We start from the raw sequence: 57,671 nt of genomic DNA on the forward strand, positions 1-57,671 counted from the left end.
CGCCCATCTCAAGATCAAAGCTTTTGGCTAGTTGATCAGAAGGGCGAATACCGGCGGAGAAAAGTACCATATCTGTTTCTAGCACTTCACCGTCGGCAAACTGTAATTGATAGCGACACGACTCACCTGGAGCGATGTTTTGTGTCGCTTTTTGGGTATGAACACTTACCCCTAAGTCTTCAATTTTTTCTTTTAGCACACGGCCGCCAGTAACATCCACTTGCACCGCCATTAATTGAGGTGCGAATTCAACAACATGTGTTTCCAATCCGAGTTGTTTCAAAGCGTTTGCTGCTTCTAGACCAAGTAAACCACCGCCAATAACAACGCCAACTTTACTTTCTTTTGCACTTGCTTGAATCGCTTCCAAATCTTCGATGGTGCGATACACCAAACAATGTGCTTGGTCATTCCCCGGAATAGGCGGAACAAATGGATAAGAGCCTGTTGCCAATACTAACTTGTCATATGGAAACACTTCACCGGTTTCGGTTGTCACTTGCTTAGCTTGACGGTCAATATCAACCACCTTGGCGTTAGTGCGATAATCCACCTGCCATTGTTGATACTGCTGTTCATCCGTTAGCGCCAAGTCATCTGCGGTTTTGCCAGTAAAATATTCCGACAAATGCACTCGGTCATAAGCTAAACGAGGTTCTGCTGATAGCACACTAACGGCTACTTCACCCGACAGCGACTTTTCAGCAAGTTGCTCTACAAAGTGGTGGCCTACCATGCCATTTCCAACAACAACTATACGTTGGGGGTTCACTTCGTTTGATTGCGACATATGTATTTCCTTTCCAAAAACAAGCTAGCTAAGCACATGCTTTACTAGCGGGATAACAACTAGAACCTAGCCGTCATCCAAAGCCAAACTTTATCGGTGTCTACTTTGCCTGCACCTGCGTCGCCCGCTGAGTACATTGCAAATTTAAGACCCGCACTATAGCGCCCACCAAACTTCTGGGTGTATTGCGCATTGATTTCATTACCTAAATCATCAACAAGCGCTGTAGATTCAGCCGCTGTGAAATTGTGGTAAATAAACGCCCAGTTACCTTCAAATAACTTGCCAGATAACGAAACGTACAAGTCGTTTAAACCTTGTACAGGCGTGTTTAAGAATTGATCTGACCAACCGTTGAATTTATGCAAGGTTGCCAGTGGTGTTGAAAAACCGTATAGGCCGTCGTCACTTCCTAGTGACTCGTACCCTAGTTTTGCCATGATGCCACTAAATCCTGCGCCCGCTTCTAGCAAGTAGTAAGGAGCGGTGAATTCAACGCCGGCAGTGTCTGAGGTTTGAGTTGCAAACTCTGCTTGATACGATACTTTTAACTTGCTGACATCCGTGCTACCAGCTAAACGCACACCAAAGGTGTTCAAGCTGTTGTCGGTATTGTTGTCGACTTCAAGTAAGTAGCCATAACCAGTTAACTTAGCAAAACCTAAGTTGTAGCTAGCATTTAACATGTGATCTTTTGATTTAAGATCTTTTTCTTCACCAAAAATACGATTGCGTTGCGTGACATAGGCGTAGTTAAGATCTAAATCTTTGCCTAGCTTATAGTTAAACGTTGCACCATCGAATGTTTGCTTGTCTTGACGCCAGCCAACATGGCCAACAAAACGGTGGTTATCAAAGGTGATCACTTGGCGACCCACTTTTGCAGTTAAACCTGAACCCGCCCATTTCACATAACCTTGGTCAAGCTCTGTTGTTTCTGGGTCAGCAACCACCGAGTAGTCTGGCTTAGAACCATTACCATCGTTATAGTCGTCAATACCTGCAACCACGCGCGAGTCTTCAAATTCAATAAAGCCTGAAAAGCCGCTGTAAGATTTTGAGGTGTAGTTAAGTAACGTACGTAGTGTTAACGCTGATGCGTCTTCAAGTGGGTTATCCTGTCCCACGTTTTCATAACGAAGACGAAAGTCTAATGTTGTTTTCGCTTCGTTCTTGTCTGCTTCTTCAGCAAATACATTTGCTGTTAAACCCGCTAGTGTTAATAGTGTTATTGTTTTAAGTTTCATGCGTTAGATCCTTTTATGGCTGTTAAAAATCGCCTTTTAAATATAGTTTGTTATGCGACATCTGTAGCTTGATCTTTCTCAACAACTGTTGATTTGTTGGAAAAATTTTCCACTTTTCGCTGCTTTTCATACAAAAAGGTCAATACTGCACTGCGTAAACGGTTATATTCCGCATCTTCGGCAAGCGCTAGTCTTTCTCTTGGTCTAGGCAAGTTCACGGGTAAAATTTCGCCTATTGTGGCGGCGGGGCCATTGGTCATCATAACGATGCGATCAGACAACAATACGGCTTCGTCGACGTCATGCGTGATCATAATGACGGTATTATTTAGTTTTTCCTGAATCTCCATTAAGGAGTCTTGCATGTGGGCGCGAGTTAGCGCGTCTAGCGCACCAAACGGTTCGTCCATAAGCAATACTTCAGGTTGCATCGCCAGTGCGCGTGCAATACCAACACGTTGTTTCATACCGCCTGATATTTCATCAGGGCGTTTATGCATGGCATGGTCCATATGCACTAACGATAAGTTTTCTTCGATCCAGTCTTTCATTTCAGCGGCAGACATTTTGTTTTTAAACACCTGATTAACCGCTAGTTCAACGTTTTGGTAGGCAGTAAGCCATGGTAATAACGAGTGGTTTTGAAACACTACAGCTCTTTCAGGGCCTGGTTCATTCACTTCTTTACCATTTAGGATAACGCCACCTGTTGACGCTTGTAGCAAACCTGCCACTACGTTAAGTACAGTAGATTTACCGCAGCCAGAGTGGCCTATAAGCGAAATGAACTCGCCTTTTTTAATCTGTAAATCTACTTCTTTAAGTGCGGTAAAAGGGCCTTTCGGTGTATCAAAGACCATGTCGATATTACTGATGTCTAGTAATGTACTCATTGCTCTTATTCCTTTTAATTAACGCACTTGCGCAGTTTTGTCCCACGACGCCCAACGTTGCAGTTGAAGCATCATGCGGTCGAGTAAAAATCCAATAAAGCCGATCACAATAACTGCCGTCATAATGCGACTAAGCGATTGTGAGCTACCATTTTGGAATTCGTCCCAAACAAACTTGCCAAGACCAGGGTTTTGCGCGAGCATTTCCGCAGCAATAAGCACCATCCAAGCAATCCCTAAAGACATTCTCATGCCAGTAAAAATGCTAGGTACCGACGCAGGTAAAACGATTTTTCTAACATGCGTTAATGCCGGTAGGCTTAACACACGTGATACGTTAACCCAGTCTTGATTCAACGACGCCACACCTACAGAGGTGTTAATCACCATCGGCCATAAACAACATAAGGTGACCGTGATCATCGAGTTGATGAAAGACTTTGAAAACATAGGGTCTTGCGACACATAAACCGCGCTAACAACCATAGTGACAAGGGGTAACCAAGCCAGTGGCGAAACTGGTTTAAATATCTGAATAATCGGATTAATTGCTGTGTTTAAACTTTTACTTAAGCCAATCGCTATACCTAAAGGAATCGCAATAATGGCAGCTAATAAAAAGCCGCTCATTACCGTTTTTAGACTGGTAATAATCTGATCTAAAAACGTTTCTTTTCCGGTATAAGCGCGTATTTTTGGCTCATAGTTTGGATCTTTTGCAAGGCGTTTTGCGTTGCGCTCTTCTTGACGCTGATAAAAAGCAGCTTCTTTTTCACGCGCATCTTGATGTTCCTGATACAGATTGCCCATTTGCTCGGCAACCGCTTTAGGGCCAGGAAACTTACCTAGCGATGTGTCGATGTTTGACGCTGCTACTGACCAAATCAATAAGAACACCATGACACCTACAAAAGGTAAAGCAGCCACACGTGTGAACTTGCCAAACCACAGCTGGAACTTATGACTTGCTGGGTCGTTACTATTTTTTGTGATCAACTTACGTATTAAGGTAGTCATGTTGTTCTCCAAAACTAGGTAACCTAGTTAAATCTTGTCACCGTGTTTCAAACCAATAGAAAACTTATTGATGTATTCGTTAGGCTTTTGGCCGTCGTATACAATGCCGTCAATAAAGTGTGTTTGAGGTGATCTAAATCCGTCTTCGCCAGCAAGAGAGGCAAAATCTGATGCGTCCATAAGCTTTTCATCAACTAATGACTGAGCCGCTTTCATGTAGATGTCAGGACGGTAAACTTGAGCCGCTACGTCTTTGTACCAAGTATCTGGTTTGTCTTCGCTGATTTGGCCCCAACGACGCATTTGCGTTAAATACCAAATCGCGTCTGAATAATATGGATAAGTAGCGTTGTAACGGAAAAATACGTTGAAATCAGGTACTGCACGCTTGTCGCCTTTTTCATATTCAAAAGTACCAGTCATGCTGTTTGCGATAACATCGTAGTCGGCACCTACGTATTCTGATTTACTTAAAATTTTCACAGCTTCTGGACGGTTAGCATTGTCGTTTTCATCTAACCATTTGGCAGCACGAATAAGTGCACGCGTTAAACGAATCGTGGTGTTTGGATATTTTTTAGCAAACTCTTCCGTAATGCCGAACACTTTCTCTGGGTTGTCTTTCCAAATTTCGTAATCAGTTACAACCGGAACACCAATACCTTTGAATACAGCTTGTTGGTTCCACGGTTCACCTACGCAGTAACCGTAAATTGTGCCGGCTTCAAGCGTTGCAGGCATTTGAGGTGGTGGTGTTACTGACAACAAAGCCTGAGCGTCAATTTGACCTGAGGTGTCGCCTTTGTGTGGCGCATAAAAACCCGGGTGAATACCACCGGCAGCTAGCCAGTAACGTAGTTCGTAATTGTGTGTAGAAACCGGGAATACCATACCCATGTTAAACGGCTTACCTTGTTCAATGTAGCTGTCTACAACCGGCTTAAGCGCATCGGCTTTAATTGGGTGAACAGGGCGGCCATCATCCATTTTTGGAATGTTGCCCTTCATTTGTTTCCAAATTTCATTTGAAACAGTAATACCGTTACCGTTTAGGTCCATTGAAAATGGTGTGATGATGTTTGCTTTCGTGCCGTAACCAATGGTTGCTGCGATAGGCTGACCAGCAAGCATGTGCGCACCATCTAAACGGCCATCAATAACGCCGTCGAGTAGTACTTTCCAGTTTGCTTGTGCTTCAATAGTGACATAAAGCCCTTCGTCTTCGAAGTAACCTTTTTCATATGCAATGGCGATAGGCGCCATATCGGTTAGTTTAATGAAGCCGAATTTAAGTTCTTCTTTTTCTGGGTAGCCAATTTCTTCTGCTGATGCACTGGTGAAGATCAAGGCGCTAGCAGCTAGTGCAATTTGGCATAACTGCTTAAATGATTTTGTAGCTAATTTTGACATTTCTATTTCTCCAAATAAAAAAGCCCAAACACGCACTGACAGGTATCAGTCGTCTTTGAGCCACTATGCTATACAACCCGAATATCTTTCGAAGGCTATCTTTGCCATGATTTGGGTTGGCTAATTGTCACTACGTCATTGCAGTTTAGGGTGTAATGCATTAACGCTATTGCTAGTACATTACGATTGCTTTAACTAATACATAAATAGTGCCAACTTTTAAAAACCCTTATAAAACATTGATTTATTAATTTTGATGCACTATTTTTTGGTTTAATTTGATTGGTTTTGATGCATACCTGTGCGGTATTTAACTACTTTGGTGCAATGCTTTTAGGTAAAGTGCATCACTATAAACCTGCGCTAAAACATCACTACTCTGGTCAATATCAACTTGTTGATATTGCTTCATCATTGCCAATAATTGTTGAAACTCTTTTACATCTGCTTGGTTACCTTGGTCAAATTGGCAAAACGCTTGCACTTGCCTTGGCGATTTGTCGAGACCACTTAAACAGCTATCAAGCAATGGCGGGGCGATCACATCAAGCGACAAATCAAGATACTTCGCCTTTGTTAAAAACCGCGCGGCTTCAAGTTTATTTTGAGGGCTTGCCAGCCACAGACACGCTTTATACAAAGCGCGAATTAATGCTGTAACTACATCGGCATTGCCTTTGGCAAAATCAGCTGTCACCGCAATCACTTTCTCCAATGCCCCCGGCCAATTATCTGCGCTAGTTAACACAGTTACACCGACTTTTTCGCGAATCGCTTTCGTATTCCAAGGACTACCAACGCAAAAGCCGTCGATATCCCCAGAATACAATGCCGCGACCATGCTTGATGGTGGTAAGAAAATGATGTCGATATCGTCGAGCGTAATACCGCCTTGCGTTAACCACTGCCTTAACTGGTAATGATGACAACTAAACGGATGCACGGTTGCAAATCGCAGCTTAGTACCAGCATTTTTTCTTGCTGTGGCTATGTCGCTAATTCGTGTTGCAGGTAAAGGTAAGTCACCATCATTGTTCAGCGGTATTTGTTTGGCTAATTGTTTCGACAGAGTAATGCCATTACCACCTCTGCTCAGTACCATAGGGGCAAGCATATTCACCTTGATACCATCAACACCTAAGGTCGACGCTAAAGGCATTGGCGCTAACATGTGGGCACCGTCGAGCAAGCCAGCGGCGAGTTTATCGCGCAATGTCGCCCAAGAATTTTGTTTGCTTAATGTGACATTAAGCCCTTCTTTCTTGAAGAAACCTAATTCATGTGCGACCACTAGCGGCGCAGCATCGTTAAGTGGCATAAAGCCAAGCGTAAGATCGCGTAGAGTCATAATAGGCGTGTTAATCTCCGAGCACTGATACAAAGGATAGGATATTTTTTGCCACAGCTTCCATCGTTTGGCTATTGTCCATCGCCGTTTTTCGAATAAAGTGATAGGCGTCTTGTTCGCTATACCCTTTATTTTCCATTAGCCATGCTTTTGCTTTTTGAATGGTTTTTTGGCTAGAGAGCTTTTGCTTTGTTTCAACTAATTGCTGTTTAAGCGACTGATACTCGCTGAAACGGGCAATAGCGGTTTCTAAAATAGACTGTACCCGAGTCAGGTCTGTACCACCGGCAACATAGGCGCTAACACCCGCTTTGATCATTTTATTGATAGTATTGGTGTTGTCATCATCTGAGAACATCACCACGGGTTTGGGAGCATTAGCCGACAAATGGTTAAGACTATCCAACGTATCGCGATCGGGTGATTCAACATCAATGATCACAATATCTGGCTCACATGATTCCACAGCCTTTAATAATGAATGGCCTGAGTTTGAAAGCCAGTCGACTTGATATTTGTCGCTATCAAGCCCCTGCATAAAAGCTTTTGCCTTTAGCTCATCCGCTTCTATCAGCAATACTTTTAGTTTTTTCGAAAGAGATAATGTCCGCTTAGAATTCATACCTTAGTGGCGTACGTCGACGCTTATACTCAATTATCGGCACTATTGCCAAATGTCTGATAGTTACAAGTCTTGTGCCAACTAATTTTAACCAATAAAAACAATGACTTGTGATTTTTAGGCATTTGTCTATTTTTGCTCGTGATGCAATATGATGCAGGTCTTGCGCCAAAATGATCAGAAATAAAGGTGGCAGCACTCACCGTCATCCCGCACTAGTTTCCGTCATCCCGTACCTTGATGCGGGATCTCCTTACGCTGAGCTTTGGTGCATGGACGCTGCGCTGTTGGAGCATGGGACAAGTAAGTTTTCGCATACGCTGGTGGGAACAAGGAACGTGGAAGCCATTTCAACACACAGCTCATAGCTAGAAGCACGTAGCCCGTAAAACATTTAAGCGCAAAAACACGTCTTTTTACCCTAAAACACTGACAGTCTGCTTAATATTGCATAAGCTCTAGACAAGCTAAATTGCAATACAGAATAAGGTTAAGTATGAAAAAGTTATTAGCACTCTGTTTATTATTGCCCTGTTTCTTGGCTGCACAAGAACATGCAAGGCAAATAGACATCGACCAAAAAGTTGTTACTAAACACAGCACCAAAATTAACGGTAATACCGTCCGTTATACCGCAACAACAGGCACTCAGCCGGTATGGGATGACGAAGGTAATCCAACAGCAACACTTTTTTATACTTACTACCAAAGAACTGGCGTCAGTGATACCGAAACTCGCCCATTAGTCATTTCATTTAACGGTGGTCCTGGTTCTGCATCAGTGTGGATGCATGTTGCTTATACTGGTCCACGTGTATTGAACGTTGACGATGAAGGCTACCCATTGCAGCCTTATGGCGTAAAAACAAATCCACATTCGATTCTAGACGTTGCCGACATTGTGTTTGTTAACCCTGTCAACACGGGATACTCGCGCGTATTGCCCGGTAAAGACGGTAAAATGCCATCACGTGAAAAACAAAAACAAATGTTTTTTGGTGTTAACGCAGACGTGAAGTATTTGGCTGATTGGGTCAACACCTTTGTTACTCGTAATGAACGTTGGCGCTCACCAAAATACCTAATTGGTGAAAGCTATGGTACAACGCGCGTTTCTGGCTTGGCGCTTGAACTACAAAATCGTCAATGGATGTATTTAAATGGCGCTATCTTAGTGTCACCTACTGATATTGGCATTGAGCGCGACGGCCCTGTAAAAGCGGCTAATCGCCTTCCATACTATGCAGCAGCGGCATGGCACCATGGTGTATTAGCTGACGATTTACAAAGTAAAGATCTCTATGAAGTATTGCCAGAGGTAGAAGCATTCACCATTAACGAATACATTCCTGCTTTAGCAAAAGGTGGTTTTATTAGTGCAGACGAAAAAGCCGCAATTGCTAAGAAAGTCGCGAAATATTCTGGTCTTTCAGAGCAAGTCGTATTGCAAGCTAACCTTGATATCCCGACGTCGTTTTATTGGAAAGAATTGCTTCGCGACAAAAACCTCACGATTGGACGTTTAGACTCACGTTACTTAGGCATAGACAAGCAAGCCATTGGTGAGCGCCCAGACTACTATGCTGAACTGACTTCTTGGTTACACAGCTTTACACCAGCAATAAACCACTACCTAAGAAACGAACTCAATTACAAAACCGATGTGAAATACAATATGTTTGGTAATGTTCACCCTTGGGATCGCACCAACAACAACACGGGCGAAAACTTGCGTTTAGCGATGGCACAAAACCCATACTTAAATGTGATGGTACAGGCGGGCTACTACGACGGCGCAACGAATTACTTTGATGCCAAATATACAATGTGGCAGTTAGACCCAAGCGGTTTAATGAAAGAGCGCCTTTCGTTTAAAGGCTATCGTTCTGGCCACATGATGTATTTACGTGCTGAAGATTTGAAGCAATCGAATGACGATTTACGTGAGTTCATCAAAGCCAGCATGGTAGATGAAAAGACACCAGCGAAATATTAAACTTCCGCAAAAAACATGGTGCAAGGAGCATGTTAATAGGTGCGTGATGTTAGATCCCGTGTCAAGCAAGGGATGACGAGGGAATCTAACGGGAAGACGAAGGGTTAACGTGTGATGGCGTTGAAGAAACAATGTCCTGTAAACTGCCAAATGAAAGCGAAACCGTTATAACTTGCTCCATGCACCTTGCACCTTTGCTGGCGTTTTGGGTCCTTGCACAAAACGCCAGCAAAACAGCCTACTTTAGCGCAACGCACTTAAAGCAATTTGGTATAAATTACCTCGGCCATTTTCGATTCTTGTGAAAAATAAGTACTTACCATCAGGGCTAACAATAGGGGTAAATTCATGATCAGGTGTATTAACCTTTTCACCCAAGGATTTAGCCACTGTCCATTTGCCATCGACTAAGTACGACACATATAAGTCGCCTTTACCTAAACTATCGCTGCGGCGCATGCTAAAAATAATGGTCTTTCCATCGGCTAGCATCACAGAATCACCTATTTGACCGCCTTCTCCTAACATCTCTGCCGGCAATGGCTTTGGCGTTTCAAAGCCAGAATCTGTTGCTTTTGCTACGTAGAATAAACGTTGGTCATTTCGAAAAGACGGAAAGTACAAATCACCATTTGCTGTTAATGATGGATACAAATCGTTAGCATCTGAGCTTAACTGCGGCAAATATTCTGGCGCTTGCCACTGACCGTTCACTTGTTTCGAACGCCACATATTTACGCTGCTAGCTTTTTCATTGCTACCGTCAATAGGTCGATTGGAAACAAAATAAATGTACTGTTCGTCGGGACTGTAATAAGGATCTGCCTCGAGATAGCCACCTGAAAAGAATAATTTTTTAGCGGGCTGCCAAGCGCCCTGCTTAAATTCAGATTGCATCATGGTACAACGAGTAAAGTCGTCCGCACAGCGAGCGAAAAGGACATTGTCGCCAGCTTTGTTAAACACGGTGTTAATTTCAAAATGCGCTTTCGTAGAAATAATACCTGGTGCAAATTCAACGGCTTTGGTTAGCGCGGCTTCAGACGCGTAAGCAGGGTTATCGGCATGTACTGTTGCACTGGAAAAACCGACAAGAGCAAATAACGTTACTAGAGATTTAGATGGCATGAAAAGACGCCTTGACAAGCTATAAATGTATGGACTTTATTATAAGCGCTGACGCATGCAATCGGTAGTCAATGGGCGCTGATTTGCGCCTAAATACATTCACAGTGAGATAATAAAAAGACTACTAAAGGGGCTAAACAATATCGCCAACAATGGTGCGATAATCAGTAATCGACAGATAATCACCCATGTCATTCACCCCTTGTTTACTGTCCGGGTTAGCGACAGCAAGAATATGACCAATACCATATTGCTTCGCAGAATTGAGCACTGGGATATTATCGTCAACAAACAAGGTTGTCGCTTTATCAAAGCCATGCTTATGTTGCAGTTTGTGCCACAGTTCTTGAGATTCTTTTGTTACGCCGAATTCATGCGTAGAGTACAAGGTATCGAAATACTGATCTAACTGAGTGCGCTCTATTTTAAGTGATAAGGCATCAGGGTGCGCATTGGTTACTAGTACAACGTCCTTGCCCGCTTGTCGTAGCGCAACTAAAAAGTCATGAGCGTCTTCACGCAATTGAATAAGATGCTCTACTTCTCGCTTCAACTCGCGAATAGGCATCTTAGTTTTTTCTGCCCAGTAGTCCAAGCAATACCAAGAGATTGTACCGACCACAGATTCATAGTCACTGATTAATGCTTCGCGTGCTTGTGCAATGGGTACATCGTAATGTTCACTGTACCTAAGGGGCAAATGCTCCATCCAAAAGAAGGTGTCGAAATGCAGGTCAAGGATAGTCCCGTCCATATCTAGCAAGACAGTTTCAATTTTTGACCAATCAAACATAGATTTATCCCTTAATTTCGATTTATCATAGCATCATACCAAGTTGACGAATGATTTGCCCACCACAAACATGACAAAAGACAAAGCATTGCCCAAAATTAATGGAAGAAAGGAAGTTGCTCGCAGTCGCATATTTGCCATTGAGTCCGTCGACCTCACTTTTTCGAATGGCGAAACACGTGTCTATGAACGCATGATGGGCAAAAGCAAGGGCGCAGTGATGGTTATACCTATGCTAGACGACGAAACTATGTTGCTCGTTAGAGAATACTGTGGTGGTACGCATAGCTATGAATTAGGTTTTCCTAAAGGGCTCGTCGATGAAGGCGAACAAGCTGTTGAAGCCGCCAACAGGGAACTAAAAGAAGAAATTCACTATGGCGCGCGATCCATTGAAAAATTACATTCTTTGTCGATGGCACCAGCGTTTTTTGACGCCCATATGGATATCTTTGTCGCCAATAATTTGTATCCCGAAAGCTTACCCGGTGACGAACCTGAACCGCTTGAAATAGTGCCATGGAAAGTCAGCGATTATCACAGCCTATTAGCCCAGCCTGATTTTAAAGAAGCACGTTCTATCGCTGCGTTAATGCTGTTTGTTGACAGCCAAAAGGAGTCAACATGACCTTAGATGAACTACTGCAAATTGCAATTGCTAGTGCAAAAAAAGCAGGTGAGCAGGTACTTAAGCACTATCATGCTGGCGACTACACCAAAGAAATAAAAGAAGATGACAGCCCGGTAACCAGTGCCGATATCGCGGCCAACGATGTACTTATGGCGGAGCTGAAACGATTAACGCCTGATATTCCAATTGTTTCAGAGGAAGTCGGCGCGCTGCCACTTGCAGAGCGTGTTACTTGGCAAAGATACTGGCTATTAGACCCCATTGATGGCACGGGTGAATTTATTCTCGCCAGTGGCGATTTCGCCGTGAATGTCGCCTTGGTTGAAAATCATTGGCCTGCTATAGGTGTTATTCATGCACCTGAACATCGACTCACCTACTACGCACAAAAAGGTGTTGGCGCGTTTAAAGACAATGGTGAAAGCGCCATTCAAATAAAGGTTGAACCTTATACTAAAGACAGACCGATAAAAGTCGCAGTGAGTCGTCGCCAAGAACTCAATTTAATGGGGCAATACCTCAATAAAGACTTTCGTTTCGAATATGTTGCACTGGGAAGTTGTTCGCTAAAAAATTGTCTTATTGCTGAAGGCGGCGCAGATTGCTATTTGCGCATCGGTCCTACGGGCGAATGGGATACAGGTGCTAGCCAATGTATTTTAGAACAAGCTGGTGGCAGCATTATAGACAGTGAATTCAAACAGCTTAGTTATAATCAGCGAGATACCTTAATGAACCCAGATTTTATCTCACTAGGCGATCCAAATTTTCCGTGGCATGACATTATCAAGCCACACAAAACTGACCGATAGGACATGTTATGAAAACCTTTATTACTGCGCTGTTATTAATTAACTTCTCTGCAATTGCGAACAATTGGCAACTAGATAGCGACAAATCAACGCTAAATTTTGTTAGCGTCAAAAAAGAAACTATCGCTGAAACGCATACTTTTGAAGCACTACAAGGCACCATTGATGCGCAAGGTAAAGCCAAACTTGTAGTGCAGCTAACGTCTGTAAATACCTTGATACCGATTCGCAACGAGCGTATGCAAACCATGTTGTTTGAAACGAATCAATACACTACCGCAGGCTTCAAGACCACTATTGACCCAACATTAATTTCTGGGCTAGCAGTAGGCGAACAAAAGCGAGTTACTTTATCTGGTGAGTTATCATTGCACGGCAAAGTGAATACGATTAGCGCTGACGTTGTTGTTACCAAGCTAAAGGATAAAACTATCACGGTAAATACGGCAGCTCCCATCGTATTAAATGCGGCCGATTATGATTTAACCGCTGGTGTTGCCGCCCTACAAGCGATTGCGGGACTACCGAGCATTAGTTTAATGGTGCCGGTCACATTCCATTTAACGTTTAACGGCTAATTACTCAATTTCAAAGGTGCCGTCGTTCGGTAAAATATTGACCGTTTCGTGCAATTCTGAAAACACGATAACCGCACTGCCATTTTTTAATTGACGACGGACATCCTCTACTTTTTCGGCGAGCGCTTTTTCATGTTCGCCGTAATCAGTTCCCTCTTGCAATACATACTCTTTAATCAAATTTTCTAGCGTGTCAGACGCTATCTGTTGATACGGTATGATCATAAATAGTCCTCAAAAAATTGCGGAATGCGTTGTTCCAACCAAAAGAACGGTTTTAAGCCCCGCGCCGATATAAAGCCAACATGGCCGCCTTTTTCACTCACTTCAAAACGCACATGCTCTGGTAAAGTAGGTAGTTTTACAATTTCTTCATGGGCAAGGAAAGGATCGTCTTTGGCGTGTACAAACAGTGTAGGTATAGCAATTTTATCGATCACATAACGGCCGCTAACGGATTCATAGTAGTGCACAGCGTTATCAAAGCCATTGAGCGGCGCAGTTACTTTATCGTCAAAATCGAAAAGCAAACGAATATCAGCAAGTTCATCAGCCGAAATATGCGTCACCAGTCCATCCGCTATTTTGTCGGCGGTCGACGTCTTTAACATATCTACCAAATACTTTTGATAAATCTTAGAGCTACCCTGCGCAATTCGTTCACTGCAACTAAGCAAATGCAAGGGTGCACAAATAACTGCTGCACTTTGATACGGCGATTGTGTGGTTTGGGCCAAGTAACGCGTTAATACATTACCGCCAAGGGAAAACCCCATGATCGCTTTGGGATTGCTATGAAAGTGTTGCGCTAAATAATCGCTAAAAAAGCTAATGTCATCAGTAAAACCTGAATGGTAAGCATGCGCCTTGCGATTAGGTAAATCACCGCAGCCTCGAAAATGAATAAGTACACCAACCCATCCTTTTTCCGTTACCGATTTAAGCATTCCTTTGGCATAGTGGCTGTCTTTAGAGCCTCCTAGGCCATGCAAGATAACAACTATAGGTTGCTCTGGTGAAATAGAATCCGGTGTTTGCGTCCACGCCAGTTCAATAAAGTCACCGTCGGGTGTGTCGAGCTGCTGCTTGAAAGTGGAAATGGTTTCATTTCTGCGCAAAAGTTTTGCCGCCATGGTTTGCACATGACTATTACTGAGCCACCAAGCGGGTTTGAACGTTGCAGAATAAATCATAAAAAAAGCCCTAACCAAAGTTAGGGCCTAGTATACCAATTCATGTTGCTAGGTATAAGCGAATACGTCTTTCGACGGGAGATATTTCGAGCGTGTCAGCCGACTAATGCGAACCCTTGCTATCGTGTTCAATGTGACTCAAGAAAAACCATACATAATAGGCACAAATAGCTAATACAACCGCTAATCCAGTAAATGAAATAAAGACCACAGGGTCATTGAAAAACATAGTGAAAATATCCATAAACGGCTCCTTTGTTTTGTAGGTTTTGTCTATGGATATATGTTAAATCGCTTTATCTGAAAAAAAGCTGATATAGATCAATATACCAGTCGATTTTGCTCTCTTAATCTCGCTTTTTCTTCAAGCTGAGTGAGAATTTTTGTACGCAGCGTTTCTGCCTGTGCGCGCCCTAATTCAATGTCTGCGCTACTCATGTTGCGCTCATCTAAAATAAGGCTCTTCTCTGCTGGCGTATAGCCCGCGCGCGCCGCAAGGGTATTCCAAATGAAAGATTGTTTTACATCTTTCTTAACCCCTTTACCTTCTGAGTACAGTAGCGCTAAATTAAACTGTGCTAACGCAAAATTTTGATTCGCCGCGCGCTCATACCACTTCGCTGCTTGCTTGTAATCTTTGTAAGTGCCTTGTCCTTGCTCGTACATAACACCTAGATTGAATTGTGCTGCTTCAAGCCCTTTCATCGCTGCTTTTTGGTTTAACTCAAAGGCTTTCTTTTCGTCTTTTGGCACACCATTGCCGTCAGTGTACATGACCGCTAACTGAAAGTTAGCACTGGGGTCATTTTGCTCTGCCGCTTGTTCTAAATAGCCAATTGCTTTTGGGATATCTTTCTTAACACCCCAGCCATTGATATACATTTGCGCAAGTTGAAATTGAGCAGGCGCAACACCCATCTCTGCCAGTGCTTCAAATTGCTGTTTTGCTGATTGAAAGTCACCTCGATTTAGGTCAGATAAGCCTTTTTCGTAATCCAAGGCGAAGCTATTAAAACTTAAAAGAAGTGCAACTACACAGGAGATCAACGCTTTCATAAATATCCTATTATTCGCGAAGTTAGATTAACTATAGTGTAGTCGAGAATCGGGGCTAAGGTCGATAGCCCCGCATAAAATTAATCACCTAAGATGTTTAAAAATGTGACATAAAAGTTTGGATCTACACGCAATGTTTTTGGCTTGCTTGGTAAAATAGACCACTTGTCAGTGACTTCAAGCCAAACAGGCTGACCATCGATAAAAACACGCACTGGCATATTAAAGCCCTTCACTACCTGGTTCCAACGCACTCTCACGTCATCACCTTTGTTAAAATACTCCAAGGTTGGCACGCGATAGTCTCGTAGATATTGGTCAAAGATTTTAGATAAATCTTTCTCGGTTTTTGCATCCATGTAGGCTTCGATTTGCGCTGATTCAACCGTTTGTAAGGCAAAGTCGCGGTTTAATCCACGTAAAATTTCTCGCCACAGTTTATCGTCATTAACTACCTGGCGAATAGTATGCAGCATGTTTCCGCCTTTGTAATACATGTCTTTGCTACCCGAGCGATTAATATGTGGTATGCCTATGATTGGCGCTTCATTGAATATATTGTGGCGCGTACCGCGCACATATTCGTCACCTTCAGCTTTCGAGAAATGGTACTCCAAGAACAGACTTTCCGAATAATTAGTAAACGCCTCGTGCACCCACAAATCAGCGTTGTCCTTAGCGGTAATATTATTAGCAAACCACTCGTGACCTACTTCGTGAATAATAATAAAATCAAACTTATCGCCGTTTCCTGTCGCGCTTAAGTCACGCCCTTTATAACCATTTTGATAGCCGTTTCCGTATGTCACCGAGCTTTGATGTTCCATGCCCAAATAAGGCACTTCTACTAATTTAAAACTGTCGTCGTAAAACGGGTACGGACCAAACCAATGCTCAAAGGCTTCAATAGATCTTGGCGCATCTTTAAACTGTACCTTGGCTTTTTCCAAGTTTTCGCGCAGCACGTAATAATCCATATCAAGGGTGCCACCTTCGCCATTAAATGTTTCACCAAAATAAACGTAATCGCCTATGTTGATATTCACCGTATAATTGTTGATAGGTTTAGTGACTTGCCAATGAAATACGCGCGTGTCCTTTTTCTCTTCGGTGTTTACTAAACGCCCGTTAGCAATGCCCATCAGAGGTTTTTCCACTTCAGCACTAATTAGCACGCCCTTGTCTGGTTCATCGTAACCATGATCTTTTGACGGCCACCAAATACTTGAACCTATACCTTGATTTGACGTGGCAATAAAAGGCAGACCATTACTGTCTTGGCTCCAAGTAAAACCACCATCCCATGGCGGCCTTACCGCAACATGAGGTTGCCCCTGCCAATGCAACACCACCTGTTTTTCAGCGCCCAGCGGCTGCTTACTAGCAAGCGTAATAAAATAGGTATATCCGTCCTGCTCAATGGTTAACGCTTGGCCACCTTGTTCGGCTTTCGTGAGCTTTAGCGGAGGTTGTAGCTCGATTTGGAAGCGTTTTTGCTCACCGATAACTTTGTAAGTTACCGTGTTTGTTCCTTTGATTTGCTTGTTTTTTCTGTCTACAGCAAAGGCTAAATGATAGTGCTGTAAGTCCCACCATGCGCGCTCAGGCGTAATTGAGCCACGCAAAATATCTTGATGAGTAACATCTTTTTGTTCAAATACATCGCCAGCAGATACAGATAGTGACGTGCTAAGTAGCAATGAGGTAATAAGTGCAGGTAGTTTCATAAGGCATGCTTCATTATTTTTATTGCATACAATATACCTACCAATAAACAAATAGGCAAATAGGCAAATAGGCAAATAGGCAAATAGGCAAATAGGCAAATAGGCAAACGCCAGCTAATTACCTTTCGTCAATCTCAACAAGTAAAAGCAGTTAAGGTGACAACACACAATAATCCGCTTGCGTGCGCTAACTATTGCCCTTAGAATCAGCATCGACTAGTCACTAAATTGAGTGGCTAAACACTTGTCGGAGTGCCAGAGGCTGAGATCGCGAAAGCGGGATCCGTGGAACCTGATCAGAGTAGGCTAACTAGCCAAATCTGCGTAGGGAACAAGAGCAAACAGTAGCTTTTCATGAGCTATTGTTTCTATTCATCTGCCAATACTCCGCCTGCATAATTTTCATCACAGGTGAGAGACCATGAGTACAACAACTAGACGAGAAAGCCGCCAACAGGCACAAGCTTTCATTAATAATCTTAAGAGCGATTTTTACCCTAATTCTAAGAAAGTGTATGTTGCAGGGGAGCTGCACGACATTAACGTTGGTATGCGCGAGATTTCGCAAGCCGATACCTTGGTGGGTGGAAGTAAAGACAACCCAGTATTTGAGCCTAACGAACCAATTTGCGTTTACGACACATCGGGCGTTTATACCGACCCTGATGTTGCCATTGACGTGCATAAAGGCCTACCAAAGCTCAGAGCAGACTGGATTGCAGCGCGCAACGACACTGAAACACTCAATAAGCAAAGTTCAAACTATAGCCAGCAACGATTAGCTGACGAAGGGCTTGATCACATTCGTTTCGAACATTTACCACAAGTGCGTCGCGCAAAAGTTGGTCAAAACGTTACACAAATGCACTATGCTCGCCAAGGCATTATTACCCCTGAGATGGAATATATTGCGATTCGCGAAAATCTAAAACGTGAGCACGTAAAATCAGAGATTTTACGCCAGCAACATCCAGGTCAACCGCTGGGTGCTCAAATCCCTGAGCAAATTACTGCCGAATTTGTGCGTAAAGAAGTAGCAGAAGGGCGCGCAATCATCCCAGCAAACATTAACCACCCCGAAGCTGAGCCAATGATTATTGGTCGCAATTTCCTGATCAAAGTAAATGCGAATATTGGAAACTCTGCTGTCTCTTCATCAATTGAAGAAGAAGTAGAAAAACTGGTATGGTCAACAAAATGGGGCGCCGATACTGTTATGGATTTATCGACAGGTCGCTACATTCACGAAACCCGTCAGTGGATCATTCGTAACTCGCCGGTACCTATTGGCACAGTGCCTATTTACCAAGCGTTAGAGAAAGTAAACGGTATTGCAGAAGATCTCACTTGGGAAGTGTTTAGAGACACGCTTATTGAACAAGCAGAGCAAGGCGTAGACTATTTTACTATTCACGCAGGTGTACTGCTGCGCTATGTGCCTATGACCGCTAAGCGATTAACCGGCATTGTATCGCGCGGCGGTTCTATTATGGCAAAGTGGTGTTTGTCACATCATAAAGAAAACTTCTTATACACCCACTTTGAAGAGATTTGCGAGATTTGTAAAACCTACGATGTATCGTTTTCACTTGGCGATGGCCTGCGCCCAGGGTGCTTGCAAGACGCTAACGACGAAGCGCAATTTTCTGAGCTACGTACGCTTGGCGAGCTTACTCAAATCGCATGGAAACACGATGTGCAAGTCATGATTGAAGGTCCTGGGCATGTGCCACTGCATATGGTCAAAGAAAACATGGATGAACAACTTGAGCATTGTCACGAAGCGCCGTTTTACACCTTAGGCCCACTCACCACGGATATTGCTCCCGGCTATGACCATATTACCTCTGGCATCGGTGCCGCTAATATTGGTTGGTATGGCTGTGCCATGCTCTGTTACGTTACACCTAAAGAGCATTTAGGTTTACCGAATAAAGAAGATGTACGCGAAGGCTTAGTTACCTACAAAATAGCTGCGCATGCTGGTGATCTAGCAAAAGGGCATCCTGGCGCGCAAATTCGCGACAATGCCTTGTCTAAAGCCCGCTTTGAATTCAGATGGGTCGACCAATTCAACCTTGGTTTAGATCCTGAAAAAGCACGTGCATTTCACGACGAAACCTTACCGCAAGAATCAGGCAAAATTGCCCATTTTTGTTCTATGTGTGGGCCAAAGTTCTGTTCGATGAAAATTACCCAAGATGTGCGTGACTATGCTGCCAAGCTTGAAGAAGCGGAAGATGGCATGGCTGCAAAATCTGAGGAATTTACTCAAACAGGTGGCGAAATATACCGAAAAGCCCTTTAAACGATGAACATTGTCATTGTAGGTGCCGGTTTAATGGGGCGACTCGTCGCCCTAGATTTGCACCGCAAAGGTCATCAAATAACCCTGCTAGATAGAGACACTAAGCAAGGCAAGCAAAGTAGCGCTTACGCTGCCGCCGGATTGTTAACACCACTTGGCGAAGCGTTTAAAGCCGAGCCTAATATTGTCGCTATGGGTTTGGCTGCTTTGCAAAAGTGGCCCGCACTCGTTGCATCGCTGGACGAGCCTGTCTTTTTTCAGCAACAAGGGGCGCTTATGGTGTGCCATGAGCAAGACAAGGGTGATTTTTTGCGCCAACAGCGTTACTTGCAGCAGCACTATGCTGAGCACCCCATGCACACCCTTGATAGGGCGGGCATTGAAGCACTTGAGCCTGAACTTGGACGCAGCTTCAATTTGGGTTTGTATTTGCCCGAAGAAGGGCAAATAGGTAATCGACGCCTACTGATTGCATTGCAAAAGCAACTTCAGCGCTACGGCATCAATTGGCTTGAACAAAGTGATGTTACTTCGCTGTGCGCTAAATCAGGGCAGGTGTCATACCAAAGGCAAGAGCAACAATACTCGATAACGGCTGATATCATCATTGACTGTCGCGGCGTTAATGCGGCAGAAACGCATAACGGTTTAGCCAATAGTTCACTAAGCACATTACGTGGTGTAAGAGGTGAATTGTTTCAACTGTTTGCGCCAGAGGTCAATATTAGTCGCCCGATTCGTTTGATGCATCCTCGCTATCAACTCTACATTGCGCCGAAGTCAAAAGGCTTCTATGTGGTTGGTGCAACAGAAATTGAAAGTGAAGATAAAGGGCCGATGACTGTGCGCTCTGCACTCGAATTACTCAGTGCTGCTTACAGCGTGCACCCTGGCTTTGCAGAAGCGCAAATAAGACAGCATGTCAGCGCGTTGCGTCCAGCGTTTCAAGATAATCAACCCAAGCTGATAAGAAACAATAAGTTAATTCACGTTAATGGCTTGTTTAGGCACGGCTTTTTGATTGCGCCCATTATCATGGAACAAACTACGGCGCTTGTGGAGGCGATGGCAACCTCACAGATTAGTTTAGCAACCTTGCCACACAACCAATTTATACAGGTACAAGATTGTGATTAATATTCACATAAACGGCGAAGCCACAACACTTTGTAAAACCAGCACAATGGCTGACGCACTTGAGCAATACGTTGAAGCAAAATCGACTTTTGCCGCCGCGTTAAATGGTGAGTTTGTCGCTCGTGACGACTATAACCATACGCAGCTAAAATCAGGCGATAGCATTGATGTTATGCTACCGATACAAGGGGGCTAAAATGTCACTTTCTATTTATGGAACACAATTAAACAACCGTCTCTTAATTGGTAGTGCTTTATATCCATCACCAGACATTATGAAGCAGGCGATTTTAGCGAGTGGTTCACAAGTGGTGACCTTGTCGCTCAAACGGCAAAATCCTGCACAGCAAGGCGGCGAGAAGATATGGCAATATATCCAAGAAATCATGGCTCAAGTAGACGGTCATTTGCTGCCTAATACTGCCGGATGTAAAACCGCTAAAGAGGTTATTACGCTGGCCAAAATGAGTCGCGAGATATTTCAAACCAACTGGATTAAAGTGGAAACGATTGGCGATGACTACAATTTACAACCCGATGCAATTGAACTGCTCGCCGCCACTAAAACATTAATTGCCGACGGCTTTAACGTTTTACCTTATTGCACAGACGATTTGGTGCTATGTCAGCGCCTTTGGGATCTCGGTTGCGAAGTGATCATGCCTTGGGCTTCGCCTATAGGCACCGGCAAAGGATTAATGAATCCATACAATCTAGAAACTATCCGTATGCGCTTGCCAGAGGCTACACTGATACTAGACGCAGGTATTGGCAAACCGTCTGACGCCTGTTTGGCGATGGAAATGGGATACGATGGCATCTTACTTAATAGTGCTGTAGCACTTGCTGATAATCCGGTATTAATGGCAAAGGCTTTCAATCAATCACTAAGCGCTGGTGAAAACGCATATGTTGCTGGCATTATGCAACAGCGCCAAACAGCGCATCCTAGTACGCCAACACTCGATACGCCTTTTTGGCATCAGGAATCTTAATGCATGAGCGATAAACCTATTATCTGGACTATTTCGGGGAGCGATTGTAGCGCCGGTGCGGGCATTGCCGCGGATCTTCGTACCGGCCATAGTTTTGGCGTGGAAGTGTGCACCATCAGTACCGCGAATACCACGCAAAATAGTAAACAGTTTTATGCCGTGAATGCCACAGATATCGCTATTTTGGAAGAGCAAGCGCAAGCCTTGCTTGAAGACAAATTCCCACGCGTGATTAAAATAGGATTGATCGCAAATGACAAGCAAGCAAAATGGTTGTACAACTTACTCAAAGATCTAAAAGCACGCCACGATATATTGGTAGTTTACGACCCCGTGGGGCAAGCGAGTGTGGGTGGTGTTATGTCGACGGCCAATCAAGCCTTTTCAACGGGCTTTTATCCCTACATTGATATCATTACGCCGAACCTAAGCGAAGCACAAAATATTACCGGCGAAACAGACACTACAAAACAAGCAAAAGCTTTTAAGCAATTAGGCATATCAACGGTCATTATTAAGGGCGGTCATAGTGATGACGACAGCTGCACCGATATCTGTTATCACGCCACTGACAATATCGGCGACAATGGCGAACACGTTTATTGTCTTAGCAGCGATAAAATCAATACACGATATAGCCATGGTGGTGGCTGTTCATTCGCAAGTGCGGTCGCCGCCTGTTTAGCCCAAGGCTATCTAGTGCGAGATGCAATCACACTAGCAAAAGCATTTATCAATCAGGGACTGCATGCCAACCTAGGCAAAATGGAGCACTATGGCGCTTTTGAACAAACCCAATTTCCCACTAACCCCGCCATGTTTCCTCGCGTAGTGGATAATATTCAGCAGCGCTTTAGTCAATTACCGGCGTTTAAACCACTGAACCTTTCGCCAAACCAATCTTTGGGCATCTACCCAGTTATTGGCAGTATTGAATGGCTTGAGAAGTTGCTGCCGCTTAACTTTAATATTATTCAGCTAAGGCTCAAAGATAAAAGTCAGGCCACCATAGAGGCTGAAATCAAACGCGCGGTTGAATTAGCGAAAGACTATCCAAATACTCGCCTATTCATTAACGACTATTGGCAACTAGCGATTACTCATGGTGCTTACGGCGTGCATATTGGTCAAGAAGACTTGTTAGATACCGATCTAGCGGCAATTAATCGCGCAGGATTGCGTCTTGGCATCTCCACCCATGGCTGCTACGAGTTTTTGTTAGCACAGCAGCTGCAACCATCTTACCTAGCGGTCGGCGCTATCTTTCCAACCAAAACAAAAGATATGACGGGGCAAATTCAAGGGGTGCAAACACTCACTCACCTCCTGTCGCTTAAGGCTGATATTCCTGTTGTTGCAATTGGTGGTATTAGTATTGAACGAGCGCCTTCTGTGTGGCAAACCGGTGTGGATAGTATTGCGGTTGTTACCGCGATTACAGAGGCGAGTGATTATGTTGAGGCGAGTAAGGTGTTGCAGGGGATTACGGGAGTTGGGGAATAGGTGCTAAGTGGTAAGTGCTAAGTGCTAAGTGCTAAGTGCTAAGTGCTAAGTGCTAAGTGCTAAGTGCTAAGTGCTAAGTGCTAAGTGCTAACAACGAATTTTCGTCATTCCGTGCTTACCAAGCAACCTCCAACGTCATTCCGTGCCTGACACGGAATCTCGTTTTGCTTTGATCACAATATATATCACTCCTAAAGGAGTAATAGTCTAGGGGTGTAACGTGACACCCCTAGGATAGGGACTTAATACCCTTAAAAATCGACTCTGCAGCAACTAATTAAAAAGATAGCAAAGTAGATCCGATGGTCTGTAGCTAGCTACGTCCGAAGATATACTGAAGATAGGTTTTATAAGTAGTTGCTGCCCGAAGGGTGCTTGTAAATCCAAACTGCTTTTTGTTGCTCCTCCAAGCATTAGATGACTAAAGCATTGAACTCCCGCCGCAAGCACTTCGTATTTACAAAGCACAGTGTTAGATTTTTAAGGGTAATAAGTCCCTAACCCCCACGCCCCAACTCGGTTTGACGACCCCGCTATTGTTTTTTAATGATGTCGACGCACCGTCTCAATAGCACATCCTTGTCCTATTTCACCTTGTTCTTCGTCCATGAAGAACTTATGCGTGATCATCAAAAAACACTATCGGCAAACCTCAATGGGGAATGGGTTATGTTGCACTGCTCGTTGTATTAGTTAAATGTTGAGTAGAATTCCATCAGGTGGTTTTGCTTTGTATTAGTGATTGAATTACTATGCTTTTCACTATAGAAAAGTGCACTCGTTGAAGGCATAAACACCCTTGCAGGGTCGCATTAATAAGCTGTTAGGCGTAAACGGAAGTAGAGATGAAATTTCTAACATTTTTAATACTAGTATCATCCTCATTTAGCTCCATCGCTAAACAATGTTCTGGCATGGTAATTTTTTATTTGTCTAAAACAGAAATTGAAGCTGAATCTGATTTTAAATATTTCTATAACTCTATTTACCCTGCTCTCAATGATATAAATATCGAGACTCTATATGTTGAAAAGTTACCATCAAAACTTGATACATGTTTTGGCGTAAAGGTGGAGGTTAAGCCTTCAAATTTCGAATTTGAACTGGGTTACTTATTAATAAACTCAAAGGCTCAAACTAAATATATTTCAGGCGTTATTACAGACATAGATTTATTAGAAGAAACCAAAGCGTTTTTTAATAGTGCTCACAAGAAGTAACTAGAGCGGTACAAGTCACTAATCGCAATTAGCTATGCTACTCTAAATTAATTTCTGCTTGCCATGATTGCCAGCTTTCATCTGCCTGCGGATACAATTCAAATTCGTGGCCTTGGGTGACTTGTTCGGCAACACTAGGTGTTGAAAAGGCAATACCACCGGATAACAGCGTTTCAACTGATTCTGAATCTATCTTCACACCTGAAAATAAACCGGCATCAATCTTAACGCCACTAGTATTCCAAAACTTACTTTCAGCGGTAACCAACGGACTGTATTTTTGATAGATATTAACGTAAATATCAACAGTTGCAGCATCATTTGATAGGTCAACGCCTATTACTTCTCCGACTTTAATTTGGCGATACAAAATTGGATTACCTGGCCTGATAGAGCCGAGTTTTGGCGAAGATAACTTAACGTTTAATCCATACGGTAATTCGGTAGTAACTGGGGCTAAAGGTTCGGCGACAAATTCAGTTTTTGATTCGCCCTCGCCCGGCAAAATCGCAACGAAGCCACCAGAGACGATTGCTTCTAAGTTTTTATTACCAACCAATCCAAATTCAGGCTGTGCAAACCAAAAGCGGCTTCCTTCAACCGCAAAATTGCGGCCAGCATCGTTCAAGTAAATGATGGCATGCGCCCCAAAATGGCTTTCATCAAACACAAGTTTCGATACAACACCCACTTTTTGGTCGTTGTATTTTACGTTCATGTTTTCTCGTAGCGATGATACGTCTTGAAAGTAAACAGTCACAGTTTGGCCAGCTAGTTCAGCGTGCGCCGAGCTGCTAAACAGTCGAAACTTTTCTCCCTCTTCTACTAAATTAGCGTTAGGAATATTGTCTGGATTATAAAAACTGATACCGCCGGTTAAAATGGCGTCTGCTGATTCTGTTTTAACCGTGAAATTGGTGAGCCCACCAGATACGGTGACGCCACTTGCGTTATAAAAGCGGGTAAAACTCGTTATTAAATGACGATACAATTCATCAACCGTAACGTGAATGACAACGCCCTCTGCTTCATCATCTAACTGAATGCTATCTACCTGACCTACTTTAATGCCGTGATAACTGACTGGGCTGCCAATATTTACCACGTTACCTGATTTCGCTTGCAACTTAAGTTGCAAACCTTCTGAGTAGGTTGGCTTTTCTGGCGCTTGCATGGTAATAATGAATTTGTTGCTCGGCTCGCCCTCACCAATATGGGCATTAATGTAACTGCCGCCAAAAAGTGCTTCGGTGTCGGTTAACCCAGCTAATGACACTTGCGGTTTTACTAGCCAAAATAAACTATCTTCACGCAATACAGGTTTAAACTCTGGATAAAGCCCTGCAATTACTGTTTCGAGCCCCTTTTGGCGCTGAATTTCATGAACTGAGCCAATTTTTTCACCGCGATACATAATACGTGTTCCAACGGCTATATCTTTGGCGGTAGCAATTTGAAACTCCACATACTCACGCTGTTTCGCGGTATCTTCACTGTTAAACAATTGATAAACCGTGCCATTTGAAATCTCTGTTGATGTTTCTGTTAATCCATCATCAAAGGCTACACCACCCTTTAAAATCGATTGAATGGCATCTGCTTGCACTTCAAAGTTTTGCAGCCCGCCGGTAATACGAAATCCGGTAACATCCCAAAAGCGAGAATCAGCTTTTACGAAATCTTGAAACTGCGGCTTAATAAAGATATGCACCATAGATTTTTTAGGGTTCAGAAACTCAACCGCTTGGATACTGCCCACTTGTTGCTGATGATAAAATACGCCTGCACCCGGTTTTAATTTAGTCGATACGTGCGATTCCAAGATCAGATGCAAACCTGGTTCTGTATAAGGGTAAGGTGGTTTGTGGTTATATACTAAAAAGCGATCTTTTGATTCACCCAAGGGGCTTAATCTGACGCTAATATGGCTACCTGTTAGCAGCGAATGTAGGTTTGTAACGCCACCTAAATCAAGCTCAGGCGATACTACAAAAAATTCCGTGTTGTCGGTTAAATAAGGAATTGTGCGCGGATTCATTTTGACTTTCGCCACTATCTTGCGCTTTTCTGCATCGATACGAGAAAATTCTTGAATACGACCAATAGTTAGGCCCTGATACATAATCGGTGCGTGTTTATCGACGCCTGAATTCCATTCCAGCTCGAGCACAATAGTGTGCCCCATTTCGGCAGATTGAAAATCTGGGTGTAGCTCAAAGGTAAAGCCATTTTGGGCAGGATCTAACTGCGCTTCATACTCCGAATTGTCAAAAGCGATACCGCCAGCAATGATGGTGGCTAGTGAATCAGTTTTAACATTAATACCACCATTTAAACTGGCTTCTACTTCAATGCCACTGGCATTCCAAAAACGTGAACTTTCTTTAACTAAATTGGCATATTCAGGATTGATAAAGACATTTACGTCAATAATGTCGTTATCTTGATTGTAGCTATAACCTTCAACGCGCCCCACAGGAATTTGTTTAAAGGTTACAGGCGAGCCTTTACCCAACGAGCCTAAGGTATTTGTTTGCAACACAATATGAAGCCCTGGTGTGGTGGAGTCCATATCGGGCCTGTCATCTAACGCAATAAAGCTGCGCTCGGAATCGGCGTCTTCATCTATGCCTGGCTGAATATTAATGTAACTACCAGATAACAGCGTATCTAAGCCTTTAACGCCCTCAAAAGAGATATCGGCGGTAACATACCAAAACAAAGTGTCTTCATTTAGCATGTTTGACGAACTTGGGATCATCTCAACCGTTGCGATAACATGCTGCAAATCATCAGTTACCTCAACATCTTTAACCGTACCAACTTTCAAGCCCTTATAACGTACTTGGGTTTTATCAACGGCAATACCACTGGCAGAATTAAACTGAATTGTAATGAAAATACCTTGGCTTTTTATCGCCTTAAACAGCATCCAGCCACCAAACACTAAGGCAATAACAGGTACTAGCCAAACTGCTGATATAGCTGGCTTTTTCAAGACTTTAACATTATTTGTGCCGTTATCCTGCTCGGTCATACTCTTCTTCATCCCAAATTGAGCGAGGTTCAAAGCTTTGTGATGCAAACATGGTAAATATTACGGCGAGTGTAAAATAAGTACTGCCTGCCCCTGCTTCTATAGAGGTGACAAAACCTAAATTAACCACAGCTACCATCAGTGCAACTACAAATACATCTAACATCGACCATGGACCCAAAAATTCAACGATTTCATATATTTTGGCCCGCGTTTTTGGTTGTACCTTAGTCTTATACTTAGCAGTAAAAACCAAAATTAACAAACCTGTTATCTTTGCAATAGGTACGACAAAACTGGCAATAAAGACCACGATCGCAATCGGTAACATCCCCATTTCTACCAATTTTATGATACCACCCATAATATTAGACGGGTCACCACTACCTACTTTGTTAAACACCATCATGGGTAATAAGTTAGCGGGAAAGAGTGTCACTATAGCCGCTATCGTCCATGCCAAGGTGTACTGCATCGCTTTGGGCTTACGAATATAAAAGTACGCACCACAACGCGTGCACTTTTGTTTTGCCCCCATCATACGATTGAGCTTCAAACATTTTGGACAATTGCCCAAGCCATGTTGTTTAGCGGTTCGTACGTGCGAGCTCATATTCTAGTTTGTCCCAAACATAATGCGGATCAAAGGTAACGGAAATAAAGGTTGAGCAAATTAAATAGCCGGTAAAGGCTAAAAGCCCGAGCCCCACGGATAGCTCAGCTAAATCGGTAATCTTGTACATGGATATGATCACGCCAAGCAAAAACACATTGAGCATCACCCACTTGTCTAATGTGTGATAAGAGCGGAAAAATTGCAGTAAGCCAGGCGTATACATGCCAAGTTTGATAGACACTGTTACTACAAATGCAGTGAACAAGCGTACAAAGGGAATTGCGATGGTGAATAAAAAGGTACAAAGTGCCATCACGGGGAAATCGTTGGCAACGAGATCTTGAATACACTCTACCAATGACGCTTCGTTATACAAGCCAACTAAGCCAACACCGATAATAGGTAAGGTCATGGCAGGTACGAAAAACACCAGCCCTGCGGTGGCAATAGCAAGGGTGCGGTTTATTGAATCCTTTTTGTACACCAATAGAACGTTGTCACAGCGACTGCAAATAGCCTTGTGTCCGGGCGCAAGTTTAGGTTTTGGCGACAGTGCATCACAATGAGTGCATGCAACTAAGTCTTGATGAGCATCCTTTAATTCTGCCATAGCGCTAATGTTTTGACGGTTAAACAACCATTAAAACTGAGTGTAAGGGAAAAAGTCACCAAATACCAATACCCTACTTACTTATTACCAAGGTAAGTACCAAGTTTTGAACATAAAAAAGCAGCCTATTGGCTGCTTTTAAAATGTTATTAATCTAGCTTATAAACCCGACGCAAACTCTGCTAATGCAGCCATTTCTTCGTCAGACAGTTTAATCGCGATATTTCTCATCATACCGTTTAGGTCGTTAGCACGGCCGCCAGTTTTAAATAATGCTAGCTGCGCTTTAATGTATTCGCTGCTTTGTCCTTTAAGCGACGGGAACTTAGCTAAGTCCATACCTAAACCGCTTGGGCTATGACAACCAGCACATGCGGTAATGCCACGCTCTTCGTCACCACCGAACCAAAGTTTTTGGCCCAATGCGTTTGTTGCACCTGTTTTAGCGCGAGTGTTTTGTTGTGCTGAGAAGTACGCTGCTAAGTTTTTCATGTCTTCTTCAGAAAGGTTAGCTACTTGACCCGCCATTATAGCGTTGTCACGACCTTCAGGACCTTTTTTGAAGTCCATTAATTGTTTGAATAAGTAACCTTCGTGCTGTGCTGCTAAGCTTGGGTACATGGCAACTTGTGCATTACCTTTATCGCCATGACACGCTGCACATACCGCTGCTTTCGCTTCGCCTGCTTGTACATCGCCTACGAATACTGTTTTTTCAGCTGCTACAACTGCTTTGCTCATTGCAGGTTCTACCGTTGGGTCAGCAAAGTATGCACCGATATCAGCAATGTCTTCATTCGTTAATAATGAAGCATAAGTGTTCATTGCTGCATCTTGACGCTCACCCTTTTGGAAATGCGTTAATTGCTTAACAATGTACTCAGGATGTTGGTTTGAAAGGTTAGGGTAGATCAATACTTTGCTGTCGCCGTTGTCACCATGACAACCTGTACATGCTGGAATATTACGCGCTGCGTCACCGTTTTCGTATAGTGCACGGCCAGCTGCTGCATTGGCAATGTACTCAACTTTAGCAGGAGCCGCGTCTGCTGTGTCGCCACCGGCTGCTGCGCCGCTCATATCTAAACTTGCAAAATACGCACCTAAATCAGCCATATCTTGATCTGAAAGTGGCATCGCCATTGGCGCCATTACCGCGTCGCCACGGGAGCCATCTTTAAACGCTTTTAATTGTTTAACAATGTATTCTGCATGCTGACCCGCAAGGTTCGGATAGTTGTCGGCAATACCAATACCATTTTGACCATGACATGCTGCACATGTAGCCGCTTTTGTTTTACCTGCGTCTACGTTACCTTCTGCAGCATTAGCGCTAGCGATTGCGCCTAATCCTAACAATAACGAAAAGATGACTGTTTTCATTGATTTACTCTCTATTATGCTTTTGCTCTAGACAACCGTTTGAGGCTATTTAGAAAGCTAAGATATTCGTACGTATAGTTTTAAAATTCCTCGCATTTTACACCATATATTCTGCGGTGTAACTTCCATAAACAAAAAAAACCTATAAAAAGTGTGATTATTTCGTTTTTCTCGTCGCATACGATTATAATAGCCGCTGATCTATGGTTAAGGAGTTCTTATAAGCGTGTCAGCCATCAAACTATCAAAAGCAAAGTTTACAATCAGTGCCCCAGATATTCGAAAATTACCTATCGATGCTGGCATTGAAGTCGCGTTTGCTGGTCGTTCAAATGCGGGCAAATCAAGCGCCTTGAATACACTAACCAACCAAAAAAGTTTAGCACGTACCAGTAAAACACCTGGGCGCACCCAATTGATCAATGTTTTTGAGGTTGAGCCTGAAAAACGTTTAATCGATTTACCCGGCTATGGCTTTGCCAAAGTACCGCTAGAAATGAAAAAGAAATGGCAAAAAGCCCTTGGCGAGTACTTGCAAATGCGAGACAGCTTAAAAGGCTTAGTAGTACTTATGGACATACGCCATCCTTTAAAAGATTTAGACATGGATCTTATCCACTGGGCAGTTGATAGCGGTTTACCGGTACTTGCACTACTAACCAAGTGCGACAAACTCAAAAAAGGGCAACAAGCCTCACAAGTGTTGTCGGTGAAAAAAGCCTTAAAAGAACTTGGTGGTGATATAAAAGTGCAGGCATTCTCGTCATTGAAAAAAACGGGATTAGAGTCTGCAAACCAAGTCATTTGCCAATGGTTTGATCAAGAAGTGAATGAAGCAGAGGGCGAAGTTTAATCGCACCTGAAACAACACGGTTATAAAAAAGGCGACTCAATGTCGCCTTTTTCTTTGCTTATTTTTGCGTAATCTTAACTGTTGCTAACTGATGTTGCCATGCAAATGTAACCGTCAGCTTTTGCGTTGTTTCGTCATATTCAAAAGCATGGGGTTCACCGGCAAGTTCGACACCTGCTACTGCTGAAATATTATGGACCACTAACGTAATCGAGCGTTGCGCTGGCATTCCTTTGTACCCTTGCCCCTGTGCGGTGCGGTTTAAGCTAAACGAAAGCGTTTTACCTTGCGTTTGCGCATCAAAACTAAGTAACTCAAATGCCTTGTCAGTTAAACTCGTTGCCGACATACCGTCATCTTCATACATGGTGGCACTGTGCGGGGCAGTGCTACCGTCAAAGTAGTAATCTAGTTGTAGTTGCGCGCTACTGTAATCCTGGGTCGATTGCACCACAGGTACACTTGGAATAATGGCACCACCGCGCACTAACACAGGCATGGTTTCTAGCGTTAGCGGGTAGTCGATTGTTTGCCCCCCTTCATAAGCGCGAGTAGAAAAATAATCAAACCACTTTCCAGCCGGCAAATTGACCTCAATACTAGTTAGTTTTGGATCGGTGACTGGTTTAACTAAGAAGCTATCACCCCAAAAATATTGGTCTTTTTCGTCGATCAAGCTGCTATCTTGTTCGTTTTCGAAAAACATTGGTCGCATTAGTGGCATACCCGTGGTGCTATTTTCATAAGCTAATGTGTACACGTAAGGCAGTAACTTGTAGCGAAGATTAATATAGTCACGCGCTATGCGAATGGTTTCTTCGTCGTGAAAGACTGGCTCTGGCGCAATATTGTCTTGCGCATGCGGACGATAAATTGGTTGAAAGACGCCATATTGTAACCAACGTAGGTATAGGTCTTGGTCAAAAGCTTCACCGCCTGCAAAGCCGCCTAAATCCGAATGCGTATAAGCAAGGCCTAGCAAACTCATTTGCAGCGATAACTCTACCTGGGGTTTCAATCCGCCCCAACTACGATTGACATCGCCCGTCCACGGGATCAGACCAAATCGCTGCGATCCTGCAAAACCTGCTCGCATGATTATAAATTGACGCTGTGCAGGGGTAAGTTCATGCAGCGCATCGCGCACAACCTGCGCCCACTGATGTCCGTATGCGTTGTGAATTGCGTCGCCGGTTACTGTCATGTCGGCGTCGCTAACATGATGTAGCATTGTCGCTGGGTGCACTTCTGGCTCACCCAAGTCACCCCATACACCAGTAACACCTTGTTTTGCTAAACGCTTATAGACATCACCAAACCAAGCTTTGCCTTTATCATCAAAAACGTCAATTAATCCGGTATTACCAAAGTAGAAATCAAACGTTTGTGGGTTTTTACCACCGGCATTTTTACCCAGTACGCCTTTAGCCTTGGCTTCTTCCCATTTGCTAGAAGACGTTAATACAAAAGGTTCTGTAATCAGAACAGTGTTGACCCCTTGCGCTTGCAACTGACTAATCATTTGCTCTGGCGCTGGAAAGGTATTCAAATCCCAATCTAGATTACCCATATGGCCTTGAATGTCTGGGCCAAACCAAAATAAGTCGAGAATAATAGAATCGACAGGTACCTTATGTTCTTTATACGCAGCAATGGTATCGATTACTTGTTGTTGAGATTTATAGCCAAATCTCGAAGCGTGGTTACCAAAAGCCCAGCGAGGAGGAAGAGGTTGCTTGCCGGTGATGTTTACATATTCATGAATAAGCGCAGGATAACTCTCACCTGCCGCAATAATGTAAGCACTGCGTCCGCCTGATGCTTCAAACTGCAGTACATTTTTTTCGCTGTACCCTAAATCAACCCAGCCAGCAGCACTATTGTCGAACACTATCATGTATTTTTTGTCAGACATCACGATAGGCAGACTGTAATTCATTTGTGTTGATTCGGTTTCATAACCGTAGTCAGCCTTGTTGTATAATGGCAAGCGCATACCACGGCGATTCATGCCTACGACACGCTCACCAGTGCCCATAAGTTTTTCGTCATCGGTTAAATGGAAACGAAAACCCAGTGCGGTTTGATAGTTAAAGTAGCCCGCTTCTTCCGCTGCTAGCAATTTGTTCTGTTGATAGTAGCTAATACGCAGTGGCGACTTGTAGATAACCGCAGTCAGATCGTCTGCTTCAAATAACAAGCGCTCTTCTTCAACAGTTAAGCTTGCCTGCGCATTAAAATCTTGCGTTGGATCGATGGCAAATGACGGCAGTTGTTTTTGGTCTGCCAGATAAACCACTTCAAACGCTTGTGAAGATAGTGGTGCAATGACCACTTCGTGCTTATCTGTTTGTATATGTAATTTGCCATTCTTTAATTGATGGCTTTTGTAATCTGCGCCTGCACTAACAAACGAGACACTGAGTAAAATAAATAGAACTATTCTTTTCATGCGTTAAACGCTCGATACTTGTTGTTCCTTTAAGAGTATCAAATTGCTCGGATTATGCGCTATTACATACGTATTCAATCGATACCTTGGCAGACTTTGCTCCATGCTCCTTGTTCCATGCTCCATGCTCCTTGTTCCATGCTCCATGCTCCTTGCTCCTTGCTCCTTGCTCCTTGCTCCTTGCTCCTTGCTCCTTGCTCCTTAAAGCCTACCAAAAAACAGGCAAAAAAAAGCCGCTGCTAAAAGCAACGGCTGGGTATAGCTATGGGGAAAGCTAGAATAAAAAAAATTATTACAACAATTGTTCGCTAAGAGAACGATTGTGATTATAGAGCATGTGCTCTACTAAAGTAAAGTCTTTACTCTAAAAAATTTATAAAAAATCATCAAACAATGTTCACAAACTAATTAAAAATATAGTAAGCACCTGTTTTATGACGATTTTATTATTCTGATTCTAACTTTGTTCAATAGGAGTGCGTTGCAGTTTTTGAAACAGCCAGCCTATGCCGACTAAACATAAGCCTAAACCTATAAAGCTAAATGCTCGATAAAGCCCCTCTAAATTCGACATATCAATGCCAAACACTTTTAAAATCACAATGGCCAAGCCGATAAAGCCAGCATTGCGTAACCAATCATGTTGCTTGTGTTGCGCCAAAAAAATCATCGCTGTTGATAACGCTAGCCATACAAACGAATAGGTATAGAGCTCGGCTTGTGGTATGGGTGTATACAGCTTAATCAATCCTTGATGATACAAAGCTCTAATTTCACCATTAATAAAAAGCACGCCAAGTAAGGCAACAGCACAATAGATGGGTTTAACAAAAAGCGGTTGTACAAGTTTAAATCGGACCAGTAAATAAAGTACAACGGCTGGCAGTAGCCATTGTAAAAATAACCAGTTGATCACGCCGCCACCAACATGTTGGTTTGTTAGAAATGGGCTATGAACAAGCGAAATATCTAATTGCAACAGCGTCGCCCCGCCTATAAGTAGCGCTCCGCCATACTGATATAGTGTGCTTAATGATTTGGTTAGGGTCGCTCGATACAAATACACTACAGCAAGCAATAACCAATTAAACGACAACAAAATAGATTCGTGGTAACTCAATGCGGCGAAATCTGGATAGCTGCCTATCAGCAAATAACTTGTCTCTGTTGTCACCAACAGTGCAAGCACATGAATCAGCACGCCAGTAAACCATGGGCGTAATTGAGTTGAAGGATTGTATTTCGAAGCAACCCAAATAAGCGCGATCACCAGTGGATAAACAACCACCGTCCACCGTAGCTGCAAAATTGTTTCGGCTTTATAAGACGCTAACCAAGGCGCCATCGTTAGCCTAGTGAGCACAACCAACAAGGCAACTTTATAGATCCAGTTTGGAATAGCGACGTTAAATTTGCGACTGAGATAGCTCATAGTCGCTACCTGAGCAACAATAGCTATGGTTAATGTGCTCGCCGACAATAACATGGTTAAACATAAGGTAAGGGTGGCATTGGCTAGCACTAAATAGGTTACTTGATGAAGCTTTTCATCAGTGCGCCTTGCCGCCATTGATGCGATAGCGCCAATGCACAGTAACTCTAGCGCCCAAATAGGATACAGGGTCGATTCGGCGGCTGGTTTCGCGAAGATGTAGCTCAATCCATAAAAGCTTATAGGTATTAACACCATCAGTAGCAAATAACTTACGCGTGCTTTATCTACTTTTAACATGGCAACGCAAGTACCTAAACCTAGCACTACCGCCACTTGCACATACAAATAGTTTCCTGAAAATGGGAAGAAATAATCTTGATAAGAAACCGGTAACGGCAGTTGTAAAAAGCTGAACAATGCAAACCCAAGCATCAGGAAATGCCAACTATCAAGTGCGCTATGACGAATAGCGGCAAAGGTAACAACGATAAACAACACCAAGCTTAATGAAAGCGTATTCAAGGAATTCGGATGCAGCCATAGATAGAACATCGCAAGAGAAAATATGGCCACTACCGCAGCTTGCTCTGTGCGAGGCATAAGCAAAGCGACAATACTTAATGGTTCCTTAAATGTTTGTTTTAAATTCCAGCCAAGCAGGTTGGTAAAAACAAACAGATAAAAAGAAGCAAGTAAAAACATTGATATGGTGACAATGTCATTAACATCTGCAATGGCAACCGCTAGTGCAAGCCAGACAAAGTGACCAATGAAGCTTTGCCACCATAACCAGGTGTTTTTCACCGCATCTGCAACCCAAACGGCTGAGGCAGACACAATGCCGATAAAAATCAGCAAAGCGGTTACATTGTTAGAACCTGTCGATACCAATGCTGGCACTAAATAAGCGCCTATTAGTCCAATAGCAGCAAGCAGCGGACCAAAACGCAGCGCCAGATATGTTGCCAGCAAAGCGACGAACCCTAATAAGACAAAAGCTATATTGGGCGTAATGAAAGAATAAAAATCAAACGCGACAAATGCCATGGCATAGCAAGTCACCACTCCTCCGCTCGCCAACGCAGCGCAGAAATAGGCATTATGGATATTAAATTTATCTGCATTTCGATTGGCATATTCGGCAACGACAAGCAAAGTTACACCGAATAGAGCGCCTAGGGTAACCCGCACACTTGGCGGCACTAAACCTGCTTCAATGGCATATTTTGCAAGAAATATCCCTCCTAACGCCAGCACGATAGCACCTAACCAAAACAAGCCATTGCCTTTGATCAGTTTATCCAAATCAAACCTTGTTGCTGGCTTAGCTGATTTTACTTGGATTTGCGCAAATGAGGATTGTTGCTTTAGATAACGAGTGCTATCAATGGATTGGTTACGAACAGGTGCTGTTACAGGTGCTTGTTTTGATGCGGGTTTATCAACAGGCGAGACTTCTTCTTTAGCGCCCTTTGCCGTTAATTGGTCTTTTAACTGCTCAATCTGAGCTCGCTGCGCTTCTACTCGCGATTCAAGAAAAGATAAGCGCTCGCGAAACGTTTCAATTTTGCCGCGATTGACAAAAGCAGTAAAAGCCCCGACAAAAATAAATAAGGCAAGAATAATGACAACCAGCAAAATAAAATCCATGTAACTTCCCGTGAAAAATCAGCGCAAGGCGCATTTCATGCTGCGAGCTTTTCCAGTTTGCTTGATTATCAAAGCGTTAGCAAGGCACTAACACATTTATCCAATCAGACTCGAAAACTGTCCGATTTTTTTACAAAGATCACCATTCGAACATGGTTACTTGATAAATAACTATATAATTCAGTTATTTAAATCAATGGCATAATGGTTGCTAGTGTGTGACTGTTAAGAAAAACTTAATTAGTCTATCAGCATAAAAGGAATAACAATGAAGAAACTAATTGCATCTGTTTTTGCGTTATTAGCAACACTTAGTTTTACCGCAAACGCTGGGTTAATCACATACGTTAAAAAGACAACTAACGATGGTGTTTATAGTATTACTCAAGCTCAAGCCGATTTCTTAGGCGTGTCCGACGCCGACCATATTGCCTTTCTTCGTTTACGCGAAGGCAATGGCATCACTTGGGATGTAGGTGATTATTTTGATCCAACTACTGTGTTTAACAGCACCGGTAATGACGCCAAAATTCTAGGATTGTTTAATGGTTTGAATGGCGATTTGTCTTACGTGGGCGGTTCATTCGCAGCATTCACCATGGCAACAATTCAAGTAGACAGTTCAGGCTTTTACCAAGGTATCATGTTCGCCTTTAACTCAGCTTCGGGCAATATTGTGTTTAATGGCACATCAACATTTAATAGCGGGCAATCACGCGGCGCTATTGGTTCAGTGGTGCCAACCGGAGCTCGTGTCGATGTACCAGAGCCAGAATCTTTAGCGTTACTGAGTTTAGCCCTTCTTGGTTTAGTCGCCGTGCGCAAACATAAACGTCGTTAATCAAGGCATTTTTAGTTCAAAACGGCTCATAAAGAGCCGTTTTTTGTTTACTCCCCCACAATTTTATCCCCAAGCCAAGCGGAAGCATCAATAGGAGGGTTGGTTGTGCCATTGGCGCCATTGACAACAGCTGGTCGCTGCTCAAAAGGGTTATGCTCAGGAGATATCTTGTACAGATAACTTTCGATATCCATGGTATCTTGCCCACCATTTTTTAATTTTAAAGTTGCATACCAGCGGTAAACAACGGTTTCAGCAGCGAGAATTTGGTTATTTAAGTAACCATCGAAACTACAGTAAAACACTCTTTCTTGCTCAACAGAGATCGTGCCGTTAATAGACAAATTACACGCTGTTTGTGGATTGTTTAGCCGATAACGCGATAATTCTGTATCTACGTAATAGGCTGGCTCAGCGCTATTTGAGGTAAAAGCGACCTCCATATCAATATCGCCTACTAATTCATAGGCCGAGCCTTGTATCGGAAATTCGACAATAAATTCCACCAGTGAAGGCGACTGTGAATTTGGGCTATATCGCACCCTTGATTGCGCCTGTTGAAATTCAGGTGGTGTTAAAGCATTAAGTACAGGGGTGTCTTCAGATGGTGTGCAACTAGATAAACAAAACGACAGTGCAAAAGCACCAGTAATGACAGAAAGAATACGCATAAATAACGTCCTGTTAGTTATGCCAAAGCATAAACATCATCGCTTAGGCAGGATGAATGGAATATTATGCAAAGCATGTTTTGTGCCAGACAAATTGTTGGCATATTTCAGTACGTTACAACAGAGCATTTATGCCGGTGTAAAAAATTTCGGCACTTTTCGGCTACTCTTCGATACAACAATCATCTTTTAGAAACGCAATAATGTCATACTGAGTTTATTTCTTCTATTGCTAGCGATGACAACCCTTGGGCTATTCCGGTAGCTGCCGTTATTGGTGTGCCTCTATATATTCGCGCAAAAGCTGTTATTCCACTAAGCGCCGCATTGGTATCAAAAGGTATGGGACTAGGCGCGGTTATGGCATTGATTATCGGTAGCGCTGGTGCCAGCTTAACAGAAGTGATTCTTTTAAAATCATTGTTTAAAAACAAACTTCTGTTTGCTTTCTTAACCGTTATCTTTTCAATGGCAGTACTTGCAGGCTTCTTTTATCAATACATCTTTTAATAAACTGCTGTAGCTAACAAATGTGTTGGCTACAGCCATTTTCTTAGTTTCATGACAATAAACACCACCACGCCAATACCCGCCATTGCACCTAATAAGAACCAAAAGGCATTGGGGAAGTCTGTGCCAGGTAAATCCGCCACGTTCATGCCAAATAAACCAGTGAGAAATGATAAGGGTAAGAAGATAGCGGTTACTAGGGACAACACGTACATCCGCTCATTTTGCTTTTCTGAAATCGCTAGCCTAATTTCCTCGAGCACTAACGCACTGCGTTCTCTAATAAGTACTAGGTTTTCAAGCATGCGATGAACCCTATCCACTTGCTCTTTTATTTGGAATTTTTGCACTTCGTTTATTAACTGCAGTTTTTGTTGTAACAGTTCATAGGCATCTTTTTGCGGGACCATAAAGCGTTTAATTTGAGCCGCATCTTTGCGCATCGTAATAATAGCCGGGCGATCAATATCAGTGAGTTCTTTACTGACTTGTTCTTCTGCTAGATCAGTTAAGTCTTCAATATCCTCTATTTGCTGACTAACTTTGTCGGTAACTCTTTCAATTAATTCACATAGCCAGTCGCCAGCATCGTTAATTTCACTGTTTGCAGCAATCGTTTGTTTTAACTCCCCGATAGAACGCAGGTTTCGACCTGCTTTATTAGCCGTAATAACAAGATCTTTAGTGAACCAGATTCGAAGCGACACCATGTCATTTGAATCTGCATCGGGATTGAAGTTTATTGCGCGTAAACAGATGAATGCGCCGTTTTCTATCGGCAAATATTTTGGGCGAGTCTCTTCTGCAAGCAAAGCCTCGAGCGCAGCAATGGGTAAGTTGTAGTGTCCGATATCTGCGCTATTGTCTTCGTCTTCTATAACGATATGGGTCCAGGTAAAAGCTTGTTCTTTCCCTTCAACAATACAGGTAAATTCTTGTTTTAGTTTCTGCATGACTATTTACTTACCCCTCTTGATTACTTATCTAGCTTTAAAACACCATCTATGTGAATATCTCGCTGCGGGTATGCAACAACAAGTTCATTTTCGTTAAAGGCCTTATCTAGTGCAAAACGAATGTCGCTAGAGACTTTCCTTAGTCCACCTTCAACTCTAGAATTAATCCAAAAATAAGCTTCGAAAACCAGCGCGTTGTCACCAAAGTCCATAAAAAATATGCCTGGCTGATGGCGAATATCATTCAGTACTTCGCTTTGCGATGACACCACATCAAGCATGATGTCATGCACTTTTTGGCAGTCGCTACCATAGGCAAGCCCAACAGACACTGAACCTCTTACAAGTTTGTCTCTTAGCGTCCAATTGATAACGGTGTTCTCTAGTAATTTGCTATTAGGGATAAGCATATGCACGCCATCTACGCGTCTAACCCGGGTTGAACGTGTGTTAATTTCTTCAACGACACCTTTAACCCCTTCAACCTCGAGGAAGTCACCTATTCGAATGGGCTTTTCGCCCATTAAAATCCAACCACTAATGAAGTTGTTAATGATGTTTTGCGCACCAAAACCAAAGCCAATTGCGATTGCACCTGAAAGAAACGCAAACGCTGTAATTGGGATGTTCAACATCGATAAAGTGGTAATAAAGATAGCGACTAGCGCGACGATGTATAACAAGCGCTGAACCAGCTGGATAACATTAGGATCTTTGTCCTTTTTCTCCATCACAGAACCCAACTTTTTAATGAGCATGTGCGCCACCCACAAGCTCACCAATAACCACAACGGTATAGTTAGCACTTCCATTACCGTAATGACACGTTCATTGAACGTAAATAATGGATAATCTAACCACTGAATAATTTGGTCAATCATTTACTCTCCCGTTGCCACAAATGCGCTAGTTGGATCAATTAAGAAGGGCGTCATTGCTTGGCGCCCCAATAGCATCAAATACGTCATATCGGATCTATTGGTCAATGTAATTTCGATATCCCACTTATGCGCACCGAGAACTGCAGGTGTTTTAATGACATATCGTTGTTCGCTAATACCATTTGACGACTTCACTCTGCGAATATCATGAAGCAATGCTTTGCAACTAATTACCTTATCGACATCATGCACTTCTGGATGTATGTCGAAAGATACCGCAGGTTTGTTATCAATCTGAATTCTTTGAATATTATCAACATGCAAAGAAGACGTTTGTGCACCTGTATCCACTCTAACTGTCATTTGACTGATAGCCAAGTTTGGTAAGTCAATATTCTCTATATGACCAATAATCAGCTTGTTTTTCATAACATATTCATCTTTGTTTCTGGGTCACTCGTTAGTTCAGCTTCCATATTTTCAATATGTTCTGCAATGTCCTCGTCGTTTTCTGCAAAGAAAGCAATGTGGTACATAGCTTCCCCTTCTTGTACTAAAGGTATATTTTGCTTGCCAATAATAACGCCACTTTTGTTTGCGATAACTTGTCCTAACACCTCGCCATAAGGACTACCAATTTCGGCAAGTATATCGCCTTTTTGCACCTGATCGCCCATATCAAAAAACTGCGTTACAAAGCCGCTGCTTGTTGCTCTTACCCAACTGCTCTTATTGGCAATAAATTGATTCGCTAGCTTTCTCTTAGAACGACCTTTTGGCACCATTTTAAGATGTCTCAATACATTAACGATCCCTTGAATACCAACTCTGATCGAAAACTCATCAAACCTTAACGCCTCACCCGCCTCAAACAAAAGCACTTTTGTATTGCTTTGTTCAGCTGCTTGTCTAAGTGAACCTTCTAGAATGTCAGCATTAAGAATCACGGGCGCACCGAATGACTTCGCCAACTCTAGCGTATCATCATCCGACAATTGCGCTCTTATTTGCGGCAAGTTAGAACGATGAATAGCGCCGGTATGTAAATCAATACCATAATCACATTGACTCACAATTTCCTTGAGAAAAATATCTGCCAATCGTGCTGCCATAGAACCTTTTGACGAACCAGGGAAGCTTCTATTTAAGTCCCGCCTATCTGGCATGTACCGGCTTTGATTGATAACACCATAAACATTGACCATAGGTACAGCGATCAGCGTGCCTGCTGATATTTTGAAGTTTTTTAGGTTAATCAATCGCCTAATAATTTCTATACCGTTTAACTCATCGCCATGGACAGCAGCGCTAACGAAAATAGTAGGCCCTGACCTTTTACCACGCATGATATAAACAGGTAAGTTGACTGCTGAGTCTGTATATAGCTTAGCCACAGGCAACTCTATTTGCTTTGTTTCACCTGGAAGAATTTGATGTTCACCAATAGTTAACGCGCGCATTTTTACCGTCATTTTAATTAGCCTTTGCCTTTCGTTTTAGTGGCATTAAACTTCGCATTTTTTTCTAGAAATTCAATCACTTTCCCAGCGACATCCAAGCCTGTAGCCACCTCTATACCCTCTAACCCTGGAGAAGAATTTACTTCCATCACCATCGGACCAGTGTGTGAACGCAATAAGTCTACGCCACAAAAATTAAGCCCCATCGCTTTCGCTGCATTGACCGCCGTCTGACGCTCTTCTTTTGTCAGTTTAACCACTTCAGCACTGCCGCCACGATGTAAGTTAGATCTAAATTCACCTTCCGCGCCCTGACGTTTCATTGCGGCAACCACACGACCGCCAACAACTAAGCAACGAATATCTGCGCCACCCGCTTCTTTTACAAATTCTTGTACCAAAATATTGGCTCTTAATCCCATAAAGGCTTCGATGATACTTTCTGCCGCTTTTGCTGTATCAGCCAATACTACGCCAATGCCTTGCGTACCCTCCAGCAACTTAATGACTAAGGGAGCACCACCGACATTCTTGATAACGTCTTTGATATTGTCAGCTTTACTTGCAAAACCTGTGCGTGGCAAACCAATGCCTTTACGAGAAAGTAATTGTAAAGAACGCAACTTATCTCTCGAACGACTAATTGCAACCGACTCATTTATATTAAACGTACCCATCATTTCAAACTGACGCGCTACAGCAGTGCCGTAAAATGTTATTGATGCGCCTATCCTTGGAATAATCGCGTCGTATTTGGGTAGTTCTTCACCATGATATCGCACGGTTGGGCGATTACTGGTTATATCCATGTAACAATGCAAGGTATCAATAATATCAACCTCATGTCCGCGCAATGACGCTGCCTCTTTCAATCGCTTGGTTGAATATAAATTTGGTCCTCTAGATAAAATAGCTATTTTCATAATGTCCTCCTAATAGCTCATTACGCAAAATGTAGTTGAAAAAGATTAAATAAAAAATCAAAATAAAATGACCGATTTGATAAATTATTTTTATTAAAATGAAAATAGAATTACTGTCGACCTTTTTAGAAGTTAGCCAAACCTTGCATGTTCGTGTTGCCTCGGAAAATTTGTTTTTAACACAGGCAGCAGTGAGTAGTCGCATAAAACAATTAGAAGAAGAGTTGGGGGTATTGTTGTTCGACCGAAGTCAAAAACGATTAAAGTTAACCGCAGAAGGGCACAAACTGGTTAAGCATGCCAATGAATTATTGGTTATGTGGCAAAAAACAAAACAAGATGTTGGTGTTGCTAAAGGAGAAGCAGAGCAATTATTTGTTGGTTCGATGGTATCTATATGGGATATCGTGCTACAAGAATGGCTGCATAAAATAGATAAGAACTTAGATGGAGTTCACCTTTCTACCCATAACTATTCGCAGATAGAGCTTAGAAAAAACATACTTAACCGTATTATTGATATCGCATTCTTGTTTGAACCACCATACATTGAAGACTTGATTACTGAAAAGGTAGCGACGGTACCGCTCTATCTAGTGTCGAGCGATCAAGAGCCAAATCTAAACCAAATGGTTATGGTAGATTATGGCGAGGCGATAAACAGCCAATTTATGAGAGATTTCAGTGAAGTATCAACGGTTCGTCATCACATGAGTCAGCCTCGTATTGCTATGAATTTTATATTAGAGACGGGTAGCTGTGCTTATTTGCCGCTACAAATGTGCTTTGAACATGTCAGAGAAGGCAGGCTCTTTATTCAAGAAAGCGCACCTCAATATAGTCGTGACATTTATGCTATCCACTTAACAAAAAGTCATAAATCCAACCTAATAAGTGAAGCTTTGTTACTATTCCCCTATCTGAGAAAGTAGATGATGGTAAACATCTTTAAAGCCAATTGTTTTAATGAACTGAAACCATGAAATTAAACATCCAGTACTCTGGTCTGATGCTTGAACCAATAAATATTAGGAAACACCATGCGCAATTTAGCACTTATATTTTCAATCTTTCTAGTCGCTTGTGAAAAAAATGAGTCCACACAAGTAGCACCACAACCAACCAAAATGACTTATGAGCAAGCGCTTAAAAGTGATGACTTCAAAAAAATTGCTGGCAATATCGGTAGTAAATTCACTGAAGAAGATCGCGCCAAAATGGGTGCAGCTAATGCCAAAATGAAAGAAGAAATGGCCAATGCTGGCCTGACCGTTGGCGCAATGGCTCCAGATTTCACTCTAACCAATGCCTTTGGCGGACAAGTTTCGTTAAAAGAAACACTAGAACAAGGCCCTGTGGTACTAGTATTTTATCGTGGCGCTTGGTGCCCATTTTGTAATATCCATTTAAAGGTATTACAAGACAACATGCCTGAATTTAAAAAATACAACGCGCAGCTTATCGCTGTCACACCGCAACAACCTGATCGCTCTTTAGAGCAGTTAAAATCAGGTAACTATGACTTTGAAGTACTTAGCGACTTAGACAACAAGGTTATGCAGGACTACAACTTATATTTTGAAGTAGCGCCTGACGTTGTTGAAATTTATAAGCGCGTTGGCATTGATTTAGAAGGTCATAACGGCGAAGGTCGCGTTGGCTTACCTGTACCTGGCACTTTTGTCATCGACCAACAAGGTAAAATCGTTGCACAACATGCAGACGCAGACTATTCAAAACGCATGGAACCAGCTGAAATCTTAAAAGTACTATCTTCTCTTTAGTACATTTGGGGTCAGAACATGTTCTGACCCCAGCTACTCAACTAACCACTTGCTATCCCTCCCCGCTAGCGGTATTACCTTCAAATTTTTACCAACGAAAAATCTTAAACCTTTAATTTAAAATTATTTTTCTTAGTTTTATTTAAAACTTAATCAGCAATTTGGTCTCTAAACTCTAATGTCCGGATCTTATATTTGGGGTCAGAACATGTTCTGACCCCAAATATTTTGATACAGAATTTATGGGATATTAAACTTATCTACTGTTACATTCGTTTTTGGTTATTGAGCTTTAGTTTATATACGAGAATTACATGTCTGTTTTTTCCAAAAAGTCGATCATTGCAATTGCAGTGGTATCCTCCATATCGTTAATGCTACCGGCAGCATTAACAGGCTGTGCCTCACTTGGAGAAACGCCAAGTGATAAACAAACGATCCACTATAAAGACTCGGTAGCATGGGACAGTGAACGTGGATCTTTTGTGAATTTGAATCAAGATGAAATAGACGAAATGCAAGACAATATGAGTCTCATTGAAATGCTAACTACTTGGTGGGCAAGCGACGGGCAATTAGAACCACCAGGCCCATTGCCAGAGCAGATCCCCGACCTTTCAGTGTTTTCCGCCGAAAATCAAGATATTCGTTCAATGTGGTTAGGTCACAGCAGCTTTTTGATCAATTTTAAAGGCACAAATATTCTTATCGACCCAGTATTTGGGCAGGCAAGCCCTGTCAGTTTTGCGGGTACCCGTTTTCAGCCGCCAGTTATCAAAAGAGAGCAGTTGCCTAGCGTTGATTACGTAGTTATTTCTCACGACCATTACGATCACTTAGAAATGGAAACGGCGAAGTTCTTTGCCGACAAAGATATAACTTATTTAGTACCTTTAGGTGTGAGTTCTCATCTAGTTTCATGGGGCGTGCCTCGCGAGCGAATCATCGAAATGGATTGGTGGCAAGAAACCACCCTAGACGGCATTACCTTTGCCAATACACCATCACAGCATTTTTCTGGTAGAACAACTTCTACGTCATTTAAAACACTTTGGTCGTCTTGGGTAATCAAAGATGACGTTAATTCGTTGTTCTTTAGTGGCGATACCGGCTATGGACCTCATTTTAAGGCTATCGGTAAAAAATATGGCCCTTTTGATTTAGCCTTTATGGAAAACGGCCAATACAACGAGCGCTGGCCTTTAGTTCACTTAATTCCAGAACAAGGCATAAAAGCCTTTAATGAGCTTAATGCGAAAACTTATTACCCTATTCATTGGGGCATGTTCAATCTGGCCTTGCACGACTGGGATGAGCCCATCAAAACAATTGATAGTCTTACCAAAGAAAATGATATTAAGATGATCGCACCGCAAATAGGTGAGGTTGCACCGCTTTTAGAGTACCAGCAGCAGTCACAATGGTGGTTACTTCCGTAACAAAAGCAAGCTAATGAAAACCAACGTAGCTAAAATTTAGGCATAAAAAAAGAGGCGCTAAGCGCCTCTTTTTATTTCAAGCAAATGATTAAGCTACAAGCTTAACTGCTCTTCTGCGAATTGCAGCAACCGCTAGGATTAATGTCATAATCCATGCAGCACCTGAAGACTCAGTATCAGCAACGTGTTCGCTACCGTCGTTGCGTGGTGCAACTTCAATTGTGAAGTCGATAGACGCTGACATATCGCCATCGCTTACTGTTAACGTGAACGTGTGCTCACCAACAGGTAAGTTAGCAAGTTGTGCAATATTTGCGTTGTGAACAACATTACCGTTAGCGTCAGTCCATTCGAACGTTAATGAATCCATTGCATTCATGTCGTAAGAAGCAGAACCGTCTACTGTCACAGTTTGACCTTCGATGATTGAGTAGTGACGCTTAGCAATAACTGCTTGCGGTGCTACGTTTTCACCTGGCTCTACTGTTAGCATGAACGACGTAGATTGCGCATCAGACGCATTTGCACCATCAGCCACTGTTACTGTTACTTCTGTTTCGCCAACCCAAGCCGCTGTAGGAACGATTTGAATCATCGCACCACTCTCGTGGCTATCGATTACAGCAGAAACATTGTCTCCAGATACAGAAATAACGTTGTTTACGTTGTTGTTATCCATGTATGCAACTTGTACTTCAGCTACCGTGTTTTCAGCAATAACTTGGTCATCGATGCTGTATAACAAGATGTTTGAAGGAACGCTTAAGTGCTTCTCGAAAGACGCAGAATCAGAACCTGAAACATCTGCATTTACGTTAATTGTGAACGCTTTGCCTGATGCATCATGAGGTACTTTCACGTAGAACATTACGTCAAACGCTGTAACTTCTGGACCATTGTAGTCAAAACATACTGCCATACCGTCTTCTAGGAAGTTATTTAAACCACCGAAGCCGTCAAAACCAGGAATGATTGACTGACGATGCCAGCCGCCCCAAGGACCTGCAGTACCAGCAAGTGGCGTAGTGAAGCCAATAATACCTGCTGTTGCTGCGTTTTCTACCATTAGGCTCTCTTGGAATTGTGAACCGTTAGAGTTAAACGCACCAAACGTCATGTTGTCGTAAGCGTATACGATTTCGTATTCACCTTCGCCTTGCATGTAGTCACGAGAGAAAATAACTTGTGCATCGATCTTAGTCGTAGAATCTGGGTTACCTTTCCAAGGCATACCTGGAGGACAACCACGGAATCCACAAACACCATCTGGCACAACGTGTTGAAGGTTATCCCACTCAACTAATACGTGTGAACCACGGTTTTGCTCATCAACTAATTGTACGAATGAAATACCTGATACACCGTCGCCATTGTCATCTAATGAATAAGGCGCACCAAATTCCATACCTGCAGCACCGAAGCCTGCAGCACCATGCCAGAATACACCCATGTTTGCATAGTAGAATGGGTTGAACGCATCGCTGTATGACATGTTGCCAGCACCAAATGTTGGATGCCATTGGCCAGTAAAGTTAATCATACCGTTAGAGTGGATGAAAATACTGTTTGTCTTAGCTTGTGATGTAGTTTCAGAACCGAATAGTGAGAACTGTTCGTTAGCTGAACGATCATCTTGGAAGATCTCGCTAAACGCTACTTGAAGCGGGCCGTCACGGTTAGAGTTAGGCGCACCTTCAACTGGTTCGAAACCATATTCAGCTAGATCAACGTAACCACCGTCACCTACTGGAGTACGACACATTTCATCTGTTAATGAATTTGTAATCGTGTATACACGCTCCATGTCACGGCTATTTGGTTGGATACCAGAAATTGTGAACATGTTTCCTTCAACACTTACTTCAGCGTCGATGAAACGGTTGTCACCTAACAGCACACTACCAGCAACTAATTCTAAGCCTGCAGGGATTTCACCTGTTACAGTGAATGTGCGGTCAATACCCGTTAAGTTAGGTAGTACAGATAACTTGTAACCAACATAGTTGTTGATACCAGAACGCTCTTGCGTATCTGCCATAGAAATTTCATTTACACCACGTACAAAGTTAGTGCTGATGAAACCAATATTGTCTTTGTTGTTTGCATCTGAACCAAACTCGATTGCACTGTATAGCTTGTCGCCAACCATCCAATCGCTCTCGTTAATTTCAACAGAAATCGCGCTGTATGCGTCGCTAGAGCTAGTTGCTGGAGCATCAATGCTGATGTTCGTTGCAACGTCATCTAAAACAACGGCTGTAGCAATTTTGCTGTTGTAGAAACGTGGTTCCATTTCATCTGCCGTGTACCATCTTTGATTAGTGTTATGCTCTTGGAACACAACCCAATATGTGCCGGCTTCAGGGTTTGGCACATTACACCAATCCATGATTTCTGAAGACGCGATAACAGACTTACATACAACTTCTTCGTCATAGTCTACTTCACCATCTTCATCCGCATCGATACCAAGGTAGATACCCACGTTTGCAATTGGGTTAGTTGACTCATATGGGTCAATTGGAGCGCCATGCTCTACTACTTCAGCGATTAAACGCTTAGCGTTAGCTGGTACGTCTACCCACTCAACGTGCACTTTAGTAGTGTCTAATTCAATTTCGAATAAGCTTGAACCAGATGTGTTGTGACGCTCTACTAACTGTACTTCTTTAACGTCAGCTTTAACTGGCGCGTATGCAGTTACTTGTAGGTCAGTTGAATCACCTAGCATTAAACCACCTAAGCCATGAGTTGAGCTGTCTGCATGCGCAGTAAACTCAGCTACTTCAGGAAGCTTGCCGCTGTCTAATTGCATTTCAACGTTCATGCTAGCAACAGGTACTTCAGGGTTTTCATGCGTTAGGTTAATTTTACCAAATACAGCAAAACCACGCGGTGACTCATAAGAGTTACGAGAATCAATCCAAGAACCAGTTACGATCAAGCGTTGTTTTTCACCCGCTTTCAACGTGAATGTAGACGGTTGAACGTCAACACCAACACTGATTTCGCTTGTTTCTGTTTCTACTGTCCAAGTACCGTCAACAGTTGCTTCAACTTCACGTACCCAAGTACATGCATGGTAACACTCACTATCAACCATGTTTGGTGTGTTAAGTGCACCTAAGTTACCGCCTTTTGTTGGATCAGCAAGCTTATAGTGTTCAACAGGAACGTTCATGATTAGGCCAGAGTGAATTGCACTGTCTACTTGTGCAATACCTGAGCCATAGAACCATGGGTTAGTTCCGCCTTCACGACCATACTTGTCTTTTACTTGGTCATTCGCTGTTAGTTGCATTGCAGACATAACTTCTGATGGCGTCCAATCTGGACGAGCTTGTTTGATCAATGCTAACGCACCTGCAATGTGCGGGCTAGACATTGAAGTACCAGAAATGTCAGCAAATTCAGTTGGTGCCGCGTAAATCGTGAACGGCTGATCATCTGAGTATGCAGAATAAATATCAGAACCCGGTGCAGCAATGCTTGGCGCCGTTGCTTCACGGTATTCTGGGTAGTATGCGTAACCGATTGAACTGAATTCAGAAATTGCATCAGCGCGTGTTGCATTTACGTTTGCTGTTGCAGTAGTCGCAGGTAGTGTACCCATGTGACCATCTGAGTCATTTAACCAAGTTACAAAGTAAGGTGCATCCCACTTATCCATTTGCACGGTAGGAATTGAATGTGCAATAAACGGATACATGTCCTGTGAAGACTCATCTGTGTTATAGATGATAACTGCGGCAGCACCACCAGCTTCAGCGTTTGCTGATTTTTCAACTAGAGGGTTTTCACCACGCTCACAAGCAACGATTTCGCCTTCAGCGAAAGTACCAGCAGCGAAAGGCGCTGAACATAGTGCGTCACCGAAGTTTTCTGCAAGAACGATTTTAGCCGTTACTGCTTCGTTAACCCAACCGTTAATGTCTAAACGGTAGCTAGCAGGAATGCTAGTGCCATTGTAAGTAGCGCCTTCGATACGGTGTGTTGTATCTACAGCGAAAGTACGGCCGTGCTGTGTAGAAGCAACAGATAATAACCATGGAGAAACGTGGTTAACTGTTTGATAAGCACCTGCGTTACCTGCTGATGCAGCAACGTTGATACCTGCTTCATGCGCCGCTAAGAATGCTAGTTCAACAGGATCCGCGTGAGGATAAACACCACCAGAAATTGAGTAGTTGATTACGTCAACGCCATCAAGAATCGCTTGCTCAATTGCCGCAACGTTTGCAACGCTTGGACAACCTGAGTAAAGGTCGCCGTAGTTACCTGGGTAACATACTTGATAGGCAATTAAGTTAGCATGTGGCGCGATACCTGACACTTTTTCTATTACAAGATCAGTTTCTAAACCAGGGTGAGTAAAAGCCATCGCCGCTTTTTTGTAAGGCACGTCATAAAGTACGTTACCTGCTGCGATACCTGCTGTGTGAGAACCGTGACCTTGGTAGTCTTCACCATTAGCTGGACGAGATTCTGCGAATTCTGGATCGCTAAACGCACCAGTGATTAGTGGGTGAGACCAAACACCAATAAGTTTGTCGTTACACAGGTTTTCTTGGCCTTCTACTGTACAGTCATGAAGGAAATTGCCGCTACCTAACGGGTTTTGTACCGTGTAGCCATCGTCACCTGTTGCAGCGAATGAACGGTGATCGGTATTGATACCTGTATCAATTACACCGATTAGCATGCCTTCACCTTTAAGGCCTGCTTCACCTGTAGATTCAGCAAACATGCTGTCTTCCCAAACGTTTGTTACGTTTGTACGAACAGGTGATACGTCCATAAGAAGTTCGTGATTAACAACACGGCTAATCGTTGCAACTTCATTTAAACGCGCTAATTCTTCCGCTTCGTCTTGAGTCAACGTAGCTGTAACCGCGTTAAGAGCAATTTGAAAACGCTCTTGACCGTCAACGGCAACACCTACTTTTCTCGCTTTCGAGATGAAAGCGTCTTGCTTACCTTCTAGTTCACCGATGTAAGCAGCAATAGTTGCGTCTTGACGTAAGTCAACTTTACGCGCACCAAGTGTTTTATTGGCAAAAAGAGGCTTAGTCGCGCCAACACCTTGAGCATCACCTTCGTATAATGCAGCTGGTGCATCTTTTAAACGGATGATGTATTGGTTTGCACCTTCAACGTCTGCTTCGCGGACAAATTTCTTTGTCGGTTGCATTTGAACGTTCAGACCATTGCCTTCTAGCATAAAGCTTGGATCTTGCGCTGCTACACTTTGCGTTCTCGCTTTAACCGCTTCAACACTTAATTCAATCGGCTTGATTGTATAAGTGTCTTGCGTAGTAGCCGACGCATTCGCCATGCCTGCTGCATACAAAGCAGAAGTCACAAACAAACTTGTCTTCTTAAATTTCATTATTGTTTCTCTCCAACTGGACATTGAATATCACCGAGGTGATATCGATTTTTATCGCAGATATTTGTTCGTTTTTAAGCGATAAAAAGCTGATATTCGAATGCATAAACATGCAAACAAATAGAGGTTATTAATAGCATAGGGAGGTCTAGAAGAGGTGTGGTGGTGTGTAGCATTTTGTAGCATTAATGCGACAATAGCAGACAGATGATAACAATCACAAAAACAATATAAGCAATTGTTTTTAAATCATTTTAAAGGTTTTATTTTTAAGATTTGCTCAGCTTTTTTGGAATTTCAAAAGTGACTGCAGCACCGCCTAAATGGCTTCTACCCAGCAATAAGTTACCGTTATGCCTATTCAGTATCTTTGAAGAAATATACAAACCTAAACCAAAGCCGACTGCGGTACCTTCATTTAGCTTTGCCATGTGCGCTTTATCAAAGCCTACGCCATCGTCTTCTACCATAATAACAATATGACTAGGGCTTTCACTGACACTAAGACAGATGTGTTTGTTAGCATACTTAAAGGCATTGTTGAGCACATTAGTCAGCGCTAATTCAAGTTGAACCGGGTTGCAGTATAGTTGGTGACTCGCTTGTTTAAACAATGTTTCCAATTTAACCGGCAAGCCTTTGTATTTTTTAGCGATGTCACTGACAAATTTGAGAATCGGCTGCGCTTCAATATAGTGTTTATCTATCAATTGCGAGCGGCTGTATTCTAGATATTCATCCGCAATTTTTTCGATCTCAGCAATATCTTGCAGCATGCGGGTATTATGCTTTGTTGCTATATCACCTTCGATACGTTTGAGCACAAAGCGCATCCGCGCTAATGGCGTTCTCACTTCATGCGCTATAATGCGCGCGATATCACGATTTTGTTCGACAATATCATGCAAGCGATTGGCCATGTCGTATAGGGTACTAGCAAGAGGGTAAACGCTTGACGAACGCGAAGTCTTGAGCGGCTGTGGTTTGGGATTTTCGGTAAATTCCACCGCGCATTTTTGCAAATAGCTTATATCGCGGAACAGTGGCCTAAACACGAGCAGAAACACAATCGCCAGCATCGAAAACAACACAAGGATAATGTATTGATTAGATTGCGCTTTTTGCGTAGATACTGGGCCCCAACGTAAATAGGTGCCTTGCATTTCTTGCATTAAAAAGTAGGTATCTATGCCAACGGTAAACGAGATAATTTGGCCGTTTTCAAGCTGTTTATTAAGCTCGTCTGACAATTGAATATCGGTATTGCTTAACCTAGTGTAATCCGTTGGGCGACCACTAGTAACAGTACTAAAGATCTCCTCCACCGATACGTAATAGTCTTTTTCAGTCGATAGAATCGCTTGATAGACCAAGCTAAAACTGACAATAACCAAAATGACCGCTATCAGTACCAGTAGATAAAAGCGAAAAAAGCGACTATCCATGGCTAATGTGTGCCCAATACTTGAAGCGGTATCCTTTGTTCCTAATTGAATCGATTGATAGCTCGTCAAAATCCAATGCGCTGAGCTTCTTTCGCAATCGACTTATTCTAAGATCAGCTGCGCGGTCTTGGCCATCATAGGGTCGACCTATGACTTTCTCAAATAGCTCATCTCGAGATATTGTGGTATTCCCTTGGTCGATAAAGAAACTCAAGATTTCATATTCTTGGCGAGTTAGCTCTAGCGTTTGGCCAAGGTAATGAATCTCTTCCAATGTTTTATCAAGTTTCAATTCACCAAGAGCAATCACATTGCTATAGTTTCGGCGTTCGTGCAGACGGATATTAGCGCGCACTCTAGCAAGCAACACTTCAGGTGAAACAGGCTTTAGAATATAATCCGCCGCACCAATTTCTAGTCCTTTGATTTGACTATGATCGTCAATCACTGCCGTTAAAAATAATACGGGTGTTTGTTCCGGCACATTTAAGCGAGGGATTAACTCAAATCCTTCGCAATCTGGCAACATAACGTCACAGATAATGAGATCGAAAGTTTCTATTGATTGCGTAAGAGCATCTTCGCCATTGACAGCATGTGTCACGGCAAATTCATAATCTTGTAAAAAGTCGACGACAAGTTCTGCCAATGGCAGATCATCTTCAATCAATAAAATTTGATATTGCTGAGCCATTACAATATCCATCCTAAATGTCGACGATTACGCGTTTTGTTAGGTTGATATTGGCCTACATTCAACACCTTGCGGTACAGCACCTGACTCTGGGACTTATTATAAATGGCAACTTCTAACGCTTCTTTTACCAATAATTGCCTTGAGTAAACAAATTGCACGCTTTCATTGCCACAATAAACGATATCAAGCTGTTTAATCACAACACAAACAGCTTCAGGTTCTGTAAAGGTTAAGTTGACCGCCAAGGTAATGTTGCAAGTTTGCGTTTCGTTAGATGCTACGCACATATCTGGCGATATATTAGCTGTTACTATTTCTACATCATCATTAGCAATGCTTGTTTGCGAATAAGCAAACAAGGAAGCTAGTGAGATAAGAGTAAGTAAACGCTGCATCATCTTAGAATTTGTAACTCAATCCGACGAAAACAGAGGTGTAGTTAGTTTCATCAACGATGTAACCACGTTTTAACTTTGCATCTAACCAGTTTTGCTGCACGGTAAAGCCCACAGACCAATGTTGGTCAAAGTAATAATGAGCGGCAACTTTTACCCAAGGAGTAATCGTTTCACCGATAGATGGACTGCGCATGGGAATGGCCCACTCATCTTCGTGAACCGTGTAGTAGTAGTCGTTAATTTTTGCTGATTTGTAGCGTGCACCGACATTCCAAGCAAAGGTAAAGCGGTGGTAAATGTAACGATTAAACAACTGAAAAGTGACTTCATCGCCATGGTGAACGCCCGATACATCCTTACCCCAGCCGAGCTGCATGGTGTACCACTGCGTGACATTAGATACGTTGAAACCAGCTAAATAACTCGCGTTTCGTTCTAATGTTGCTACATCTGGAAGAGGATCTCGTCTCGTTGGTTGACGATATGAATTGCCTATTGCGCCCGGAATAGAAAGTGCTTTTGTTCCATCTAGCTGATAAAAAAATCCGTCTTCATTCAAAAAGGCGTACGCATCTACCATCCAATGTTCGTTTTCCAACAATGCGTAACCCACGGTGGTATTTTCGATATAAAATCGTTCACCGTAATATACGAATTCTGGCAAACCATAGAAGGTAATATCGTCACGATCTTTTACCGGGTTGGTAATATTTCCATAACCGGCTGAGATGACAAATTCGCCATTGTTTGCTTCTATTTGTGAGGTGGCGCTAGCTAAACATGTGCACAAAATCGCACATAGCGCAAAGAAATGCTTCACCTAGATTCTTACTTAAAATACTGCGTTGTCGGTGTTATAGCAAAACTGCTACACAAAATCACATAATTGGTACGAAATTGTGACAAAGTGTACAAATTGCTACATTGCACACTTTGTATACTGAGTTGGCTATTCTTCGAACTTATATTGGCTAAATAATGCCTGTGCAGCCAGCCAAACCTTGCCTATCGTGCCATCACCTATAGCATGCCCACCCACTTCTATGACAGGTGCAATTTCTTTGGTTGAACTAGTTATCCAAACCTCGTCAGCCGCAAGAAGCGTTTCTTTGGTAAAGGTTACTTCTTGCACGTCAAATTCACTAAATTGTCGCAATACCTTTAGTACGAGCAAACGCGTAATGCCCGGCAACAATTGATTATCGAGCGGGGGTGTTTTGATAGTATTGCCCTCAACAATAAAGACATTACTTGAACTTGCTTCTGTAATTTCGTCCTGTTGGTTATACAAAATTGTTTCATTTAAGCCTTTTTTATAGCCTTGCTGAAAATGCATTACATTACCCAGCAATGCAGTCGACTTAATATTACAGTGTTGCCAACGCAAATCTTGCTCTAACGCCACTTTATAAGCCTTAGCTTTACTTATATCTGCAACAGGTGGCGTTGGAACTTCAAACGTAAATGCATATACCGTTGGTTTTATATCATCAGGATAGGCATGATAACGTTTACTGTCTGTGCCTCGGCTAACATGTAAATAGATACCTAAATTAGGCTCGGGATTTTGATCGGCTAGCGTTAAACAAATATCTCGCCACTGTTGTTCTGTATATGGATTTGCAATTTCTAATGCAGCTAAGCCATCAGTTAAGCGAGCGATATGAGGCTTAAATCCAACCAGTTTTTTGTCATAACAAGGAATGACTTCATAAATACCATCACCAAATAAAAAACCTCTATCCATTGGTGATATTTTTGCGTCTGCCATCGGCATATAATCGCCGTTTAAAAATACTTGGCTCATGGTCTTCTCTTTAACTTAGTTCACACAAGGTATGAAGTTGTTTAATAATATCTTCGCCTTCGCTGTAACAAAGGCTGTCTTCTGTTAGCATATTTTTCTTAGTTACCCCATCGACACTGCCCAACTGTGAAAGATAGGAAAGAATCGATCTAGGCGCTATTTGCGCAAGTAAATTCTTTTCATTGAGTCGCGACAACAATGCAATCAAGCCATAGGCGGCCCAGTTTGATACATCTGCCACTAGTAATTCATCACAACTGGTCACAGACGGCATAATATCTAGCTGTTCAATTGCCGGCTTTACCTTGCCCATCCCAATTTCATTGCCACCGTCGCCAATGGCAATCGTTGGGCATTGCGCCAATGTCATAAAAAAGTCAAAACAAGCACAGCATGGAGAAATATCTTCACCTCGCATATTAAAATATCTTCCTTGTTCACTGAGCCCTGGACGTTCAATCGACACAATAGCTGACGGTGTTAGCAAGGCGAGCGTCTGCTGTGCAAACTGTGGCGCAGTCGCTATATCCCCAACAGGCAATTCAAAACAGGTAAAATCCTTCTGCAGTGCATCATACAATGGCTTGCCACAAACAAGTATAGGCTCCTTGCCAATGTCTTTGAGCGCATTATACAGAGCGATCGCGCCAACAGGACCATCAGTTTCAAACGTGTCTGCTACGGGAAAGCCCGTACCTATCAATATATTGTCTTGTGAGTTATGCAGAATATTTGCAGCGCGCCAATAATTATCCGGCTCTAACGCGGGAAGTACATGTTGCATGCCGCGCAAATTTTTGCGCACTAGCAGCTGCTCTATCGGTTGACTCAGCGCTTTAATTGTCGCTATATCCATAATTAAACAATAGTCTCCAACGTCAAATGCTGCATACGATAACGAGCAAGGTGCAACGCATTATGGGCTTGTTCGATAGTGATTGGCGTAAAAGACACGGTAGCTCCGGTAGCCAATTGCATTAAACCACTCAAATCGAGCGAAAATACGCTACCTAGCTTTGGATATCCTCCTATCGTTTGCCTATCGTTAAGCAATACAATTGGCTGGCCATCGGCAGGAATTTGAATTGCTCCTAAGGCGATGCCCTCAGAGAACATTTGTCGAATATCGTGTGACACTTTGGCACCTGTTAGGCGATAGCCCATGCGATCACACAATTCGCTTACCGTGTAAGTTTCACTGTAAAATTTGGCTCTTTCTTGCGCGCTAAATTGTTCGACTTGATACCCTTCTATTACACGTAACTCAGCAGATGAGCGGTATTGCGGACGAAACGCCTCCGCCAACTTTTGCTCTTTTATCGCTTGCTGCTTCCCGAGCGTTAATAGTTGACCGACTTTTAGTGGCTTGCCATCTATGCCACCTACTTTTTCGCGTGGCACTGTACTAACACTCGTAAAACTTTTGGTCAGCGATAGTCCACCAGAAAAGGCAATGTAACTGCGCACGCCTTCACTGGCATAGCCAAGCGATACCTGATCATGCTTTGACAAGGCAATAGTTTGCCACATCGACACGTTTTTACCGTTTACAGAAACCTGCACGTTCGCACCCGTGACACTAATATGCATAGGATGTAATGCTGTAAAAGAAAAACCACCAACAGCCACTTCAATTGCGGCAGCATTATCGTCATTTTGTAGTAATCGATTGGCGACGACAAAGGCAAACTTATCTGCTGGGCCACCTGTTGTTAATCCAAGGTGTGACTGACCAAAACGACCTAGATCCTGAATCAGCGATAACATACCGGCATTATCTATACGCAGCTGCGTCATATGATGGTCTCCGGTAATGTGCCGCCTTGGGCAATAAATTCTTGCTTTGAAATTGCATTAAAGGTGACAGTATCGCCAACCTCAAACGGGATATGGGGTGAATTATCTGGATCAAATAGCAATGTTGGACACAAACCTATAATGTTCCAACCGCCAGGTGACGTTGCTGGGTAAACCGCCGTTTGTCTATCAGCGATAGCAACACTGCCGGCAGGTACTCGTTGGCGCGGCGT

The 57,671-nt window shown here is 42.8% G+C and carries 50 protein-coding genes, 1 pseudogene and 1 riboswitch (2 of these 52 cut by a window edge); of the genes and pseudogenes, 16 read left to right on the top strand and 35 right to left on the bottom strand.

Annotated elements, in window-relative coordinates:
* The 7 genes from nirB to QUD85_RS14565 form a co-directional block, all read right to left on the bottom strand.
* A protein-coding gene (gene nirB / locus QUD85_RS14535) for a nitrite reductase large subunit NirB (RefSeq protein ID WP_093328659.1) crosses the window boundary here: on the bottom strand, positions 1-790 show its beginning. It extends 1,757 nt beyond the left edge of the window; the window shows 790 of its 2,547 coding nt (coding positions 1-790); its start codon is at positions 788-790; its stop codon lies beyond the left edge, outside the window.
* A gap of 59 nt (positions 791-849) precedes the next feature.
* Positions 850-2,037: an alginate export family protein gene (locus tag QUD85_RS14540; RefSeq protein WP_093328660.1), complete on the bottom strand. Its 1,188-nt coding sequence runs from the start codon at positions 2,035-2,037 to the stop codon at positions 850-852.
* A 50-nt stretch (positions 2,038-2,087) separates the two neighbouring features.
* Positions 2,088-2,930, bottom strand: coding sequence for an ABC transporter ATP-binding protein (locus QUD85_RS14545; protein ID WP_093328661.1), 843 nt, complete (start codon positions 2,928-2,930; stop codon positions 2,088-2,090).
* 18 nt (positions 2,931-2,948) lie between these two features.
* Positions 2,949-3,935: an ABC transporter permease gene (locus QUD85_RS14550; protein ID WP_407705100.1), complete on the bottom strand. Its 987-nt coding sequence runs from the start codon at positions 3,933-3,935 to the stop codon at positions 2,949-2,951.
* A gap of 39 nt (positions 3,936-3,974) precedes the next feature.
* On the bottom strand, positions 3,975-5,357 hold the full coding sequence (locus QUD85_RS14555; protein ID WP_093328664.1) for a CmpA/NrtA family ABC transporter substrate-binding protein: 1,383 nt from the start codon (positions 5,355-5,357) through the stop codon (positions 3,975-3,977).
* A 310-nt stretch (positions 5,358-5,667) separates the two neighbouring features.
* Positions 5,668-6,705, bottom strand: a complete 1,038-nt coding sequence (locus QUD85_RS14560; protein ID WP_093328666.1) for a CmpA/NrtA family ABC transporter substrate-binding protein — start codon at positions 6,703-6,705, stop codon at positions 5,668-5,670.
* Positions 6,706-6,715: 10 nt separating this feature from the next.
* Complete coding sequence (locus QUD85_RS14565) at positions 6,716-7,327, bottom strand: ANTAR domain-containing response regulator (protein WP_093328668.1); 612 nt, start codon at positions 7,325-7,327, stop codon at positions 6,716-6,718.
* Between the two features lie 496 nt (positions 7,328-7,823).
* On the opposite strand from QUD85_RS14565, the gene QUD85_RS14570 reads away from it, so the two are divergent.
* On the top strand, positions 7,824-9,323 hold the full coding sequence (locus QUD85_RS14570; RefSeq protein ID WP_093328671.1) for a S10 family peptidase: 1,500 nt from the start codon (positions 7,824-7,826) through the stop codon (positions 9,321-9,323).
* A 243-nt stretch (positions 9,324-9,566) separates the two neighbouring features.
* Here the strand turns inward: QUD85_RS14570 and QUD85_RS14575 are convergent, their stop codons facing one another.
* The gene (locus QUD85_RS14575) at positions 9,567-10,451 is read right to left on the bottom strand and encodes a TolB family protein (protein ID WP_093328672.1); all 885 of its coding nucleotides are present in this window, start codon (positions 10,449-10,451) and stop codon (positions 9,567-9,569) included.
* 133 nt (positions 10,452-10,584) lie between these two features.
* Positions 10,585-11,244, bottom strand: a complete 660-nt coding sequence (gene yrfG, locus QUD85_RS14580) for a GMP/IMP nucleotidase (RefSeq protein ID WP_093328674.1) — start codon at positions 11,242-11,244, stop codon at positions 10,585-10,587.
* Positions 11,245-11,314: 70 nt separating this feature from the next.
* On the opposite strand from yrfG, the gene nudE reads away from it, so the two are divergent.
* The 3 genes from nudE to QUD85_RS14595 are packed head-to-tail and all read left to right on the top strand — an operon-like array spanning position 11,315 to position 13,265.
* Positions 11,315-11,872: an ADP compounds hydrolase NudE gene (gene nudE / locus QUD85_RS14585; RefSeq protein WP_093328676.1), complete on the top strand. Its 558-nt coding sequence runs from the start codon at positions 11,315-11,317 to the stop codon at positions 11,870-11,872.
* On the top strand, positions 11,869-12,687 hold the full coding sequence (gene cysQ / locus QUD85_RS14590) for a 3'(2'),5'-bisphosphate nucleotidase CysQ (protein ID WP_093328678.1): 819 nt from the start codon (positions 11,869-11,871) through the stop codon (positions 12,685-12,687). Before nudE ends, cysQ begins: the two co-directional genes overlap by 4 nt.
* Positions 12,688-12,695: 8 nt before the next feature.
* A complete protein-coding gene (locus QUD85_RS14595; RefSeq protein ID WP_093328679.1) occupies positions 12,696-13,265 on the top strand; it encodes a YceI family protein in 570 nt (189 codons plus the stop codon).
* On the opposite strand, the gene QUD85_RS14600 is transcribed toward QUD85_RS14595, so the two are convergent.
* The 5 genes from QUD85_RS14600 to QUD85_RS14620 all read right to left on the bottom strand — a co-directional run bounded on the left by QUD85_RS14600 (position 13,266) and on the right by QUD85_RS14620 (position 17,241).
* Positions 13,266-13,490 carry a YheU family protein gene (locus tag QUD85_RS14600; RefSeq protein ID WP_093328681.1) on the bottom strand — a complete coding sequence of 75 codons (225 nt, stop codon included), beginning with the start codon at positions 13,488-13,490 and terminating at the stop codon, positions 13,266-13,268.
* Positions 13,487-14,458 (bottom strand): hydrolase, encoded by a 972-nt coding sequence (locus tag QUD85_RS14605; protein WP_093328683.1) that lies wholly within the window; start codon positions 14,456-14,458, stop codon positions 13,487-13,489. The genes QUD85_RS14600 and QUD85_RS14605 overlap by 4 nt, the downstream gene beginning before the upstream one ends.
* A gap of 103 nt (positions 14,459-14,561) precedes the next feature.
* On the bottom strand, positions 14,562-14,702 hold the full coding sequence (locus QUD85_RS14610; protein ID WP_177168864.1) for a hypothetical protein: 141 nt from the start codon (positions 14,700-14,702) through the stop codon (positions 14,562-14,564).
* A 77-nt stretch (positions 14,703-14,779) separates the two neighbouring features.
* Positions 14,780-15,514 (bottom strand): tetratricopeptide repeat protein, encoded by a 735-nt coding sequence (locus QUD85_RS14615; protein WP_093328684.1) that lies wholly within the window; start codon positions 15,512-15,514, stop codon positions 14,780-14,782.
* An 80-nt stretch (positions 15,515-15,594) separates the two neighbouring features.
* On the bottom strand, positions 15,595-17,241 hold the full coding sequence (locus QUD85_RS14620) for a M1 family metallopeptidase (RefSeq protein WP_093328686.1): 1,647 nt from the start codon (positions 17,239-17,241) through the stop codon (positions 15,595-15,597).
* Between the two features lie 238 nt (positions 17,242-17,479).
* Positions 17,480-17,589, top strand: a riboswitch (TPP riboswitch).
* A 73-nt stretch (positions 17,590-17,662) separates the two neighbouring features.
* On the opposite strand from QUD85_RS14620, the gene thiC reads away from it, so the two are divergent.
* The 6 genes from thiC to QUD85_RS14650 all read left to right on the top strand — a co-directional run bounded on the left by thiC (position 17,663) and on the right by QUD85_RS14650 (position 24,404).
* Positions 17,663-19,549 carry a phosphomethylpyrimidine synthase ThiC gene (thiC, locus tag QUD85_RS14625; protein ID WP_093328687.1) on the top strand — a complete coding sequence of 629 codons (1,887 nt, stop codon included), beginning with the start codon at positions 17,663-17,665 and terminating at the stop codon, positions 19,547-19,549.
* Between the two features lie 3 nt (positions 19,550-19,552).
* Positions 19,553-20,686: a glycine oxidase ThiO gene (gene thiO, locus QUD85_RS14630; RefSeq protein ID WP_093328688.1), complete on the top strand. Its 1,134-nt coding sequence runs from the start codon at positions 19,553-19,555 to the stop codon at positions 20,684-20,686.
* Entirely contained in the window at positions 20,679-20,882 is a 204-nt protein-coding gene (thiS, locus tag QUD85_RS14635) for a sulfur carrier protein ThiS (protein WP_245732087.1), read from the top strand. Before thiO ends, thiS begins: the two co-directional genes overlap by 8 nt.
* A gap of 1 nt (position 20,883) precedes the next feature.
* The gene (locus QUD85_RS14640; RefSeq protein WP_093328690.1) at positions 20,884-21,681 is read left to right on the top strand and encodes a thiazole synthase; all 798 of its coding nucleotides are present in this window, start codon (positions 20,884-20,886) and stop codon (positions 21,679-21,681) included.
* A 3-nt stretch (positions 21,682-21,684) separates the two neighbouring features.
* Positions 21,685-23,184 (top strand): thiamine phosphate synthase, encoded by a 1,500-nt coding sequence (gene thiE, locus QUD85_RS14645; protein ID WP_093328691.1) that lies wholly within the window; start codon positions 21,685-21,687, stop codon positions 23,182-23,184.
* 845 nt (positions 23,185-24,029) lie between these two features.
* Positions 24,030-24,404 (top strand): hypothetical protein, encoded by a 375-nt coding sequence (locus QUD85_RS14650; RefSeq protein WP_143047937.1) that lies wholly within the window; start codon positions 24,030-24,032, stop codon positions 24,402-24,404.
* 37 nt (positions 24,405-24,441) lie between these two features.
* Here QUD85_RS14650 and QUD85_RS14655 read toward each other — a convergent pair whose 3' ends face one another.
* The 4 genes from QUD85_RS14655 to QUD85_RS14670 form a co-directional block, all read right to left on the bottom strand.
* Entirely contained in the window at positions 24,442-27,441 is a 3,000-nt protein-coding gene (locus QUD85_RS14655; RefSeq protein ID WP_177168865.1) for a PqiB family protein, read from the bottom strand.
* Positions 27,425-28,054: a paraquat-inducible protein A gene (locus QUD85_RS14660; protein ID WP_093328696.1), complete on the bottom strand. Its 630-nt coding sequence runs from the start codon at positions 28,052-28,054 to the stop codon at positions 27,425-27,427. Before QUD85_RS14660 ends, QUD85_RS14655 begins: the two co-directional genes overlap by 17 nt.
* Entirely contained in the window at positions 28,029-28,667 is a 639-nt protein-coding gene (locus QUD85_RS14665; protein WP_093328697.1) for a paraquat-inducible protein A, read from the bottom strand. The genes QUD85_RS14660 and QUD85_RS14665 overlap by 26 nt, the downstream gene beginning before the upstream one ends.
* 159 nt (positions 28,668-28,826) lie before the next feature.
* Positions 28,827-30,050: a c-type cytochrome gene (locus QUD85_RS14670; protein WP_218139585.1), complete on the bottom strand. Its 1,224-nt coding sequence runs from the start codon at positions 30,048-30,050 to the stop codon at positions 28,827-28,829.
* A 220-nt stretch (positions 30,051-30,270) separates the two neighbouring features.
* Here QUD85_RS14670 and yihA point away from each other — a divergent pair, with 220 nt between their 5' ends.
* On the top strand, positions 30,271-30,903 hold the full coding sequence (yihA, locus tag QUD85_RS14675) for a ribosome biogenesis GTP-binding protein YihA/YsxC (RefSeq protein ID WP_093328699.1): 633 nt from the start codon (positions 30,271-30,273) through the stop codon (positions 30,901-30,903).
* 58 nt (positions 30,904-30,961) lie between these two features.
* On the opposite strand, the gene QUD85_RS14680 is transcribed toward yihA, so the two are convergent.
* Both QUD85_RS14680 and QUD85_RS14685 read right to left on the bottom strand, forming a co-directional pair.
* Positions 30,962-33,355, bottom strand: coding sequence for a glycoside hydrolase family 31 protein (locus QUD85_RS14680; protein ID WP_093328700.1), 2,394 nt, complete (start codon positions 33,353-33,355; stop codon positions 30,962-30,964).
* A gap of 457 nt (positions 33,356-33,812) precedes the next feature.
* Positions 33,813-36,440, bottom strand: a complete 2,628-nt coding sequence (locus QUD85_RS14685; protein ID WP_093328702.1) for a DUF2339 domain-containing protein — start codon at positions 36,438-36,440, stop codon at positions 33,813-33,815.
* A 268-nt stretch (positions 36,441-36,708) separates the two neighbouring features.
* On the opposite strand from QUD85_RS14685, the gene QUD85_RS14690 reads away from it, so the two are divergent.
* Positions 36,709-37,281 carry a PEP-CTERM sorting domain-containing protein gene (locus tag QUD85_RS14690; RefSeq protein WP_093328704.1) on the top strand — a complete coding sequence of 191 codons (573 nt, stop codon included), beginning with the start codon at positions 36,709-36,711 and terminating at the stop codon, positions 37,279-37,281.
* A 47-nt stretch (positions 37,282-37,328) separates the two neighbouring features.
* Here QUD85_RS14690 and QUD85_RS14695 read toward each other — a convergent pair whose 3' ends face one another.
* Positions 37,329-37,952 carry a hypothetical protein gene (locus tag QUD85_RS14695; RefSeq protein ID WP_093328705.1) on the bottom strand — a complete coding sequence of 208 codons (624 nt, stop codon included), beginning with the start codon at positions 37,950-37,952 and terminating at the stop codon, positions 37,329-37,331.
* Between the two features lie 210 nt (positions 37,953-38,162).
* Between QUD85_RS14695 and QUD85_RS14700 the strand changes: the two are divergent.
* Positions 38,163-38,462 (top strand): annotated as a pseudogene (locus QUD85_RS14700) (permease); the annotation flags it as partial.
* A gap of 29 nt (positions 38,463-38,491) precedes the next feature.
* Here QUD85_RS14700 and QUD85_RS14705 read toward each other — a convergent pair.
* Genes QUD85_RS14705 through rimK form a run of 5 tightly spaced genes read right to left on the bottom strand, consistent with a single transcriptional unit; the run spans position 38,492 to position 42,682 of the window.
* Entirely contained in the window at positions 38,492-39,415 is a 924-nt protein-coding gene (locus QUD85_RS14705; protein WP_093328709.1) for a CorA family divalent cation transporter, read from the bottom strand.
* Positions 39,416-39,438: 23 nt separating this feature from the next.
* Entirely contained in the window at positions 39,439-40,299 is an 861-nt protein-coding gene (locus tag QUD85_RS14710) for a mechanosensitive ion channel family protein (RefSeq protein ID WP_093328710.1), read from the bottom strand.
* Positions 40,300-40,728, bottom strand: coding sequence for an ATP-dependent zinc protease family protein (locus QUD85_RS14715; protein WP_093328712.1), 429 nt, complete (start codon positions 40,726-40,728; stop codon positions 40,300-40,302). It abuts the gene before it with no gap.
* A complete protein-coding gene (locus QUD85_RS14720; protein ID WP_093328766.1) occupies positions 40,725-41,759 on the bottom strand; it encodes a succinylglutamate desuccinylase/aspartoacylase family protein in 1,035 nt (344 codons plus the stop codon). The genes QUD85_RS14715 and QUD85_RS14720 overlap by 4 nt, the downstream gene beginning before the upstream one ends.
* A gap of 17 nt (positions 41,760-41,776) precedes the next feature.
* On the bottom strand, positions 41,777-42,682 hold the full coding sequence (gene rimK / locus QUD85_RS14725) for a 30S ribosomal protein S6--L-glutamate ligase (RefSeq protein ID WP_093328713.1): 906 nt from the start codon (positions 42,680-42,682) through the stop codon (positions 41,777-41,779).
* A gap of 98 nt (positions 42,683-42,780) precedes the next feature.
* On the opposite strand from rimK, the gene QUD85_RS14730 reads away from it, so the two are divergent.
* The 3 genes from QUD85_RS14730 to QUD85_RS14740 all read left to right on the top strand — a co-directional run bounded on the left by QUD85_RS14730 (position 42,781) and on the right by QUD85_RS14740 (position 45,905).
* A complete protein-coding gene (locus QUD85_RS14730) occupies positions 42,781-43,614 on the top strand; it encodes a LysR family transcriptional regulator (RefSeq protein ID WP_093328715.1) in 834 nt (277 codons plus the stop codon).
* 108 nt (positions 43,615-43,722) lie between these two features.
* Complete coding sequence (locus tag QUD85_RS14735) at positions 43,723-44,466, top strand: peroxiredoxin-like family protein (protein WP_093328717.1); 744 nt, start codon at positions 43,723-43,725, stop codon at positions 44,464-44,466.
* 314 nt (positions 44,467-44,780) lie between these two features.
* Complete coding sequence (locus QUD85_RS14740) at positions 44,781-45,905, top strand: MBL fold metallo-hydrolase (RefSeq protein ID WP_093328718.1); 1,125 nt, start codon at positions 44,781-44,783, stop codon at positions 45,903-45,905.
* A gap of 88 nt (positions 45,906-45,993) precedes the next feature.
* On the opposite strand, the gene QUD85_RS14745 is transcribed toward QUD85_RS14740, so the two are convergent.
* The 9 genes from QUD85_RS14745 to pxpB all read right to left on the bottom strand — a co-directional run.
* Complete coding sequence (locus tag QUD85_RS14745) at positions 45,994-51,294, bottom strand: S8 family serine peptidase (RefSeq protein ID WP_177168866.1); 5,301 nt, start codon at positions 51,292-51,294, stop codon at positions 45,994-45,996.
* A gap of 269 nt (positions 51,295-51,563) precedes the next feature.
* The gene (locus tag QUD85_RS14750) at positions 51,564-52,739 is read right to left on the bottom strand and encodes a sensor histidine kinase (RefSeq protein WP_093328722.1); all 1,176 of its coding nucleotides are present in this window, start codon (positions 52,737-52,739) and stop codon (positions 51,564-51,566) included.
* Positions 52,732-53,433 carry a response regulator transcription factor gene (locus QUD85_RS14755; protein ID WP_177168867.1) on the bottom strand — a complete coding sequence of 234 codons (702 nt, stop codon included), beginning with the start codon at positions 53,431-53,433 and terminating at the stop codon, positions 52,732-52,734. The genes QUD85_RS14750 and QUD85_RS14755 overlap by 8 nt, the downstream gene beginning before the upstream one ends.
* Entirely contained in the window at positions 53,433-53,834 is a 402-nt protein-coding gene (locus tag QUD85_RS14760) for a DUF3019 domain-containing protein (protein ID WP_093328725.1), read from the bottom strand. Before QUD85_RS14760 ends, QUD85_RS14755 begins: the two co-directional genes overlap by 1 nt.
* 1 nt (position 53,835) lies before the next feature.
* Positions 53,836-54,654 (bottom strand): MipA/OmpV family protein, encoded by an 819-nt coding sequence (locus QUD85_RS14765; protein WP_093328727.1) that lies wholly within the window; start codon positions 54,652-54,654, stop codon positions 53,836-53,838.
* Between the two features lie 129 nt (positions 54,655-54,783).
* Positions 54,784-55,641, bottom strand: a complete 858-nt coding sequence (locus QUD85_RS14770) for an aminotransferase class IV (RefSeq protein WP_093328728.1) — start codon at positions 55,639-55,641, stop codon at positions 54,784-54,786.
* A gap of 10 nt (positions 55,642-55,651) precedes the next feature.
* Complete coding sequence (locus QUD85_RS14775; RefSeq protein WP_093328730.1) at positions 55,652-56,497, bottom strand: DUF4392 domain-containing protein; 846 nt, start codon at positions 56,495-56,497, stop codon at positions 55,652-55,654.
* A gap of 2 nt (positions 56,498-56,499) precedes the next feature.
* Positions 56,500-57,438: a 5-oxoprolinase subunit C family protein gene (locus QUD85_RS14780; RefSeq protein ID WP_093328731.1), complete on the bottom strand. Its 939-nt coding sequence runs from the start codon at positions 57,436-57,438 to the stop codon at positions 56,500-56,502.
* Positions 57,435-57,671: the 3' portion of a 5-oxoprolinase subunit PxpB gene (pxpB, locus tag QUD85_RS14785; protein ID WP_093328732.1), read on the bottom strand. The gene runs 483 nt beyond the window's last position; 237 of the gene's 720 nt are visible here — the last part of the coding sequence; the start codon falls outside the window, past its right edge — the gene reads right to left on this strand; it ends in the stop codon at positions 57,435-57,437. The genes QUD85_RS14780 and pxpB overlap by 4 nt, the downstream gene beginning before the upstream one ends.

The sequence above is a fragment of the Thalassotalea agarivorans genome (genome assembly GCF_030295955.1).
Classification (GTDB): domain Bacteria; phylum Pseudomonadota; class Gammaproteobacteria; order Enterobacterales; family Alteromonadaceae; genus Thalassotalea_D; species Thalassotalea_D agarivorans.

Excerpts from the sequence above, each read along its gene's own strand:
- QUD85_RS14555 (WP_093328664.1), bottom strand. The coding sequence starts at position 5,357 with ATGTCAAAATTAGCTACAAAATCATTTAAGCAGTTATGCCAAATTGCA.
- QUD85_RS14735 (WP_093328717.1), top strand. The coding sequence starts at position 43,723 with ATGCGCAATTTAGCACTTATATTTTCAATCTTTCTAGTCGCTTGTGAA.
- thiE (WP_093328691.1), top strand. The coding sequence starts at position 21,685 with ATGAGCGATAAACCTATTATCTGGACTATTTCGGGGAGCGATTGTAGC.
- QUD85_RS14665 (WP_093328697.1), bottom strand. The coding sequence starts at position 28,667 with ATGGCAGAATTAAAGGATGCTCATCAAGACTTAGTTGCATGCACTCAT.
- QUD85_RS14545 (WP_093328661.1), bottom strand. The coding sequence starts at position 2,930 with ATGAGTACATTACTAGACATCAGTAATATCGACATGGTCTTTGATACA.
- thiO (WP_093328688.1), top strand. The coding sequence starts at position 19,553 with ATGAACATTGTCATTGTAGGTGCCGGTTTAATGGGGCGACTCGTCGCC.
- QUD85_RS14720 (WP_093328766.1), bottom strand. The coding sequence starts at position 41,759 with ATGCGCGCGTTAACTATTGGTGAACATCAAATTCTTCCAGGTGAAACA.
- QUD85_RS14705 (WP_093328709.1), bottom strand. The coding sequence starts at position 39,415 with ATGCAGAAACTAAAACAAGAATTTACCTGTATTGTTGAAGGGAAAGAA.
- QUD85_RS14615 (WP_093328684.1), bottom strand. The coding sequence starts at position 15,514 with ATGAAAGCGTTGATCTCCTGTGTAGTTGCACTTCTTTTAAGTTTTAAT.
- QUD85_RS14745 (WP_177168866.1), bottom strand. The coding sequence starts at position 51,294 with ATGAAATTTAAGAAGACAAGTTTGTTTGTGACTTCTGCTTTGTATGCA.
- QUD85_RS14780 (WP_093328731.1), bottom strand. The coding sequence starts at position 57,438 with ATGACGCAGCTGCGTATAGATAATGCCGGTATGTTATCGCTGATTCAG.
- QUD85_RS14650 (WP_143047937.1), top strand. The coding sequence starts at position 24,030 with ATGAAATTTCTAACATTTTTAATACTAGTATCATCCTCATTTAGCTCC.
- QUD85_RS14775 (WP_093328730.1), bottom strand. The coding sequence starts at position 56,497 with ATGGATATAGCGACAATTAAAGCGCTGAGTCAACCGATAGAGCAGCTG.
- nudE (WP_093328676.1), top strand. The coding sequence starts at position 11,315 with ATGACAAAAGACAAAGCATTGCCCAAAATTAATGGAAGAAAGGAAGTT.
- QUD85_RS14570 (WP_093328671.1), top strand. The coding sequence starts at position 7,824 with ATGAAAAAGTTATTAGCACTCTGTTTATTATTGCCCTGTTTCTTGGCT.
- QUD85_RS14755 (WP_177168867.1), bottom strand. The coding sequence starts at position 53,433 with ATGGCTCAGCAATATCAAATTTTATTGATTGAAGATGATCTGCCATTG.
- QUD85_RS14605 (WP_093328683.1), bottom strand. The coding sequence starts at position 14,458 with ATGATTTATTCTGCAACGTTCAAACCCGCTTGGTGGCTCAGTAATAGT.
- QUD85_RS14575 (WP_093328672.1), bottom strand. The coding sequence starts at position 10,451 with ATGCCATCTAAATCTCTAGTAACGTTATTTGCTCTTGTCGGTTTTTCC.
- yrfG (WP_093328674.1), bottom strand. The coding sequence starts at position 11,244 with ATGTTTGATTGGTCAAAAATTGAAACTGTCTTGCTAGATATGGACGGG.
- QUD85_RS14670 (WP_218139585.1), bottom strand. The coding sequence starts at position 30,050 with ATGAAAACAGTCATCTTTTCGTTATTGTTAGGATTAGGCGCAATCGCT.
- thiC (WP_093328687.1), top strand. The coding sequence starts at position 17,663 with ATGAGTACAACAACTAGACGAGAAAGCCGCCAACAGGCACAAGCTTTC.
- rimK (WP_093328713.1), bottom strand. The coding sequence starts at position 42,682 with ATGAAAATAGCTATTTTATCTAGAGGACCAAATTTATATTCAACCAAG.
- QUD85_RS14690 (WP_093328704.1), top strand. The coding sequence starts at position 36,709 with ATGAAGAAACTAATTGCATCTGTTTTTGCGTTATTAGCAACACTTAGT.
- QUD85_RS14695 (WP_093328705.1), bottom strand. The coding sequence starts at position 37,952 with ATGCGTATTCTTTCTGTCATTACTGGTGCTTTTGCACTGTCGTTTTGT.
- QUD85_RS14730 (WP_093328715.1), top strand. The coding sequence starts at position 42,781 with ATGAAAATAGAATTACTGTCGACCTTTTTAGAAGTTAGCCAAACCTTG.
- QUD85_RS14560 (WP_093328666.1), bottom strand. The coding sequence starts at position 6,705 with ATGACTCTACGCGATCTTACGCTTGGCTTTATGCCACTTAACGATGCT.
- QUD85_RS14660 (WP_093328696.1), bottom strand. The coding sequence starts at position 28,054 with ATGAGCTCGCACGTACGAACCGCTAAACAACATGGCTTGGGCAATTGT.
- QUD85_RS14715 (WP_093328712.1), bottom strand. The coding sequence starts at position 40,728 with ATGAAAAACAAGCTGATTATTGGTCATATAGAGAATATTGACTTACCA.
- QUD85_RS14640 (WP_093328690.1), top strand. The coding sequence starts at position 20,884 with ATGTCACTTTCTATTTATGGAACACAATTAAACAACCGTCTCTTAATT.
- QUD85_RS14655 (WP_177168865.1), bottom strand. The coding sequence starts at position 27,441 with ATGACCGAGCAGGATAACGGCACAAATAATGTTAAAGTCTTGAAAAAG.
- QUD85_RS14610 (WP_177168864.1), bottom strand. The coding sequence starts at position 14,702 with ATGGATATTTTCACTATGTTTTTCAATGACCCTGTGGTCTTTATTTCA.
- QUD85_RS14685 (WP_093328702.1), bottom strand. The coding sequence starts at position 36,440 with ATGGATTTTATTTTGCTGGTTGTCATTATTCTTGCCTTATTTATTTTT.
- QUD85_RS14565 (WP_093328668.1), bottom strand. The coding sequence starts at position 7,327 with ATGAATTCTAAGCGGACATTATCTCTTTCGAAAAAACTAAAAGTATTG.
- QUD85_RS14770 (WP_093328728.1), bottom strand. The coding sequence starts at position 55,641 with ATGAGCCAAGTATTTTTAAACGGCGATTATATGCCGATGGCAGACGCA.
- QUD85_RS14620 (WP_093328686.1), bottom strand. The coding sequence starts at position 17,241 with ATGAAACTACCTGCACTTATTACCTCATTGCTACTTAGCACGTCACTA.
- QUD85_RS14600 (WP_093328681.1), bottom strand. The coding sequence starts at position 13,490 with ATGATCATACCGTATCAACAGATAGCGTCTGACACGCTAGAAAATTTG.
- QUD85_RS14750 (WP_093328722.1), bottom strand. The coding sequence starts at position 52,739 with ATGGATAGTCGCTTTTTTCGCTTTTATCTACTGGTACTGATAGCGGTC.
- cysQ (WP_093328678.1), top strand. The coding sequence starts at position 11,869 with ATGACCTTAGATGAACTACTGCAAATTGCAATTGCTAGTGCAAAAAAA.
- QUD85_RS14760 (WP_093328725.1), bottom strand. The coding sequence starts at position 53,834 with ATGATGCAGCGTTTACTTACTCTTATCTCACTAGCTTCCTTGTTTGCT.
- QUD85_RS14710 (WP_093328710.1), bottom strand. The coding sequence starts at position 40,299 with ATGATTGACCAAATTATTCAGTGGTTAGATTATCCATTATTTACGTTC.
- QUD85_RS14740 (WP_093328718.1), top strand. The coding sequence starts at position 44,781 with ATGTCTGTTTTTTCCAAAAAGTCGATCATTGCAATTGCAGTGGTATCC.
- QUD85_RS14595 (WP_093328679.1), top strand. The coding sequence starts at position 12,696 with ATGAAAACCTTTATTACTGCGCTGTTATTAATTAACTTCTCTGCAATT.
- QUD85_RS14680 (WP_093328700.1), bottom strand. The coding sequence starts at position 33,355 with ATGAAAAGAATAGTTCTATTTATTTTACTCAGTGTCTCGTTTGTTAGT.
- QUD85_RS14540 (WP_093328660.1), bottom strand. The coding sequence starts at position 2,037 with ATGAAACTTAAAACAATAACACTATTAACACTAGCGGGTTTAACAGCA.